We start from the raw sequence: 57671 nt of genomic DNA, 5'->3' as shown, positions 1-57671 counted from the left end.
GCAGGGTCAGGTGGCGACGGCTCTGGTCGTTGATGATTTGCGCGTACTCCTTGTAGCTGGAGAAATTGTTGCTGCGCGTGGAATGCTGCAGCTTCGCAATCGCGTCCGGCGTCCACATATGGTCTTCGCCGCGCACGCGGAACGCGTATTCGCCGCCCGCGTCGAGCTTGTCAAACAGCACGGGATCGTTGCCGAAGGCCAGCGCATGCAGGCGCAGCGCTTCTTCCGCCACTTCAAACACGCCGATGCCTTCCACGTTCGAGGCCGTGCCCTTGAAATACTTGTCGACCAGCGACTTGTTCAGGCCGATGGCTTCGAAAATCTGCGCGCCGCAGTACGACATATACGTGGAAATGCCCATCTTCGACATGACTTTCATCAAGCCTTTGCCCACTGCCTTGGTGTAGTTGTAGATGGCTTTGTCGCCCGACAGGTCGCCCGGCAAGCCGTGCGCCAGTTCGACCAGGGTTTCCATCGCCAGATACGGGTGGACGGCTTCCGCACCATAGCCTGCCAGCAGGGCGAAGTGGTGGGTTTCGCGGGCCGAGCCCGTTTCCACGACGAGGCCGGTGGAGGCGCGCAAGCCCTTGCTCACCAGGTGCTGGTGCACGGTCGAGGTGGCCAGCAGCGCGGGGATCGCCACCTGGTCGGCGCTAATCGCGCGGTCCGAGACGATCAGGATGTTGTGGCCCGACTTGACGGCGTCGACGGCTTCCGCGCACAGCGAGGCCAGGCACGCTTCCACGCCTTCCTTGCCCCAGGCCAGCGGGTAGCAGATGTCGAGCTCGTACGACTTGAACTTGCCGCCCGTGTGGGCGCTGATGTTGCGCAGGCGCGCCATGTCGTCAAAGCCCAGCACGGGCTGCGCCACTTCCAGGCGCATCGGCGGGTTGACGTTATTCGTATCGAGCAAGTTCGGTTTCGGGCCGATGAAGGACACCAGCGACATCACCATCGCTTCGCGGATCGGGTCGATCGGCGGGTTCGTCACTTGCGCGAACAGCTGCTTGAAGTAGTTATACAGCGGCTTGAGTTTGTTCGACATGACGGCCAGCGGCGAGTCATTGCCCATCGAGCCCGTCGCCTCTTCGCCGGCCAGCGCCATCGGCGCCATGAGGAATTTCAAGTCTTCCTGCGTGTAACCGAACGCCTGCTGGCGGTCCAGCAGCGATGGCTGGACTTTTTCGCCCTGGGCGCGGTCGTGCTTGACTTGGCCTTCGGCCATCTTGATCTCGTCGAGCTTGATGCGCACCGAGTTGATCCACGCCTTGTAGGGCTTGGCGTTGGCGTAGGTGTTCTTCAATTCCTGGTCGTCGATGATGCGGCCCGCTTCCAAGTCGATCAGGAACATCTTGCCAGGCTGCAAGCGCCATTTCTGGATGATCTTCGATTCAGGAATCGGCAGCACGCCCGATTCCGACGCCATCACCACCAGGTCGTCGTCCGTGACGATGTAGCGGGCCGGACGCAAGCCATTGCGGTCCAGCGTGCCGCCGATGTGGCGGCCATCCGTAAACGCCATGGCGGCGGGACCGTCCCACGGTTCCATCATGGCCGCGTGGTATTCATAGAAGGCGCGGCGGTTGTCGTCCATCGTCGTGTGGTTTTCCCACGCTTCCGGAATCATCATCATCATCGCCTGGGCGATCGGATAGCCGGCCATCAACAGCAGTTCCAGCGCATTGTCGAAGCACGCCGTGTCGGACTGGCCTTCATAAATCAGCGGGAAGAGTTTCTGCAAATCGTCGCCCAGCACGGCCGACTTCATCACGCCTTCGCGCGCGCGCATCCAGTTGAAGTTGCCTTTCACCGTGTTGATCTCGCCATTGTGCGCGATCAGGCGATACGGGTGGGCCAGCGGCCATTCGGGGAAGGTATTCGTCGAGAAACGCTGGTGCACCAGGGCCAGGGCCGAGATGCAGCGCGCGTCCTGCAAGTCCTTGTAGTACACGCCCACCTGGTCGGCCAGCAGCAGGCCTTTGTACACAATCGTGCGCGCCGACATCGACGGCACGAAGAATTCCTTGCCGTGCAGCAGCTTCAAGGCCTGGATGGCGTGGCCCGAGGATTTGCGGATCACATACAGTTTGCGCTCGAGCGCATCGGTGACCATGATGTCCGGGCCGCGGCCGATGAAGATCTGGCGGATCACCGGTTCCTTGGCGCGCACGGTGGGCGACATCGGCATGTCCGTATCGATGGGCACGTTGCGCCAGCCCAGCACGACCTGGCCTTCGATGCGCACGGCGCGTTCGATTTCCTGTTCGCAAGCGATGCGCGACGCGTGTTCCTTCGGCAGGAAGACCATGCCCACGCCGTATTCGCCAGGCGGCGGCAATTCCACGCCCTGCTTGGCCATCTCTTCGCGGTAGTACTGGTCGGGAATCTGGATCAGGATGCCGGCGCCATCGCCCATCAGCGCATCGGCGCCCACGGCGCCCCGGTGATCAAGGTTTTTCAGTATCAGCAAGCCCTGTTCGACGATCGAATGGGTCTTGTTGCCCTTGATGTGGGCGACGAAACCGACGCCGCAGGCATCGTGTTCATTGGCTGGGTCGTACAGGCCTTGCGCTTTCATGGGCTTCTCCGCTGCGTATGGATATCGAAAAACTAGAGTAGTGCAACGCAACAAAAAACTCAACCAGAACAATTAGGGTCAGAGTCAAATTAAATTCGTTTCCGTCGCCCATAAAATTTAATAGGGACATAGTCAATGGAATCTCAATAAAACATCAGGAAGCCTTCATTTTTTGTGTGAAATGCGAATGCGTGTCAGTTGACGTCCGGCTCAGCCGCGACTTTGCGCGGGCGGCCCCGCTTGGCGGGCAGCACCTGGCGCTTCATTTTCAGCTCCAGCGCCTGCTTGAAGGCGTCGCTGCCCAGCGGCCAGCCCTTCAGCACGGCCTGCTCCACCACCTTGACCTGGCTGCCGCCCAGTCCCTGCTCGAACAGGCGCAGGTAGGTCGCCTCGCGGTCGAACGGCGTGTTGCCCAGCGCCCAGTACAGCGCGTGATCGGTGATGACGGGATCGGGACGCACGCCCGCATGGTGGGCATGGCTGGACCAGGCATACTCGAGGGCCTGCCCCGCCAGCCCCGTCTGCACGGGCACGCATTCCAGGTAACGGCAGCAAGTCAGGAGGAAATTGTCGGGATCGATGACGGCAGTTTTGTAGCGTCCCTGCCACAAGCCCCCTTCGCGGCCGTATTTCTGGTTGAAATACGGCACGTAATAGCGCCCCAGCCACTGCATCAGCTGCCCCAGGCCCGTGGCATCGCCGGGCGTGGCCAGCAAATGTAGTTGATCAGGCAACAAAACATAGGCGTGGATGGCCACCTTGAACATTTTCGCGCCCGTTTTCAGCCAGGACAGGAATTGCGCGTAGTCGGCCGCATCCTGGAACACGGGCTGGCGGTTGCTGCCGCGCTGAATGATGTAATGGGGCAGTGCGGGAATGATAAGGCGGGGCAATCGGGCCATGGCAAAGTCGTAAAAGAAAGGCTAAGGCCTTGATTTTACACACTTCCAGTCGTCGGACGCGACTCTGACCCTATTTTATTTCAGGCATGGGAAAAAGCGATTGACTCTGTCCCTTTTATGATGCCAGCCGCTTGCGGCCGGCCGCAGGCAATGGATCAGGACAGGTTAAAGCTGGCCGACAGGCTGTAGCCTTCGCCGTAAGCGCTACGCAGCGGCAAGTCCTGGCCCAGGCCCGTCTTGGCTTTCTTGCGCAGGCGATATACGAGCATGTCGACGCGGCGGCCCGCATCGGGATCTTCGCCGCCCATGCCGGCCACGATGACGTCGCGCGGCACGGGTCGCGTGTTGATGGTGAGCAGGTGCAGGAAGTTGAATTCTTTTTCCGTCAGGGCGATGACCGAACCCATCAGCTCAAGTTGGCGAGCGCTTACTTTCAAGGTCCACTTGCCCGGCTCGGGCAGCGGATCTTGCGGACCGACGCGGCGGTCGAGCGCCTCGATGTGCGCGGCCAGTTCGGGGAACTTGATCGGCTTGGTCAGGTAATGGTCGGCGCCCAGGCGCAGGCCCAGGATGCGGCTGTCGAAGGCGACGCGGCCCGTCAGCACCAGCACGCCGATTTGCGGGTACAGCTGGCGCATACGGGGGATGACATTGAAGCCGTCTTCATCGGGCAAGCCCAGGTCCAGCACCACCACGCCGACATTTCCATGGCTCAACGCCGTCCACATGCCGCCAGCCGAGCTGGTGATATGGACTTCGTGTTCGAGCTCAACGAGGAATTCCGCCATGTCTTCGGCGTAGTCCAGATTGTCTTCGACGATCAGTATTTTCGTCATTGCTACGCCATTCTTTGTTAGTAAGCAAACCGTGGGCAAACCATGCCATTCACTTCTGCACCATGATGGACGGACGAATAGGTTTACGTCAAGGAATTATCACGGTTGCCTTCAGCGGAAGCAAGGCTTTTCCTTGTCTGGACAGGAACGGGCAGCCAAATCCGGAAAACCGCGCCGCCTGCGGGCAGATTATGCCCGTGCAAAGTCCCGCCATGCACTTCCACCACGGCGCGCGCCATGTACAGGCCCAGGCCCGCGCCCGGGTGGCCGGCGGCATGGATGCCGCGGAAACCTTTGTCGAAAAGATGCGCCAGTTCCGCCTCGGGCAAGCCCGGTCCCGCATCGCGCACGCACAGTTCCACGCCGCCTTCGGGAACCCGCCTGCCCGCCAGGGTGATGGCGCTGCCAGGCGGACTGAACTTGACGGCGTTTTCCAGCAGGATCTTCAGGCATAGGGCCATGCCGGGCACGTCGCAGCGCAAGGTGGCCGGCAAGTCCTCGTCCAGTTGCAGCTGCACCGTATGGCTGGCGGGCACGCCGGCGGCCGCCTGCTGCAGCAGGGCCAGCGGCGCGATGCCGGCCGCGGCCCGCTCGCGGCCGATGGCCGCCATGCGTTCGGGCGACAGATAGTCGTCGATCATGGCCAACAAGCGGTCGACGGCCGTCTGGATTTTCACGTAGCGCTTGCGCGTGGCCTCGTCGGCGTCCGTCGAGGTGGACACGAGGCGCTGGACGGCGCCGTCGATGGTGGCCAGCGGCGTGCGGAATTCATGCGACAGCATCGAAGCGAAACGCTTGTGTTCCTTTTCGCGTTCCGCTGCCTGTGCCTGCTCGGCCGTCACGTCGCGCACGCTGCCCACCACGCTCACGCCGCGCCCGGCGGCGGCCGGCACGATGGTGGAATGGATTTCCAGCGCCAGCGGATGGCCGTCCGCGTGCGGCAGTTCCACTTCGCGCAGCAAGGTCGCGCGGCTGGCGTCGCCGTCGCGCCAGCGCTGCAAACGGGCCGGCACGTCCGCCGCCAGGCGCGCCGCGTGGCTTTGCAGGGCAGGCAAGTCATAACCGCTCAGGCGCTGCGCGGCGGGGCTGATGTAGAGCAATTCCAGGGTCGTGGCGTCGAGCAGGAAGGCCGCATCGCGGCCGTGTTCGGCCAGCAGGCGGAACGTCGCTTCCCCCGCGCGTGCGCGCAGCAGGGCGCGGCGCAACTGGATGAAACGCAGCGCCATCAGGATGACGCCGGCCAGCAGCAATACAAGGAAGGGCAGGAAGGGCAGCATGCTTTATACCTGGCAAGGTCGAGATGCCAAGTATAGAGCCAGCAGGGAAGCAGCCGCCCCTTTAATCTTCCAGCGGGGCAAAAATCTGCTGCAAGTCTTCCTGCGTGAGGGCCATCTTCTGCGCTTCGCCTTCGGCCAGGATCGATTGCGCCAGCTCCGATTTCTTTTGCTGCAGCAGCTGGATTTTTTCTTCCAGCGTGCCCTTGGCGATCAGCTTGTAGACGAACACGGGCTTGTCCTGGCCGATGCGCCAGGCGCGGTCCGTGGCCTGGTTTTCCGCCGCCGGATTCCACCACGGATCGTAGTGGATGACCGTGTCGGCCGCCGTCAGGTTCAGGCCCACGCCGCCCGCCTTCAGGCTGATCAGGAAGATCGGCACGGCGCCCTGCTGGAAGGCCGCCACTTGCGCGCCGCGGTCCTTGGTTTCACCCGTCAGCAAGGCATAGGGAATGTCGCGCGATTCCAGTTCTTCCTCGATCAATTCCAGCATGCTGGTAAATTGCGAGAAGACGAGGATCTTGCGCCCTTCGTCGAGCAAGTCTTCCACCATCTGCATCAGGTCGAGCAGCTTGGCCGAGCCGGCCGACTGCTTCTTCGCCGGCAAGGATTTCACCAGGCGCGGGTCGCAACAGACCTGGCGCAGTTTCAGCAGCGCTTCGAGGATGACGATCTGGCTGCGCGCCACGCCCTTCTTGTCGATTTCTTCGCGTACTTTTTGATCCATCGCAAGACGCACGGTTTCATACAGGTCGCGCTGCGGCCCCGTCAATTCCACCTTGCGCACCATTTCCGTCTTCGGCGGCAGTTCCTTGGCCACATTGTCTTTCGTGCGGCGCAGCAGGAAGGGCTTGATGCGGCGGTTCAGCAGCATGCGCCGCAGCGGGTCGTCCTGGCGCTCGATCGGGTGACGGAACTGGGTGTTGAAGGTCTTTTCGTCGCCCAGCAAGCCCGGCAGCAGAAAATGGAATTGCGACCACAGCTCGCCCAGGTGGTTTTCCAGCGGCGTGCCGGACAGGCACAAACGGTGGCGCGCGCGCAGCAGGCCCGCGCTTTGCGCCGCCTTGCTGCGCGTATTCTTGATGTAGTGCGATTCGTCGAGGATCACCAGGTGGAAATCGTGCTCGCGCAAGGTTTCCTCGTCGCGCGGCAGCAGGGCGTAGGTGGTCAGCACCAGGTCGCATTGATCGATCTGGTCGAACTGCTGCGCGCGGTCCTTGCCCTGCAGCAGCAACACCTTCAGGCTGGGCGCGAATTTGGCCGCCTCGTCCTGCCAGTTGCCCATCAAACTCGTCGGTGCGATGACGAGGGCCGGATGCGTCAAACGGCCCGCCTCCTTTTCCACCAGGATATGCGCCAGGGTCTGCACGGTCTTGCCCAGGCCCATGTCATCGGCCAGGATGCCCGCCAGGTCATGGTCGCGCAGGAATTGCATCCACGCCAGGCCGTCGGCCTGGTAATCGCGCAGGGTCGCTTGCAAGCCGGCCGGCGCGGCCACCTTCTGCACGGAACCGAACTGGCTCAGCTTGCGGCCCATGGCGCGCAATTGCTCGCCACCCGTCCAGCGCAATTCCAGCCCGCGCGCCAGCTCTTCCAGGCGCGCCGCGTCCAGGGTCGACATGCGCACGGCACGCTTGATCTTGTCGTTGAAATACAGCTCGCCCAGGGTGTTGAGGATGGGGCGCACCCTGCCCCATGGCAGGGCCACGCGCGTGCCATCGGGCAAGGTCGCCAGCATCTGGTCATCCTCGGCATGCGCCTCGATGACTTTCGGATTGAAATCGTTGGGCGCGTTGCGGATCAGCTGCACCAGCACGGGCAGCAGCGGCACGCGCTCGTGATTGACGACGATGCCCAGTTCCAGCTCGAACCAGGCGTTGCCGCTGTCCGGGTCCTGGTCGTCGATTTCCGCATACCAGTCGTCCACTTCGCTCACGTCATAGCGGTACTTGGCCGTCTTTTCCACGATCCAGCCCTGCTCCAGCAAGGCGTCGATACCGGACTCGGCAAAGCGCAGCCATTCCGCCTGGGAAGGCAGCAGCAGGGCGCCCTTCAAGCCGCTCAAGGGGGCGGCACCGGGCTTCTTGAATTGCAGCTCGGCCAGGGTGGCCAGCGCGCGCGCCTCGTCGTCCGTATTTCTCTGGATAATTTCCGTCACCTCGCCCACCTGGCGCACCACGCGCTGCGAAGGGTCGAACGAGACGCGCTCGCCATCGTAATCGTAGGACAGCACGGCGAAGTCGTGCCAGCGCTGCACGCTGCCATCGGCCAGCATGGCGCTGTCGAGCAGCAAGACCGGTTGCGCCGGCACATCCTTGCGCAAGCGCTGCGGCAAGGGCTGCGGCAGCGGCATCAGGTGCTGCAAGCCCTGCGCCAGCAGCAGTTGCGACACGCGCACCTTGTCGTTCGCGTTCAGCGGCGGCGCCTGCGCCACCAGCGCCTGCAAGTCGGCCAGGGAAATGTCGGAGCCGCCCTGGTTCAGTTCCAGCACGCCGCACGACAGGTTGTCGATGTACCACGGCGGATCGGTGGGCAGCATGTAGTCGATCTGGTCGGCGCCATGGTGTTTCGCGCCTTCGGGCGGATCGACTTGCCAGCCCAGGCGCATGGTCTTGCCCTCGTCGCGCCAGAACAGCCGGGCCGGACGCACGGGCCCCTCCTGCAATGGATACACGAGACCATTGCCCACGTCGGCCCAGGAATTGGCCCACAGCAGCTTGTCCTGCTCGGCCAGCATGCCCAGCAGGGCCGCGCCCACCTTGCCCTTCGGCTCCGTGGCGCTGCCCGTCTGCGAATTCTGGCCGCTGCGCATGGCCACGAAGAAGCGCACGAGGTCTTCATCGGCCGGCGTCAGAAAGCTCGGCGGCGCCGACAGCAGCGAAAAGATTTCACTGATGGGCGAGGCTGCCGCCACGTCGCCGTTCGGCCGCAGGCGCGCCTTGTACAGGCACAGGGCCACGTGGCGGCCGCCGCTGGTGGGCGCCAGCACGTAGATCAGGCGATGCTGGTTGAGTTTGGGGTCGGGTTCGGCAATGCTCAGCACGGCCTTCGGATGGGCGGCTGCCTCCACCCGCTGCAGCCAGGTGGCGACGGCATACGGCAAAGGCGCTCCCGGGCTACTTGCCGGGGCAACTGGGGTTTCACTGGTTTCGTCGCGGGTAAAATCCATGGGGCGCATTAGAGTGTAAAGGTCGTATCCAAATCGGCAACAGGCGATATTATCCGCCATACAGGCGTTGCTGGCTTGATTCACACACGCTCTTTGAGCAGTTTTAATGCGCGATGCTTAAAAAATAAGTATTTAATGCGACACTCGGACCCCGCCAGCGGCAAAAATGGCCCGCCAGCGGCCATTTTTGGCGCCTGTGCAGGTTTTATCAGGCCGGCACTGTTTCCTCTTCCACCACGGCAGGCGCCGCCGCTGGCGCCGCTACCGCCGTGTCGGCTGGCGTAAAGTTGCGTAAAAACAAGAAAAACTGGCCCATCATCTGCGTCCACAATTGCAGATTGATATTCAGGTGCGTTGCGCTGACGCCGCCGGCAACCAGCACATCCATTTCCAGCACGACAAAATCGCCATGCTGGGCCACGCGCGCAAAACGCTTGCTGCGATGCCATTCGGCCAGCAAGCCGGCAGGCAAGTCGCCGCCCTGCACGCGCAGCGGGCAGCTCAGGGTCAGGTCGGCGTACTGGCCGGGCGAGGCTTCATTGCCCCACAGCACCTGGAAACCGATGCCGTGGCTGGCGCTGTGCAGGCGCACGACGCCATCGTGCTCGATGCTGGTGACGGCGCAGCCGGCCGCCTTGATGGCGTCGGCCATCTGCTCGGCGTTCAGGGTGGTCAGCAAGTTGGTATTCGTGTGTTCCATCGTTATTCCATTCATTTCAAAAAATAAAATTATTGAGGGGCAGGCGCGGGGGCGGCCGGCGTTTCAGTTTGACGCGCATCAAAGCGGCCCTGGTACAGCTGGTCGCCATATTGCTGGGCGATTTGCTCCAGCTTGACCCTGCTTTGCGCGGCAAACGGCTGGCGCGCCGCCATCACGCCCAGCACGTCGAGCCCTTCGTATGCGCGCAGGATTTCCTGCCCGGTGGCGTACAGCTGGGCATTCTTGCTTTCGCAACGCGCCAGCACGCCGCGCTGCGCCGCCACTTCGCCGTCGAGACGCAGGCGTTCCGCTTCAATCTGCTTGCCGGTGGCGGCCAGCTGTTCGCTGGCCTGGCGCAACTGCGCCAGGTTGGCGGCCGCCTCTTGCGTGGCGACCGCGCCGCGCTGCTGCTCGGCAAGCAGCTTTTCCCGCTGCGCGCGCTCCTGCGCCAGCAGCGCCTGGCTGCGCGCCAATTCCTTTTTCACGCCATCGCTGGCGGGAGCGGCCACCGGCGCGGCTTGGGCGGCAGGGACACCCTTGGCTTTCAGCAATTCCAGTTCGCCCCGCGTCTGCTGCAGCTGCGCCGTGACATTGCGCAACTCGGCCCGCAGGCGCTCTTCCATGCTTTGCCCCTTCTGGCCCTGCGCCTGGGCCGCGCCGCCGGCCAGCAAGGCAAGCAACAGCGCGGAGACACGCGTTGTGTTGGATATCAACATCATTACTCCTTAAAAACGCGCATTCAGTTCGATTTGCAGGGTGTCGATCGACAGCGCCGAGCCGAACACTTCGCGGCTCGACGTCCAGCGGCCGTTCAGCCACGTATTCTTGTCGAGCGCATACGCGCCACCCAGGTAGTAGCCGCGCGCATTCGTGCCGCCAAGGTGGAAGGTGGAATCGTTGTAGGCGTCCGGCAAGGCGTCCGGTTCGATGCGCTTGTAGCCCAGCAGGACGTTCCAGTCGCCGCGCGCCGCGGGGCTGGCCTTGCCCAGGGTAGCTTGCAGCATGTAGGCGTTGCCGCCGCTCCTGAAATCGGCTTGCGAAACGCCGCCCGTGCCGCCGAAGTTGTTCATGATGCCGCCCTTGGCGCGCGCCCACATCGCATTCTTGTCATAGGCCATGTTGCGCACATAATCGCCTTCGATGCGCAAGTCCTTGCCGCCGGCGACCTTGCTATCCCAACGCGCATTCAGGTTGGCCAGACGGAACTTCGACGCCAGGCCCACGAATTGCGGCTGCGGCGTATTGGCCGGATCGAGCGGGTTCAGCGCGATATTGCGCAGCAACATCAAGCTGTTGCCCTTTTGCATGCTCGACGGACGCGACCAGTCCGTGCTGCAGCCATCGGCGCCCGCGTACAGCGCGCACGGCTGCGAATACTCGCCGCTGATGTTGCGGAAGTTGTAGTAGGCCAGCGCGCCGCGCAACTGATGGTCGCTATTGATCTTCCACGAGGCGCCCACCTGCGCGCCCAGCAGCCACTTGTTCTCGCTGGCCATCTTGGCCTGGCTGCGGCTCGGCGCATTGTCGGACGAATATTCGAGCGGGATCAGGCCCAGCGTGCCGAAGACGGTGACGTCCTTGGCCGCGCCCACGGGTTGCTGCACCTTGGCGGCGATGCCGTCGAAATTGAGTTCGCTGGAAAACAGCTCGTCACCCGACACGAACGGGTTGTCGAAGCGGCCCGCCGTCAGGGTCAGCCAGGACGCGGGCTGGTACGACAGCCAGGCCTGGTCGAGCCAGATATTTTTCTTGCCCAGGCCGCCGCCAAGGGTTTGCGTGGTCGATACCGGGCTGTCGTCGTTGCCGCTGGCCAGGCGGATGCCCGCTTGCGTGCTCTCGGAAATATCGGCCAGGATGCCCAGGCGGGCGCGCGCGCGCAGCAGGTTCTTGCGGTCCTGGCGCGTGTTCAGCAGCGAGGGCAGGGCCAGGTTGGTATTCGAATTGACGTCGTAGCCGCTGCCGCCGTTGAGCGAGCGCCAGTCGATCTCGATATTGCTGTTGGCCATGTCGTAATAGCGCGATTCGTAGCGCGCGCGCACATCGCCTTCTATGCGGATGCGCTTGGTCCATGCCGGCGTTTCGTTCGGCGCGGCCCAGCCGCCCGCCTTCGCCTCGGCCAGTACTTGTCCCTTGATCTCGTCGCGGATCTGCTCGCGCACGGTTTGCGAAATGTACGGCACGCGCACGTCGCCCGGCTGCACTTGCGCCAGGGCTGCCGGCGCCGCGGCCGGACGGGCTTGCGCAGCGGCCAGCGCCTCGCTCTGCGCCTGCGCCAGCAGCGCTTCGCCCGCGTCCTTGTTCAGGGCGCCGCTCTGGATCAGGCCACGGATCAACTTGACCATGGTGCTGTCGGCCGGCGCTTGCGCTTGCACTGCGCTGGCCGCCACGCTCAGGGCGAAGGCGGCCAGCGCCAGCGGCAGGCGGCGCATGCGCTGTGGGGAAGAAAATAAGGAATTCATCGCTTCTTTCGGTAAAAATTAAAATGAATGTCGTAAAGAACGCCTGATAAAACCGTCGCGAGCGGCAGTGCGTTGTGGCTGAGAAAGCGCAGCTGTGCGTATGCACGGGGACGCCGAGTCAGCGAGCATCGCAGGCCGCAAATCACAACGCGCAGCAGGTTTGGCCGGGTGTTCACGGCCGGCGGCCTTTGATGGAAACGCGGGCCGGGAACCGCAGCGACGCCGGCGGCCGCTCATCGGCGCGGAAATCGCGCACCATGGCCAGCACCAGTTCATCCGTCTGCGCATTGCCCGTGCCCTGCACCAGCAGCACCTTCGTCGTCCTGCCTTCCGTATCGAGCCACAGGTCGACGCGGATGTCGGCAAACGCCAGCTGGCGCGTGCGCGGATCGCGGGCGAAGGCCATCTGCAGCGCATTGGCCACGTAGCGCCCGTACGAGCCCGCACCGAGGCCGCCGCCACCGCCGCCGCCCGTCATGCCGCCGCCACGCCCGGCCTGGATGCCGAAGGCATCGCTGCCGGCCTGCGCCGCGCCGTCGATGGTGACGGGATCGCCCTTCTCCGGCGACGGGCTTTCCGGCGCGTCGTCCATGGGCTTGTCGGCCGGCGTCGGTTCCGGTTCCGACACTTCCGGCACGACCTTGTCGGGCGTCGGCTCCGGCAACTTTTCCGGTTCCGGCGGCGGCGGCGGGGGCGGCGGCAGCATCAGCATCGGCGTGGCCGCCACTTCGCGCTTGGTGGCCGCCGTGTCGGACAGCAGATACCAGACCAGCGCGGCCAGCGCGCCGGCCAGCAGCGCGGCGCCGGCCACGCCGCCCCAGCGGCGCCACCACAGCACCGCGCCCGACGGTTCCGAGGCCGCCATCTTCGTCATGTCGTCACGCTTCACCTTGCGCTCCTCATGCCGGCTTGCCGGTCACCAGGCCCACCTGGTTCAGGTCGATGCGGCGCAGCAGGTCGAGCACTTCGACCACTTTCGCGTATTGCACGGCCGCATCGCCGCGCACGATCACGGGAAAATCGGGCGTGAGCGCCTTTTCCGTGCGCAGGCGCTCTTCCAGCTCGGGCAGGGTGACGGGATAGGCGTCGAGGAAGACCTGGCCCGCGTTGTCGATGGTGATGGCCTTGGTCTTCGGTTTTTCCAGCGCCATGGCCGAACTGGCCTTGGGCAGGTCGACCTTGATGCCGGGAATGCTGGCGTTGCTGGTCAAAATGAAGATCACCAGCACCACCAGCAGCACATCGACGAAGGGCGTGATGTTGATGCCGCCGCTACGCTTGCGGGGGGTAAACTTGGCGGAGGTGGCCATGGTTATGCGCCCCTCACGCCTGTTGCAGCACGGGACGCATCTGGCGTCCGTCGCCCTGCTCTTCCGCCAGGCGCGTGGCGAATTCGTCGACGAAGACGGCCATGTCGGCAACGATGGCGTCCGAACGCGAGGACAGCCAGTTGTAGCCAAACAGGGCGGGAATCGCCACGCCCAGGCCGGCAGCCGTACACAGCAGCGCAGCGGCCATGCCCGGCGCCACCGAGTTGATGTCCACGGCGCCAGCCATGGCGGCCACGACGAACACCAGCATGATGCCGATCACGGTGCCGAACAGGCCCACGTATGGCGCGCCTTCGATGGTGGTGGACAGCCAGATCATGCGCTTGGACATGCGCTCGCTTTCGCGCACCATCACGCCATCCATGGCGGCGCGGATGGCGCCGATGGTGGCGTTCGAGACGGCGTTCAAGTCGTAGCCACGGTCATGGCGGCGGCGCATCTCGTCGATGGCCACATCGTACAGGCGCCACAGCGAGGAATCGGCCTTCACGGAGGCGCCCAGCTTGCCGCTGCGCGCCAGGTGGTCGAGCGGCGCGCCGGCCGCTTCGTGGAACGACTGCATGAATTGCGCATTGGCGCGCGAGATGGCGCCATAGCTGCGGCCCTTGCCGATCATGATGATCCACGACAAGACCATCATCAGGCCCAGCACGCCGACGACGATCCACGCGTCGAGCGGCATGGCGGCGATGATGAAGCCGAAATGGCTCTTGCCTGCCTGCTGTTCATCGGCGCCAAACACGGCCAGGCGCGATTCCGAACCTTGCGAGACGGCGTCGGCCAGCAGCAGCGCATCGGCACGGGCCGTGCGCGACAGGCGCAGTTCATCGATGGCGCCCGTGAAATTGCTCAGGAGGGCGGCGCCGGAAGCGGCCGGCGCCGCGTCGGCGCCCACCGAGGCGGCCGTGCCGAACGCCGGCAGGGCCGTGGCCAGCGAAACGGCCGGACGGCCGCCCACATACAGGGCCACGTTGTTCTTGTCGGCCTTGACGGCCAGGTGCGACCATTGCCCCGCCTGGATAGGCTGGCCTGGCTTGCTGCGCTGGCCATTCACTTGCACGAAGGGCACGCCCTGGTCCACGCCGATCAGCAACTCATTGGCGCCATCGCGGCGTGCATACAGCACTTGCTGCGGCCCCAGGTTGTCAGGGCGTACCCAGGCGGAAAAGGTGAACGCCGCGCCGGCGGCCAGCGCCAGCGATGGCGTGGCGGGCAGCATCAGCGGCGTGCTGCCCAAGCGGGCGCCCGTGCCGATGACGGAACCCTCCAGCGCCGGCACGGCCGTCTGGGCATGGTTGCCGTAGGCGGTGCTGTCGCGCGAAGGCACGCCCGGTTCGGCGAAGTGGTACACCAGGCTGTAGTCGGGATCGAAGGTGCGCTGGCCATTGCCGGAGGCGGGCGCCTTCGGATTGCCGTAGTACATCCACAGCTGCTGCGGCGTGCCTGCCGTCAGGGCCGGCACGTCGACCCAGATCAGGGCGATGCCCAGCAGCGGGTTGAATTGCTCGATCTGGTGGTTCAGCACGGTTTTATCGTCGCCGGCCACGAAGCGCAGGTCGGCGCCGCTGTCGCTGACGCCCTCGAAGTTGAAATTGCCCGAATGCAAGCGCAGCAGCACCGGGATACGGCCAGGATCGCCGCCCACGGCACCCGCCTTGGGACCGGCATCGATGGTGACGGGTTTGCGGTAAGCCCAGTCAGGTTGCCACCAGGCATGCGCCAGGCCGGGAGCGAGCGTGCCCAGGATCGTGAGCAGGAATAACAGACGTCGAAAACGTTGCATGACAGTGATTCTCCGAAGAAAAGTCTAGAAAAGTGCGGTACGGGTGCGCCGGACCGTCAATAACTGGCCGACAGGTTGAAGTTGATGCGCCGCACATGTTTGTGCGTGCGCGGGCCATCGCGCAGCGGATAGGCGAAATCGATGCGGCCATTCAGGTAGCGCAGGAACTGGAAACTGCTGCCCACGCCCACGGAAGCCAGGCCGAACAGGTCTTTCTGCTCGATCATCGGGTCGCGCAGGCGCAGGCGCGCGCCATCGGCAAAGGCAAAGAGGCGCCAGTTTTCCAGGCGGCTGAAATACGTCAGCTGCGGCGTGCGCCATTCGAGCGTGCCCGAGACGCCGTAGTCGCCCGTCGCTTCGGCCGACAGATAGCCGCGCACGGAATTGGCGCCGCCGGCGGCCATCTGCTCGCCCGACACGAGCGCCGCGTCGGCCAGCTGGCCCGACATGCGTCCGTGCAGCTGCGCGCCGCTGCCCAGGGTGACGGTGGCGTTGGCATCGCCCTTCAGCACGAGGAAGCTGGGCGAGGCCTTGTAGCGCTTGTTGTCGTAGGCGGCGCTGTCGCTGCCGTAGCCGAACGAGGCGCGCGTGCCGGCCACCAGCGACAGGCCCAGGCCGTACGTCGCCGTGTCCGTCTGCGCAAAACCGTTGTAGGCCACGCTGAGCGGCACGTATTTCAATGGAATGCTCGAGCCGGTGCCATTCAGTTTCAGCGCTTCCTGGTTATCCTTGAAGTCGATGCCGGCGGAAAAGCTGTGCCACCAGATGCCGCTGTTGGGCACCGTGTAGTTGACTTTCATGCCCAGCGCGTGGCCCTTGCCCAGCACGCTGGTGCCGCCGGTGCTGGCCACGTTGCTGTTCGACTGGTAGCCGGTCGCTTCCACGCTCCAGCCCTGCGTGCCGATGGGCGCCACGTACGAGGCGGACCACACCTTGGTCTGGTTCAGGTCGCCCGGCGTGCCGAAAAAGCTGATGGTGGCGCTGTGCCCGAGCTGCCACAGGTTGTCGTGGCCGACCGACATGCTGGTGCGCAACTTCTTCGTATCGGCGCTGTAATCGTTGTTCAAGCCGACGCTGGCGCGCCACGGGCTGCTGTCGTCGACCTTCAAGTCCACGTCCATGGTGCCGGGCAACGTGCCCTGGCGCACCAGCGGCATCACCTGGCGCTTGGGCCCGCGGTTCAGCGCCGTCAGCTCCACCTGCGCCTGGGTAAAGTCGGGCACCGTGCCTTCCGTCAGGGCCGGCACCTGCTGACGCACGTCGAGCGGCGAATTGTATTGCGCGCCCACCACGCGCAGGCGGCCCACTTTCGTTTCGCTCACCTGCAGCACCACGATGCCCTGCTCCACCTGCTGTTCCGGCAAGTCCACGTAGACGGACTGGTAGCCGCGCGCCTGGTACGCCGCCACGAGGGCGTCGCGCGCCCCTTCCACGTCCTTCAGGGTGCGGCCCGGCCCCAGGAACGGCGTCACGGCCTCTTCGATGGCACGGGCGTCGAGCACGGTATTGCCGCGCACCAGGTATTCCTCGATCGTCACCTGGCGTTCCGGCACGGCGGCCACGGCTTCCTGCGCGCGCGCCAGGCCGGGCAACGCCAGCATGGCCAGGCACAGCATCGTCAAGGCGGTCGCGGGCGCCGCGGGCCTGCCCTTCTTTTTCATTTCACGCATCTTCCATTCACCTTAAAATCAAACGGTTGCCCTGTGTTGCGGCGCTGGGCCGGCGGTTTTCCTTGCTGCCGATACTGATCTACTGATGCCTAGACAGCCGCCGCGCGCGGCGACTGTCAAATGTCATCAAATGTTCATAAAACTCACGGCTGCAGGCCGCGCCGCTCGTTTGGCGTCAGCGCCTGCAGCTGCGGCGGCGTCAGCGGACCCGCGCCCAGCACCTGCACCACGCCGGCCGGCTGGTAGGCGGATGCCTGCGGTTCGCCGCCCTGCAGCTTGCCGGCGCCGCCCTCGTCCGCCTGCTCGTTGCCAAAGCCCAGCACCTTCACCGTGAACAGCGACGGCAGCGCCTGGCGCGTGGCGGCCCGTTCACGCTGCAGCACCTCCTGCGCCGCGCCCACGGCCTGCGTGGCGGCCGCGCTGGCATTGCTGAGCGCGCCCACGTTCACGGAAGCGATCACCGGCATGCCCGTGGACTTGCCCTGCACCTGGATGTTTTCCGCATTCACCACCTGCAGGGCCGCCAGGTTGACGTTGCCCGAGACGCGGATGCCCGCCTCGCCCGCGTCGATGCTGCCCAGCGGGGCGATCAGGTCGATGTCGCCGGGCGGCACCTCCGGGATCGGGTTCAGGGTGGCGATGCCGGCACCCGTGCTTGGCGTGCTCGGCGACAGGCTGACGAGGCCGATGCTGTCGTAGGTACGGCGCTGCGGCGTGTAGACGACGGTGGACTTGGTGCCGCGGCCCGCATTGATGTCGCCCGTGGCCGACCAGGCCAGGATGTTGCCGCCGAAGGTGGTGAAGATGCGGCTCTGGCCCAGCAGGATGCTGTCTCTCGCATACATCTGGATCTCGCCCGCCCCCTGCGTCAGCACGCCCGAGCCTTCACCCGGCGCATAGCCGCCATCGACGCCGATCAGCGCGCGGCCGCCCGGCACCGCGATGCCGATATCGCCGCCGAAATCCGTGTGGATGCCGGCATCGTTGACGATCACGTGCGGCACGTTGACGACCGGACGCCCCGCCTCGGCCCACTCCTGCGGACTCAGGTAGCGCACGCCCGCGACCGGCCGCTTGGTATAAATGCCGTCGTAGTCGTTGACCGTGTACAGCGCGCTGCTGAACATCGTCAGGTCGCCCTTGTACTCGATCTTCTTGCCCGCCTTGTCCTGGGAGGGGAACAGGGTGGCGATGGCTTCGCGGCCGCGCAGGTAGCTGCCGCGGCGCATGCCGTCCGGATCGTTGTATTCGCGCCCGGCCGCCTTCAGTTCGGCAAAGTAGACATTGCTCAGGTACACCTGCTGCTGTTCCTTCGGCAAGGCGGCAAAGAAGCTGCGCGCATCGGTGGCCGGGTCGTAGCGGATGCCCAGGCCGCTGTCGCCGCCAAAGCGCGTCGTCAGCCAGTTCACCAGGTGCAACTGGCTGACCAGCGCGTATTCGCGCGCCAGGTCGCGCCGCACGCCGCCCGTTTGCGAGCCGGCCTTTTCCAGTTCCGCCTGTTTCGTGCCGAGGAAGGCGGAAGCGCCCGCCTCGTCGCCGCCATAGCCGAACTGGCCGCGCAGCCAGTCGGCCAGGGTCAGCTTGCCGCCGTAGACGTACACGGCGCTGCCGGCCTGGTCGGCCAGCGGGCGGCCCGGGTCGGCCAGCTTGGCCGGGTCCAGGTAACGCGCCGCGAAGGCCGCATAGTCGGGGCCATTGCGGCCCACGCCGGCGGCCACGCTGATGCCGGCGCCATTGCCGCGCTGGCCGGGACCGGTGCCGACGATGGAACCGAGGCTGCGCAATTCGGCCTTGTCGGCCATGTACAGGTCGCGCCCGGCGCTCACGTTGAGCTGGCCCGGTCCCGCCACATAGAAGGTGCTGTAGCGGATGTCGCGCCCGGCGCTGACGACGGAGATGTCATCGGCATGGCGGTGCACGAACAGATTGCCGCGCGCCGACGAGCTACCGGGGACGACCGGCTTGTCCGGATAGTCCGGCCGGCCGACAAAGCCCTGGCTGGTCCATCCGGCCGCGCCGTCCGGCACGTCTTCGACGCTGCCGAGCGGCGTGCCCGAATTGACGATGTCGCGCCCGGCGCGCACGGCCACGGCGCCACCGCCCTCGTACCACACGCCCAGCGGACCCACTTCTCCCTTCAGCGTAGCCCGGTACACGATGCCGCCCGTGCGCAGGCCGACGATGTCGCCGCTGTTGGCATAGAAATGCGCGGGCAGCTGGCCCACGGGCACATAGTCCGACACCGTCGGTGCCGTCATGCTGAACAGCGGATAGGTCTGTGCATCGCCGCCGGCGCCATTGGCATTCCCGGCAAACGACTTCAGCGGCGAAGGCGCCAGCGCATTCGTGCTGACGTTATGCAAGGGCAACAGGCCGAACCAGACCTTGTCCAGCGCCCCGACGAAGCCCGGATTGAACGGGTTCGGCAAGAGGCGCGGGTCGGCGCCCGATGGCGTGATCGGATAGCCGGCCGCATGGATGGAATCGGCGGCCAGCATTTCCAGCTGGCCCGTGCCCGTCTTGACGAATTGCGGCGCCACCGGCGACGGCGCCAGGATCACGCCGTTTTGCGGCATGTCGACCTTGCCGCCCTCGCCCAACCTGCCCAGGCTGGCATTGCCGTAGTACAAGCTGCCGCTGGCAGCCACGGCGCGCAGCACGGACGGCATGACGAAACGTCCGTCCGAGGGCGCATGGTTGTTGCCCGTCAGCGTATTGATCCAGGCGGACGTCGGCGTCAGGTTGCCGCCGGCGCTGAACAGGTCGATGGCCGTGGCCGGCGTCCACAGCGAGAACCAGCTCCAGCCCTCGCCGGCGCGCTCGACGCCCTGGTAGTTGAACGGCGAACCGTTGCCCAGCTGCTTGACGCGGCCCGCATCGGCCGTGCCGCCCAGCACCAGGTCGCCGCGCGCATCGATGCGCACGCCGCTGTCGCCCGGCACCAGGATCGGCCCGCCGCTGGCAATCGCCGTGCCCGCCGTATAGGTTTCATACGGCCGCGATTCCTTCGGATCGGCACGGTCGAAACGCAGCTCGACACCGCCCACGGCGCCCGCCTCAATGCGCAGCGCGCCGCGCAGGTTCGTGAAGGTGCTGTTGAGCGTGGGATACTGGCGCTCGAAGCGCGTATCGGCATTCGAGGCATCGCTGTTGCGGTCGAAACTGCGCACCTCGGCAACAGGATTGAGCCCGCCGCCGATGCGGATGTCGAGGTCGCCGCCGCCCGTCAGCAGCAGCTTGCCGTCCGGCGTCACCCTGCCCGTGCTGCCCACGGCCACGTTCAGGCCCTGGCTGCGCGGCTCGTACTCGCCGCCCGGATCCGCGCGCGAGGTCAGCATGCCGGCATCGCCGCCCGCCTGCAGCAGCACATTGCCGCCACCCAGGGTGCCGATGCCCGTAAAGCCCGACACGGCCGGCTGGCCGGCATACAGCTCGCTGCCGTCGGGACGCGCGACATAGGTGCCGAAGTTGATCCACCATGCCGTCGGCACGCCCGCGCCCGTGCTGCCGCTGCCCTGGCGCCACAGCCAGGTGCCGATGTCGCTGGTATCCTGCTGCCGGCTCAGGACGCCGATGGCATCCTCGCGGCGCTGCGTGGCGGTGCCCACGGTATCGCCCTTGACGTCGCCCTGGGCGCGCAGCAGCAGGTTGCCGCCGTGCTCCGGATACCAGGCGCGGTACAGGCTCTCGCTGCCGCCATCGACGAAGCGCGTCAGCTTGTTGTCCAGGGTGCCGAGCAACTGGCCCTTGGCATTGACGCCGCGCGGCAGGTTGAACAGATCCTTGCCATCGACCAGCGGCGAGGCCGACTGCGTGCCCGCCGTGTAGACGCCGTACAGCGAACGCATGTCGAAATCGCCGGCGGCCAGCAGGTCGAGATCGCCCGTGCCCGTGCGCAGCACGCTGAACAGGGGCTGGCGCGCCGGCTCCACGGTGGTCACCGTCTCGGGTGGCGTGCCGTCGGCAATCTTGACCACCAGATTGGCATAGTATTCCAGCATGAATTGCTCGCCGCCCCAGTCATCGACGTTGACCTCGCCTTCCGGAAATCCCATCTCGATGGCTTCTGCGCTGTAGATATATTTGCCCGGCAAGCCCGTGCCCGGCTTGATCGACGTCCTTTCCCCCATGCCGTAATGCGTATCGGCCAGCATCAGATGCGCGTCCTTCGCATGCGGCCGCAGCGCGCGCGTGTCGGCCGCGGCCGTATCGGCGCCACCCACCAGGCGCAGCGACCACGCTTGCGCCCCCTGGGCCAGCATGGGCGCCAGCGCCAGGTTGCGGCCCTGGCCACCGGTGCCGCCCACTGGGCGCAGCGCCACCATGGCCGCATCGTCAGGCAGCTTGACCATGGTGCCGGCGGGCAGCACGCTGCCCTTGTCCAGCGCCAGCGCGGAAGCCAGCACCACGCCGTTGACGGGATTCCATTCATCGCCCAGGTCCCACGGCTTGCCTTCCGGGAAGGGCAAGGCCACATTCGCGGGCCACACCATGGCCGCCACCTTGGCCGCGCCAGGCAGGCGCAGGCCGGGATCGAGCTGCATGCCGCTCGATAAGGTCAGCGCCTTCTGCAAGACCGTGCCGGCCGCGTACAGCACGCTGCCATCGGCGTTGCGCACAGCACCGCCCAGCACACTACCGGCCGGCAAGTTCAACTCCGCCGTCAAGGTGGCGCGCGCCGCCAGCAAGGTGCCGCCGCGCAACTGCATCGGCTTCATCGGCACGGCGAAATTGAGGCTCGTGCCCGATTTGAAATACGTCTCCTCGGCCAGGGTCACCAGGCCACCTTGCGGCACGACGACATCGCCGCCCCACGGCAAGCGGCCCTTCACCAGTTGCCAGCCCTGGTCGTCCGACGTGACGGGCAAGCTGCGGGTATCGAAGCCATCCGTGATGCTGCCAAAGACGCTGAGCTTGCCGCCGGCGCGCACGACCAGCGCGCCCGCCTCGCCCGAGCCGTACACGCCACTCAGGCGCGCCAGCGGATTGACGCCGTCGTAGCGGTGGCCGGACAGGTCGATGTCGCCATCGATATGCAGGTCGCCGTCCGCCGTGGCGCTGACGATCTCGACGCCGGGACGCAAATGGAAGGCGTTGGCGTCGCCGCGCAAGCCGCGCAGCTTGCTGTTCATCAAGTTGCCGTTCGCCAGCGCGTGTCGCATGAAATCCTGGCTGTCCGCGTGCTTCTCGTCCAGGTAAGCCTGGTCGATGCTCTGGTAGTTGCGGCCGTCCGCATCCTTGCCGGCGCCGGCCGGTGCATCCTTGTATTGCCAGAAGGCGTTCACATGGATGTTGCGCGCGCCGGCGATGTTCAGCGCGCCGGCCGCATCGATGTCGATATCGTCGCCCGTGGCGCCGCCCAGGCGGCGCGCGTTCAAGTCGATGCTGCCGTAGTTGCCGCCTTGCGCTGACTCGCCGCTGCGCAGGTCGAACCGCGCGCCGCCTTCCAGGGTCAGGCGTCCGCCAGCCGACGCGAGTTCGATCACGGCGCGGTTCGGCGCCTCGATCGCCTGTCCGTAGCTGTCCGTGCGCAGCACCGTGCCATGCGCGTCGAGCACGGCGCCGGACTGGATGGTGACGCCGTCGCGGCCGGCCAGGCGGATGCTGCCCACCTGTTCGCCGCTGGCGTCGATGCGGCCGTTCACCGTCAGCGCGCCGCCATCGACGGATACGCTCACTTCGCGCGCCTTGACCTCGTCGCCGATAACCAGGTCGCCCTGCTTGAGCTGGAAGCTGCGGCTGCCGTACACCTTGCCCGTGTTCAGGCGCTGGTTCAGGCCGGCGAAGTCGCCGATCCGCTGGGCGCGGATCTCCGCGCCGCCGGCCGCGTACGGCACCAGGGTGCCGCCCGCGTCATAACGGCCGCTGGCGCCGCCCAGCAAGCTGCCGCGCAAGTCGGCCGTGCCCGCCGCGTCGCCCGTGGCGATCACGCTCAGCTTGCCGGCGCGGTTGTTCACGGCCGACAGGTCGATCACGGAGGCGGCCGCCTGGCGCACGTCGCCTGCGCGGCTGTCGAGGATCACGTCGCCGCCCCAGCTGTATTTGCTGGTGTCGTAGAAATCGATCTTGCGGCCCGCCAGGTCCAGCTTGGCCTTGTCGCCCAGCAGCACATCGCGCTCGGCCGACAGCGTCAATTTTCCGCTTGGCAAGACCACCGACGTATCCACGCTGACATTGTTGCCACTGAGCGCCACTTCGGCGCCCAGGGCGCCGGCCAGCGCCGCATTCGTCGGCGTGGCGGCGGCAGCGCCTGCCGGCGCGCTCACCTTCAGGTCGCCGCCCGCCGTGATGCGGTTGATGGAACCGGCCGCGCCCGTCAGCAGCGGCGTGTTGATCACGACGTCGCCGCCGCTGTAGCGGTAGCCATTGATGGCCGTGTCCCACGCGCCCTGCGACTGGTAGACGGACAGGCCGCCCTTGTTGTTCGCCGTGACCTGCTCGCTGGCGTTCAGCGCCACCTGGCCGAAGCCCAGTATCAAACGGTCGAGGTTATGGATGGTGTCGGGACGGCTGTCCGGCGTGAAGCCGAACTCGATGCGCTTGGCATCGACCTGCAGCCGGCCGCTGCCCGTGCCGGGGCCCGCCGTGACGACGGCGCCGGGCGCATTCGTCGCCCCCTGCCACACGAGGGTGTCCGTGTGGATGCGCGCCAGCGCATCCGCGCCGCCATAGCCGTAGATGGCGGGCGTATTGAGCACCAGACGCGACAGCGACGACTTGCCCGTGGCCGCATCGATGGTCGACAGCTGCGTCGAATCATAGAAGTTGAAGGAATTGCGCGCCGTCAAGCCCAGGCTTTCCAGTGCCGGTGCGCCCGTGCTGGTATCGCCGCGCAGCAGGCGGTCGAGCACGCCCTGGTTCAGCGCCAGGCCATCGGGCAGGGCGCCACGGGCGCTGGCGTCCGCCAGCGAGGCTTCGCTGCCGATATTGATCGAGCCCATCGCCAGCACCAGGTTGCGCGTGCCGTAGCGCACGTTGTCGCGCAGGGTAAACGCGCGCTCCGTCACGGCGGCGATGGTGCCTTCCGAATACAGCGCGGTGCTGCCGCCGCAAACGCCATTGACCTTGGCGCAGGCGCCGATGTCGATGATGCCGGGGCCATACGATTCGGACGGCGCGCGCGCGGCCGGCAGCATGTCCAGCCAGCCGTTCGAGACGGCCAGCACGCTGCCCATCGGCTGGTAGACATAGCCGTCGCGCGAGTCCCAGGCCGCCTTGCCACGGCCCAACGTATTGATGCCGGAACCCTGCTCGAGAATGATGCCGTCGTTTTTTTTCGTCGTCACCAGGAACACTTCGGCCGCCTTCAGCACGGCGCCGTCGCGCAACACGATGCCGCCCGCCGATTCGTTGACGGCGGCGATATTCGCACGCTGGTTGCTGCCCGTGGCGAAATCGCTGTAAGTCACGCGCGGCAAGCCGCCGATGCCCACGCGCTGGGCGCCAAAGGCGTTGATCTGCGAAGCGTGCACGGAGACGCCATCGAAGTCGGCCAGCGCCGACGTGCCGTCGGCCAGCACCTGATAGCGGGTCGACGCATGGCCGCCCGTCCCCAGCAGCAGGGAGCCGCCAAAGCCGCCCTCGGCCGGCGCGTACAGGGCGCTGCCATCCATCATCAATGGCGTATGGTTATCCTCGACGCCGTGCAGGGACGGGGCGATCAGCTGCAGCCGCACGGCCTTGGCGTCGCGTTCGAGCATGGCGCGCGGCACGCCGTCGCGCGTGGCTTGCGCCATGGCAAAGGCGGCATAGCCCGTTTCATTGTATTGCGAATAGCTGCGCAGCACGTCGGCCGGCGTCAGGATGACCTGGCCCGGCACGGCGTCGCGGATGGCCGTGCCGGCGATGCCCGTCTGCGCCGCCGTGGCATACGAACCGTTGCGCATGGTCACCGTGCCGCCCGCCTCGACGGCGCCGGCCAGGCCATTCAATTCCACACGGAAAGCGCCCGGCAGCAAGGCGAAATTCGATGGCAGCAGCGTGTAGGTGCCGGCCGCCAGGCCGGGCACGCCCGCGCCTATGGTGATCTGGCGTCCCACGGCCGGCTTGCCCGCGCCCTGCTCGGCCATCAGCGGCGCCACGTCCGGCTGCACGCCGGGAATGATGGCGTACACGGGGTTGGTATTCAGGCCGGGCAAGGTAAAGCCGCCGTTCGGCTTCATCTGCACCAGCGGATTGAGGCGCGCATCGGTGGAGCCGCCCCGTCCTGCCAGGAAGGCCGCGCCCGTCAAGGTGCCGCCGCCCGACAGGTCGAGCACGGCGCCGGCTTGCACATCGACGGCGGCGCCCGTCAAGGCGATCTCGGGGCCGTTGCCCACGCCCTTGAACACGACGTCGTTGCCGTCATACAGGTAGCTGAGGCCATCGAGCGTGCCGCCGTACGGCATGGTCAAGCCTTTCGCACTGACGGAGGTGATACTGCCCGGCAGCAGGTTGACATGGCCCGTATACGCTTCATAGCCTTCGGCGCCCAAGTTGATCTGCCCCAGCGGTGCGCGCAGCACGCCGCGCTGGTTGATCGTGGGCGCAACCAGGCTCAGGCTGCCAAAGACGGAAAAAGGTTGATTCGGCGTCGCGCTGCCGGCGCTGCGCTCGATATTCAGGGTGCGCAGCGGATCGAGCGTGACGCGCACGATGCCGTATTCGTCGACGCGGCTGCTCTGGCCCACGGTGACCATGCCGCTGTCGCCCGCGGCCGGGTAGATTTGCGCCGCGGCCAGGGTGGCATTGCCCGGCTGGTACAGGGCGGCGTTGTTCGACAGGCGCATATCGCCTCGGCTGTTGAGGGTCAGCTGTTCGAAGGCATCGCGTTCGACCGCCAGCGGCTTGCCGCTGCTCTGCACGATCTCGCCGCGCGTGCCCATGTTGACCTCGCCCGCGAGATCGAACATGCCCGCGTCGATCTGCAGCAGGGACGCGTCGGCCACCAGCGGCACGCCCAGCATGCCGCGCCCTTTGCCCAGGTTTTTCGACCCCTTGACGGCATTGGGCACGATGAAGTTATCCTTTTGCGCGCGCGTGGCCGTTCCCAGCCGCACATACGGCGCCGCCAGGTGCACCTGGCTGGCAAGGCTGTGCTGCTTTTCCTGGCCATCCGCCTCCGGCTGCTGCGGCTGCTGCGCCAGGCCCAGCGACGTGGCGCTCAGGCGCAGGCTCTGGCCCAGCGCCAGGTTGACGTCGCCATCCATGCTGAGCATGCCGTTGACATGCAGCGCCAGGTTGTCGAAACCGCCGGCCTGCACGCGGTCGGCTCCCAGGCGCGCACTGCCGTAACGCAAGGCCTCGTCCTGCTGGCCGGCGCGCAAGTCGGCCGGCAAGGCGCTGTCGCCCTGTACCTGGGCCAGCACGAATTCGCGCGGCACCCGCACCACATTGTCGACGGCGCCGCCTTGCAGCGTCTGGCGGTCCACCTGGCCATAATTGGGCGCATCCAGCGCCAGCGCCAGGGTGCCGCCGGCCGCGCCGGCGCCACCGGCCGCCGCGCGCAACGTGCCGTCGGCAAAGATGCCGTTATACGAACTGAGCGAAATCAAACCGCCGCTGCCGGCCACGTTGACGGCACCCTGATTCGGCAAGTCGAGGGTGGCGGCCGCGCCGCTGGCGTCGAGCAGGGCGCCCGGACGCACGACGACAAAGGCGTCGGCCGCGTCGACGCTGGCGGCGTCGGCCTTGTAGCGGGCGCCGATTTCAATGCTGCCGCCCTTGTCGGCGCGGCCATAGCGGCCGCCGCGCATGTCGGTGGCGACGGTGGCGCGGCCGGCCACGTCGAGCACGGCATGCTCGCCGATCCAGATCGAGGTGGCTTGTCCCTTGCCGTTCGGCACATCCGCATCGCTGCCCGTGCCAAACGTCCCCGGCAGCACGGCGATCTTGCCGCCCCAGGCGTCGAGCCGGCCGTCGATGCTGACCTGGCCATTGCCCGTCAGGCCGATCTGGCGGCCCGGATCGACCTTGATGACGGCGCCTTCCTGCACCGCCAGGCTACCCTTCACGTACGGGCTGCCGGCCGTCAGCGCCAGGTCGGCGCCGGCACGCTGCGTCAAACGGCCCTTGCGCGCATCTTCCTGGTACAGCTCCGGCGTCCACACTTCCAGCGCGGCACCCGGATCGGTGCCGCCCGCCACCGTATGGCCTGTGGCGGGATTGAAGCGCAGCACGGGCATCGTGACGTCGATATGCGCATCCTTCACCACCACGACGCCGTCGCGGCCCGTGACGGCGTAGTCGGCAAAGCCGCTCTGGAACAGGCTGGCATCGAGCGCCAGCAAGGGCTGGACGGCAACGTCGCGCCCCAGCGCGATACCGGACGGCAGCAGCTGGCCACGCGGCGCGACCAGCGCTTCGGCAGCGATGCTGCCGGCCGCATACTGCGTCGTCATCGGCAGGATGGGCAAGCCGTTCGGGAAGGCCGCCGCCGAGACGACGAAGCCGGCATTCAAGCCGTTGATCGACGTCAACACGCTACCGGCGGGAACGATGCTGCCGCTGCCGAGATACGTCGTGCCGTTGACGACGACCTGCGCGCCCTGCGGCACCACCATGGCGGCCCCCAGGACCAGCGGTTTCTGCGCCGACACGTCCACCGTCACGGCTTGGCTCAAGGTCTGGCCCGGCTTGATGTGGCTGGTGCTGAGCGCGAAATCGAAGGGGATCTTCTCGCCCTTGGCAATCGGGAATGCATCGACGAGGCGCAGGCCGACGGGGGCGCTGGCGCCCGCCTGCAGCACGTCGCCGCCGTCGAACAGCTTGCCGCCGAGGCTGACGGCGACGCCGCTGTCGATCACCAGGCGACCGCCGCCCTTCACGCCATGGCCGCGCAGCTCGCCATCGAGCTTGAGCAAGGCGCCCGTCGGCGTTTTTTCGCGCGGCAAATCGACGGCCAGGGTGATGTCGCCGCCACGGCCGCCCTGCAGGCTGCCATTGCTCATCAGGGCGGCGCCGGACGAAACGTCGATGACGCTGCCGCCGGCGAGTTCGATGCCGCCGGAGCTCTTCAGGCTGACCTTGCCGCCATTCACATACGGCAAACCGCTGCTGGCGACCGGGTCCAGTTCCAGGTTGCTCCACACGCCGCGCGCGTCGAGGCGCACGCCGGGCGCCACGCGCACGCCCGCCGGGCCCGCTGGGCGGCTGTCCGGCGACACGGGCACATCCATCCACACGGCGCCCGCGTTGGCCAGGTAGCGCGACACCATATTGCCGGCAGAGATGCTGCCGCTGCGCGCACTGACATTGGCCTTGATGGCCACGTCGGTGGCGTGCAGGGCGATGTCGCCGCCATCGGCCACGCGCACGTCGGCGTTGACGTCGAGCTTGTCGTAGGCATGGATAGTCAGCGCGCCCAGTTCCAGCCCGTTGAGCCAGTCCGCGTCGAGCTGCAGGCTGGCGCGGCGCGCGGCCGGCAGGGCCTCGCCCAGCAGCTGGCCATCGGCGATGGCGGCCACCTTGCCGATCTCGACCTTTTCCAGCACGGCTTGCGGGCTGTCTCGCAACTGGCCCGCCTTCGTATCGAAGACGGGCGTCATTTTGCCGACGATCAATTGACCGGCGCGTGCCGCCGATGTCTGCACCTGCCGGTAGCCATCCATGCCTTCATCGCGCTTGCGCTGCTGGCGCTCACCCTGGAACACGGCCGTGTCGATATCGCCTTCCAGCACGGCCGCGCCCGTGGAAACGATCAGACGGCCCGCATCGCGGCCCACCGTATAGCCGTTTTCCAGGCGTTCGCGCGGGCCGATCAAGGCATTCGCATGGTTTTCCGTCGTGCTCGCGCCCCAGCGCGCATGCGTGCTTTCATGGCCGCGGTACAGGCCCGTGTACAGATTGTCGCCGGGGGCCGTCGCCAGCTTGTACAGCTGGCCGTCGGCGCCCTTCAGCCACGTCTGCTTGACCATGCCCGTCTGCACGTCCAGCGAACCGCCGGCGATGTTGATGCGCGAGCCGGCCTGCGTCACGACTTCGCCGCCGCCGAAGGCCACGGTGCCGCCCTGGGCCGCCCATTCGCCGATGCCGTGGCCGCTGGTATTGAGGTAGCCGCTCACTTCCAGCAAGCCGCCGGCCGTGTACCAGCGGTCCGTGGCGTAGCCGTTGGTGCCGGCCGGCACCAGCACCAGGTCGCGGCGATCGACCCACACATCGCTGTTGTTCAGGTACTTGGCGTCGCGGCTGCCGGGCGCGTCGCGCTGCTCGTTGCCCTGCACGTTGATCAGCACATTGTTGCTGCTCATGGCGACCTTCACGCCGACGGCGCCGGAGACGTCGATGGCAGCGTCGCGCGCCACATGGCTGCGGCGGGCCGCATCGACCAGCACCTGGCCGCCCGTGGCCAGGGTCAGCGAATCGCCTTCGAACTCGACGTTGCCAGCCGAAGCGATGCGCACCAGCGACTGGTCGCGCCGGTCCGCGATGCCTTCCGTGCTCTTGCCCGCATCTTTCAGCAGGGCATCGCGCTGCACGTCGAGCGCCGTGGCGCCGTTGTCGTCGATGACGATGGCGCTGACGCTGCCGCGCGCCAGGGTGACGTCGGCGTTCTCGCCCGCCGCCGCCAGGTGGATGGTGCCGCGTCCGTTGACATTCGTGCTCGACAGCAATACGCCATCCTGGCGCACGCGATTGCCGCTGAGCGTGATGTCGCCGCTGGCCGACTCGATCACGCCGTTGTTGACGACGGCGCCGGCGCTGCTGCCGGCCGTGCGCAGCATCTCGACTTCATTGCCGCGCGTACTCGAATACTGGTTCTTGTCCGTGCCCATGCCCTGGCGCACGACGATGGCGTCGCCGGCCGCCAGGGTCGTCTGGCCATTCGGCGTGGTGATGGCGCCCGCATTCTCGACGGCACGTCCGGCCAGCAGCACATAGCCGCCGCCTTCCGTCACCGTTTGCGGCTTGCGCGTGTCGATGCGCGCGCCGGCGGCGACGACAACGTCAGCCTCGGCCTTGCCATGCGTAAAGGCATTCTGGCCCAGCACCAAGTCATTCGCGAAGGTCGGCACGGCGCCCGCGCCCTGCGCCTTGCCGTACAGGCCGCTCTTGAACTGGCTGTCGCTCATGCCCATGGCGGCGGCAGCCAGGTTGCGCGTATCGACCTGGCTGCTGCCCGTAAACACGATGCCATTGCGGTTGACGATCATCACCGTGCCGTCGGCCTTGATCTGGCCCTGGATCTGGCTCGGGCGCGCCAGCGGATCATTGACGCGGTTCAATACGGACCAGTTCGATTTCTGGTCGAATTGCAAGGTGGTGTTCTTGCCGACGTTAAAGCTTTCCCAGTTCAGTATCGCCTTGTCGTCCGTCTGCACGACCTTCACGACGCTCTTGCCGTCGGCCTGTGTCTGCACGGGCGCCTGGGCATTGAGCCAGCCCGCCGTCAGGCTGTTGCTGTCGACCTGCAAGCCGCCCTTGACCAGGCCGTCCGGTGCGCCGCCGGCCGCCAGCGCGGCCTGGCGCGCGGCGGCCTGCACCGCCTGCTCGGCGGCGATGCCGCGCGCAGCCAGCAAGAGGTTGTTCAACGATTGCTGCAGCTTGCCTTCCGCCTTCTGCTGCTGGGCCTGGGGATTGTTCAGCAAGGCGGCCGGCTGGCCATTCGGCAAGCGTCCCGTGGCGGTGGCCGCGCCCTGCTGCGCACCCTTGCCGGCGAACCAGGCACCGCTGAACGGCTGCTGCGCCTGCGCGCCACCGGCCTGCAGCAGCATGGCGATCGCCAGTGCCAGCGGTTTCAATCGCACCGGGTGCTGCTTCTGGCGGTCCGCCGTGGCGGAGGAGGATGCGTGTTTCGTGACCGACTTGCTTCGCTGCATGGCGACATTCCCTTTTCATGTTCCGTTGCTGACCGATATCGCGAGTCGGCGCGCGGCACGCACGGGGGCGGGCGGCAGGCACTGTTTCGCGGCTTCCAGCAGCATTGACAGGGGACAAGGTCCGGGACTGCAAAAGGTCATGAAAATGTCATAAATGGCGCAGCGCCTTGGCGCGCCGCCCTGACACGACGCCAGCACGGCCAGGCACTAGCCAAACAGCACGATGCCGCCAGGCAAGCGCGTCACGCGCGCGCCATACGCATCCTGGATCAGGGCGATCACATCGTCGAGGCGGTCGAGCGAGAAACTGGCTTGCACGCGGGTCTTGCCCAGCGCATCGCCGTTCAAGATGAGCTTGCCGGGACGGTAGCGGTTGACTTCGGCCACCACCTCGGCCAGCGTGCTTTGTTTGAACACCAGCAGGCGCTGGCGCCAGGCGCTGACGTCGCCGCCATTCACGGCGCGCGCGATGCCGAAATGCTCGGGCCGGTAGCGCAACTGCTCGCCAGCGGCCAGTTCCGCGTCATTGCCGCCCTGCACCACACGCAGCCGCCCCGCCAGGCATGTCACGCACACTTCCTGGCCGAACAGCCGGATATTGAAGCGCGCGCTGCCGGCCGACACCGTGCCGTCGCCGGCCTGCACGCGCACGCGCGCCGCGCCGCTTGAACCTGCCTGGAATTCGGCCTCGCCGGCCAGCAATACCAGCGCCGCCGCCCCATCGTGCAGGGGCGCCGCGTCGAGGCGCGTCTGCGTATTCATTTGCACCAGCACGCCGCCGTCCAGCGCCAGCGCGCGCTGCTCGCCCGTGCCGGTGGCGTAATCGGCGCCCAGGCCCGCCACGGCTGGCCACAGGTCTGTGGGCGGGCGCAGCACCAGCAAGCCCAGCGAGGCGGCCACGGCGCCGCCGAGCCAGGCGCGCCGCGCCGTATTCACCGGCTGCTGCGCCCACTTGACGGCGCGCGCCGCCGGCGCCATGGCGCCCCACACGGCGCGCGCCTCGGCAAACGCCGTCGCATGCGCGCGGCTGCGCGCGCACCAGTGGCGAAACACTTGCGCGTCGCGCTCGCTGACCTGGCCCGATGCCAGACGCACCACCCAAGCCTGCGCTTCCTTCTGGATGACACCCATGTCGTCTTCCGCTTGTTCAATCATGATGTTTAGACGTTTTTCCCGCACCGGGACCGAAGCGTTGAATGAAATCGCGTCCCATGCGCTCGCAGCAATGTTCGAGTCCGGCGCGCAATTCCTTCTCCACCGTGCGGGCGGAAATGCCGAAACGCTCGGCGATGTCGCGGTGCGGCAACTGGTCGACGCGGGCGGCGATGACGATGGCGCGCCGGCGTTTCGGCAACTCCTGCAGGGCCCGCTCCAGTTCTTCGAGCTCGGCGCGCGCGCTGAAGGTGCGGGCCGGGTCGGCCAACTCATCGGCCATCTCGTACAGCTCGTCGATATCGGGCAGGCTGAGCAGGCGCGCATTGTCGCGGCGTTGATCTTCCGCAATGTTGATGGCGATGCGCATCAGATACGCGGATGGATAGCTGATCGCTTCGGGCGCGTTCATCCGCTCCACCCGCAAATACGTCTCGTGCAGCGCGTCATTGGCCAGGTCTTCCGAGCCCAGGCGGCGCTGCAGGTGGCGGCGAAACTGGCCGTAGCGCTCGAGGAACAGCTTACGCAAGGTAGCTTTCAGCAAATCCGACATGCTCAGGACGCCCCGGCCAGCGACAGATACGGCGCGCAATCGGCATCGGGATCGGGCCGCGGCGTCAGCAATATCGTCAGCGGCTGCGGCAGGTTCGCCGGCGGCGCGCCATCCATCAGCAGGCTGCGCAGGCGCTGCAGCACGGCGCGGTCGCGCTGCGCCACGCCGCTCGCTTCGAGCACATGCACGGCGCGCACCTTGCCCCGCTCATCAAGCCACAGCTGGAAGGCCAGGCGGTAGCGGCCGAAGGCATCCGGATGCAAGCGGCACAGGGCGCGCGTGAGCGAGCGCTGCAGCACGGCCGCATACGCCTGCAAGGCCAGGCCGGCGGGGGCGGCCTCAGGCAATGGGGGCGCCGCCGGCGCTGCGGCGGGCAGCGCCAGCAAGGTAAACGCATTGCTGCCGCTGAAACGCACGCCCAGCTGCGTGCCCACCAGCAAGCGCTGCAGCGCTTCGACCGGCGTGTAGTCGCCGCGCACGGGCGCCGCCATGCGCCCCGCCGCCAGGTCGCTGCTGACCAGCACGGAATAGCCGGTGATTTCGCCAAATGCCACCAGGGCCGCGTCCAGTGGCTGCGCGGGCAAGTCGAAGCGCACGCTGGCCTGCGCGCCGGCGTCGCTGCCGTCAGCGCCGGCGGCCGGCCGCACGAATGTCATCAATGTCATCAGCAAACAGGCCGACAGGGCCAGGGCGTTGCCCGTTGCGGTGCGACGGTGGGTGCGTGTCATTTTCCAGGAACATCAACGAAAAGCCTGCTTGTGGAGTGTCTTAACTGCAATGTTGCCTGCAGAATGGCAAGATAGTAGCTTCGCAACATGACAACTGCATGACATGGCGCACGCCCGCATGGCGGCCTGTGTCATCATTGCGACACATGGACTTGCTATGCTGGCGGCGTTTTGAATCGTTCATTAATCGCCCATTCACCGTTCCGGGAGCCAGCATGGCGCGCCTGTTCTTGACCGTACTACTGGCTTGCGCCACCGTGCCCGCGCAGGCGGACGAGCACACCGTCGTCGTGCAGGCGGCCGCGCCCGAGAAGGGCTGCGTGGAGGTGGAAGTGAACGGCAAGCGCGAACAATCCATGTCTTGCCTGAGCGAAAAATTGCTGCCACCACACAGTGCCAAGTCGCAACGTCCGCCCACGCTATCGGGGGCGGAAAGCAATCTGCAGCGGCCGTCTAACCAGCTGGGCCTGTACAACCGCGCCGCGCTGGAGCACCGCATGGGCAATGCCTTCGGCAAATCCGTCACGCCGCAGCGACCGCCAGCGCCAACGCCCGCCAGCCCGCTGCTGCCGCCGCGCTAGGCGTGTTGTCAACGCACAGTCCATTTGCGCTGTCAAGATTGCGCAATCGCGCCGATTGCGTATCATTCCAGGCTTGATCGCTCTGGAAACAACCATGCTGCCCACTATCGAACAACGCCTTGCCCTTGAACTTGCCGCCAAACCGGTGCAGGTTGCCGCCGCCATCGAACTGCTCGACGAAGGCGCCACCGTGCCCTTCATCGCCCGTTACCGCAAGGAAGCGACCGGCGGCCTCGACGATATCCAGCTGCGCCTGCTCGAAGAGCGCTTGCGCTACCTGCGCGAGCTGGAAGAGCGGCGCGCCGCCATCGTCGCCTCGATCACGGAACAGAACAAGATGACGCCCGCGCTGCTCGACGCCGTCATGCACGCGGAAGACAAGACGCGCCTGGAAGACCTGTATCTGCCGTACAAGCAGAAGCGCCGCACGAAGGCGCAGATCGCCATCGAAGCGGGCCTGATGCCGCTGGCCGACGGCTTGCTGGACAATCCGGAACTGACGCCGGAAATGGAAGCGGGCAAGTTCCTGCGCGATGCATTTACTAGTGCCGACGGCAACAACCCGGGCGTGGCCGACACCAAGGCGGCCCTCGACGGCGCGCGCCAGATCCTGATGGAGCGTTTCGCCGAAGACGCGACCCTGCTGCAAACCTTGCGCGAATACGTGCAGGAACATGGCATCGTCGAATCGAAAGTGGTGGAAGGCAAGCAGGATGAAGGCGAAAAATTCGCCGATTACTTCGATTACTCGGAAACCATCTCGACCGTGCCATCGCACCGCGCGCTGGCCCTGCTGCGCGGCCGCCGCGAAGGCATCCTCGACGTCACCCTGCGCCTGGACACGGAAGCCGAAAAACCGAAATGGGATGCGCCGCATAATCCATGCGAAGGCCGCATCGCCGCCCGCTTCGGCATCAAGCAATTGGGCCGTCCGGCCGACAAATGGCTGGCCGACACGGCGCGCTGGACCTGGCGCGTGAAAAGCTTCATGCACCTGGAAACGGAATTGATGGGCGCGCTGCGCGAACGCTCGGAACTGGACGCCATCAACGTCTTTGCCACCAATCTGAAAGCGCTGCTGCTGGCCGCGCCGGCCGGCCAGCGCGCCACCATGGGCCTGGACCCGGGCCTGCGCACGGGCGTCAAGGTCGCCGTGGTCGACGCCACCGGCAAGGTCGTCGATACGGCCGTGATCTACCCGCACCAGCCGAAGAACGACTGGGATGGCTCGCTGCACACCCTGGGCCGCCTGGCCGCCAAGCACAATGTGTCCCTGATTTCCATCGGCAACGGCACCGCCTCGCGCGAGACGGACAAGCTGGCGCAGGACTTGATCAAGCAGCATCCGGAAGCGAAGATGACGAAGATCGTCGTCTCGGAAGCGGGCGCGTCGGTGTACTCGGCGTCCGAGTTCGCCTCGAAGGAATTGCCGGACATGGATGTGTCCCTGCGCGGCGCCGTGTCGATCGCGCGCCGCCTGCAAGACCCGCTGGCCGAGCTGGTCAAGATCGACCCGAAATCGATCGGCGTCGGCCAATACCAGCATGACGTGAGTCAAAGCCAGCTGGCCCGTTCGCTCGATGCCGTGGTGGAAGATTGCGTGAACGCCGTGGGCGTGGACGTGAACACGGCCTCGGCGCCGCTGCTGGCGCGCGTCTCCGGCCTGTCGGCCAGCGTGGCGCAAAGCATCGTCACCTACCGCGACATGAAGGGCGCGTTCACTTCGCGCGCGGCCTTGAAGGCCGTGCCGCGCCTGGGCGACAAGACGTACGAACAGGCGGCCGGCTTCCTGCGCGTGATGGGCGGCGAAAACCCGCTCGACGCGTCCGCCGTCCACCCGGAATCGTACCCGCTGGTGGAAAAAATCCTGGCCGACATCAAGAAGGATATCAAGGCCGTCATCGGCGAAACGGCGCTGCTGAAAACCTTGAGCCCGGCAAAATACGCGGATGACACCTTCGGCGTGCCGACCATCTCCGATATCCTGAAAGAGCTGGAAAAGCCGGGCCGCGACCCGCGTCCGGAATTCACGACGGCCACCTTCAAGGAAGGCGTGGAAGAGATCCGCGACTTGCGTCCGGACATGATCCTCGAGGGCGTGGTCACCAACGTGGCCGCCTTTGGCGCCTTCGTCGATATCGGCGTGCACCAGGATGGCCTCGTGCACATCTCGGCCCTGTCGAACACCTTCGTGAAAGACCCGCACACGGTGGTGAAGGCGGGCCAGGTCGTGCGCGTGAAGGTGCTGGAAGTCGATGAAAAGCGCAAGCGCATCGCCCTGACCATGCGCCTGACGGACAGCGCGCCGCAGGCCGGCAGCAAGCCCGAGCAGCGTGGCGACCGCAACGACCGCCGCAGCATGGCGCAGCACCAGTCGCAGTCGCGCAACGCACCCGAGCCGGCCGGCAGCATGGCCGCCGCGTTCGCCAAGCTGCGCGGTTAAGTCCATGGCCGCCGGGCATGACCTTGTCATCCTGGCGGTGGATGCCGCCAGCCTGGATGCCCGGCTGCTGCTCGATGAATTATCGGCAGCATTGCTGCGCATCAATGGCGACAGCGGCCGTTCCTCGTTCGATATCGAAGCGGCAACGCCGCGCGGCGGCTTTTATCTGGCCCGCGATGCGGCCGGAGAATTGCTGGGCTGCGCCGCCCTGCGGCCGCTGGGCGAGCCAGACAGCGCCATAGGCGAACTCAAGCGCATGTATGCGCGCCCGGGCGCCGCTGGCGTGGGCGCGGCCCTGCTGGCCCATGTGGAAGCGCAGGCGCGCCGGCACGGCTATGCGCGGCTGCACCTGTCTACCCGCGTGGCCAATGCCCGCGCCGTGGCGTTTTATGCGAAACACGGTTATGTGCCTGTGCCTGTGCCTGCCTGGGGCAAATACGTGGGCGCGGCGCAATCGACGTGCCTGGGCAAGCCCGTATAGGCATCAGCGTGGCTGACTTGCCCGATTTATGACCTGAGCGCATACCCGTGGCGGCGTTTTCTTATAAAATGACGCCATCTATTTATTTACCCATCAGAGGCAGCTATGAGCGACGTACAAACCTGGATCAAAGAAACCGTGACGAACACGCCGGTCGTGCTGTTCATGAAGGGCACGGCCCAGTTCCCGCAGTGCGGCTTTTCCGGCCGCGCCATCCAGATCCTGAAAGCGTGCGGCGTGGAAAACATCGCCACCGTCAACGTGCTGGACGACCCGGAAGTACGCCAGGGCATCAAGGATTACTCGAACTGGCCGACCATTCCGCAGCTGTATGTCAAAGGCGAATTCATCGGTGGTTCCGATATCATGAATGAAATGTTTGAATCGGGCGAACTGAAGTCCCTGCTCGATGCCTGATAGCCAGCAGCGGCCGCGGCGTATCGTCATTGCCATCACGGGCGCCACGGGCGCCGTGTATGGCTTGCGGCTGTTGCAATTGCTCGGCGCCATCCCCGGCGTCGAGACGCATCTGGTGTTGTCGGATGCGGCCGTATTGACCCTGCACCAGGAAACGGGCGTGGGGCGCAAGGACATCGAAGCGCAGGCGCACGTGGTGCACAAGCTGCGCGACATCGGCGCCTCGATCGCCAGCGGTTCGTTCCAGTCCGATGGCATGGTCATCGCACCGTGCTCGATGAAGACCCTGGCGGCCGTGGCCCATGGCTTGTCGGATAATCTGATCACGCGGGCAGCCGATGTGGTGCTCAAGGAGCGCCGGCGCCTGATCCTGATGGTGCGCGAAACGCCGTTCAACCTGGCGCATCTGCGCAATATGACGGCCGTGACGGAAATGGGCGGCATCATCTTCCCCCCATTGCCCAGCTTTTATCACCACCCGCACAGCATTGCGCAAATGGTCGACCATACGGTGGCGCGCGTCATCGACCTGCTCGGCATCGAGCACGGCCTGGCGCCGCGGTGGAACGGTCTGAAAACCCCGGACCAGTCAGCGACAGACTGAAAAACTACATGACGGACGACGCACGTCACGCTGCCTGACAAAAGCGTAGCGGCGGCAGCGGGGCGCGGCGCCTCCCTTGTCGCCCAGAAGCGCAACCGTGCTCTAGCACGGTGAGCATCGCCGGCCGCAAAGCGCGACGCATAGCAGCCTTGCTCAGGCATCCACCACTAGCGTTTTTCAAACTGCATGGCACTGGCCTGCTTCAAATCCCTGGCTTCTTCAACCATCCTGCGGTGGGCGATCCGTTTGCGCATGACTTCCGCATGTTGCGCGGCAGTCATGGGGGGCACGGTCATCAAGTCCTTCAGCTGCGCGGTATTGCTGTAGTTACTTTTCATAAGACGGCTCAAGTGCTCGGCTCCGTAGTGGATGAACTGGCTGTTTCTGATGTGATTATGCGCTGGTATTGTCCGCTGCGCCGCCGCAGGCGGGATTATTGTCAAATAATTCCGCTGCAGCGCAACATGCGAGGTCTTATTGTGCGGCAAAATCATGTCTCCAGTATGACTCTGCGCAAATAAAAGAACAGGAGATGCGCCATCGGCGAAAAGCGGATGGCGCCGGCCAGGAAAGGCCTGAAGGCTTACTTTTGGTAGTTGACTCTTACCAGCATGCGAATAAATTCACGCGCGATTTGACGATGATGTTCATCTAATCTTTGCAAATCGGCAATTAATTTCACATCGGCAGACTCAAAACGCGACAAGGCGCTGCCCGCTTCACCATTCGGCGTGGCACTTTCTGGCCCGCCAAAGCGCAACCATTCCGCCGGCACGCCCAGCCATTGGGCAATCATGCGCAATTTCTCTTGCGTGGGAATTGCTTCACCTACTAACCATTTCCTAGCTGCATGCACGGTAATCGGGCGCCCGTCGAAACGGATATTGAATTCCCGGGCCAGTCTGGTCGGGCTGTCTGGAGAATAATGGGCGTTTTTGAGAGCCAACTGAAGTCGCTGGCTGAAGCTTTCGCGTTCGTTAGAAGAATTCATAGGTGTACTATTTCATGTTGTAACATGAAAGTCAGTTTCTTGAATGACCATACAGATTGTTACATTTGAAAATTGCATTAATTAACAATTAACACTCCAGCCTGGCTTTTCCGATGAAAAACTGGGCCGAATTTTCTCTTGTGATCCTGCGTGGCTTCGGGTCAAATTCGCGGCTGGCCTTGATTTTCGCACTGCAGCACGATTCAAAGCCTCGGTTTGGCACTACAACGTACGGTATCGGATAATGCCCGCCTCTACCGATTCGCGCAATGCTCATGTAATACAATTTCTTGTAGACAAAGTTTTCAGAAGCGCCATGTTGTTTCCAATAAAGAAACAATAAGGTCAGCGTTTTCATAGTGAAACGTTGTTTTTTGGTCGTGCATATTGGCATAGCGCAATGTGCAAAAATTTTACTGCCATCGTAGCGAAAAAAATGTCGCCATACCGCCAAGAAAGCTCTTTTTGGTGTCATGTTGGCCACCAACTCTCGATCTTAAGCCCGTTTGTGCGGGAAGAATCAATTTATTTTCAGTAACTGTTGCCTTATTCGCCAAATCACGGCGCCAGCGCCCCCTTTTTCTTTGTTGCAGCACGGGCAAGGCACGCTACAATAGTATTGACGTTGACGTAAACGGCACTTTGCCGCCCAGCCTGCCTTGCAGCGCACCGACTTTTCTACCGACCACCCATGCAACCATCACCGCCCGCACCAACGACGACCTACACCATTACCGAACTGGCGCGGGAGTTCGACATCACGGCGCGCGCCATCCGTTTCTATGAGGACCAGGGCTTGCTCAGCCCGAAGCGCGAAGGCGCAGGCGGGCGCAGCCGCGTCTACACGCCGCGCGACCGCACGCGACTGAAACTGACCCTGCGCGGCAAGCGCCTGGGCCTGGCGCTGTCGGAAATCAAGAGCCTGGTCGACATGTATGAGTCGCCGAAGGACACGCGCGCGCAGATGGACCGCTTCCTCGGCGTACTGGCGCAGCACCGCCAGACCCTGGAGCAGCAGCGCATCGACATCGAAATGGCGCTGGCGGAAATCAGTTCGCACGAGGAGGCCTGTGCGCGCATGCTGGCGGACTTGAACGATGGCAAGGTGGCCACGCTGTAAGACATGGGCGCAAGCTGGCCCGTGCCGCTTGACGCGCTTCACTTTACGTTTACGTAAACGTCACAACTGAGTATCATAGCTTCCACGACCCGGCATCCATGACCGCCACACCATAACGAAGATTACGAGGACGACATGCTCCATCTCCCAGGCTTGACCTTTGACCACGGCGACGACATCGCCGCGCTAAGAGTAGCGATCCAACAATTTGCCGCCGCCGAAATCGCGCCGCGCGCGGCTGAAATCGACCGCACGGACCAGTTCCCGATGGACCTGTGGCGCAAGATGGGCGACATGGGCTTGCTCGGCATTACCGTCAGCGAAGAATACGGCGGCGCCGGCATGGGCTACCTGGCGCACATCATCGCCATGGAAGAAATCTCGCGCGCCTCGGCCTCCGTCGGCCTGTCGTACGGCGCCCACTCGAACCTGTGCGTAAACCAGATCAAGCGCAACGGCACGGCCGAGCAAAAAGCCAAGTACTTGCCGAAACTCATCACCGGCGAGCACATCGGTGCGCTGGCCATGTCGGAACCGAACGCCGGTTCGGACGTCGTCAGCATGAAGCTGCGCGCCGACTTCAAGGGCGACCGCTGGGTCTTGAACGGCACCAAGATGTGGATCACCAACGGCCCCGACGCGGACGTGCTGGTGGTGTACGCGAAGAACGACCTGGAAGCGGGTCCGCGCGGCATGACGGCGTTCCTGATTGAAAAGAATTTCAAGGGTTTCTCCATCGCGCAAAAGCTCGACAAGCTGGGCATGCGCGGTTCGCACACGGGCGAACTGGTGTTCCAGGATTGCGAAGTGCCGTCCGAAAACGTGCTGGGCGGCCTGGGCAAGGGCGTCAACGTGCTGATGTCGGGCCTCGATTTCGAACGCACCGTGCTGTCCGGCGGCCCGCTGGGCATCATGCAGGCGTGCATGGACCTGGTCGTGCCCTACGTGCATGACCGCAAGCAATTCGGCCAGCCCATCGGCGAATTCCAATTGATGCAGGGCAAACTGGCCGACATGTATTCGACCATGATGGCGTGCAAGGCCTATGTCTACGCCGTGGGCCAGGCCTGCGACCGCGCCACCACGCCGGAAGCCGTGCGCCAGCTGCGCAAGGATGCGGCCGGCGCGATTCTGTATAGTGCGGAGAAGGCGACCTGGATGGCCGGCGAGGCGATCCAGGCCCTGGGCGGCAACGGCTACATCAATGAGTATCCGGCCGGCCGCCTGTGGCGCGACGCCAAGCTGTACGAAATCGGCGCCGGCACCAGCGAAATCCGCCGCATGCTGATCGGCCGCGAACTGTTTGCGGAAACCAAGTAAAGCACGGGTGCGCGGATGTCGACTGGGTAATGGTGTATTCATGCGAGCAAACCAATGACGCAAATAGCCTTCCCCAAACTGCTGTCGTCGCAGATTGCATTCGATATCGCGCGCACCATCCGCGACGGCTTCGACAAGCATTACCGCCTGTTCCGTGAAACGAGCCAGCACGCCAAGCAATATTTCGAGCAAGGCGCCTGGGCCGCGGCACAGCAGGCGGCCCGCGAACGCATCGGCTTTTACGACAAGCGCGTGCAGGAATGCGTGCAGATGCTCGAAGATGAGTACGAAGAGTCGGAGTTGAGCGACGAAGTATGGCGCGAGCTCAAGCTGCACTACATCGGCATGCTGAGCGACCACAAGCAGCCGGAACTGGCGGAAACCTTCTTCAATTCCGTCTGCTGCAACATCCTGCACCGCACATATTTCCACAATGACTACATTTTCGTGCGTCCCGTCGTTTCCACGGAATACATCGAAACGGAAGAGCTGGTTCCCACTTATCGCGTGTATTACCCAAGCAAGGATGGCTTGCGCTACACCCTGAAGCGCATGGTGACGAATTTCCAGCTGAACTGCGAGTTTGCCAACCTCGACCGCGACGTGGCCCAGGTGGAAGCGCGATTGCACCAGCTGTTCGGCGGCGACAAGCTCGAACCGAACCACCAGATCCAGGTCCTGACCAGTCTGTTCTACCGCAACAAGGGTGCCTATCTGGTCGGCAAAGGCATCAACGGCAACCGCGAATACCCATTCGTCGTGCCCATCCTGCACAACCGGCACGGCAAGCTGGTCCTCGATACGGTGCTGTTCGAGCACCAGCAGATCGCCGTGCTGTTCTCGTTTACGCGCGCCTATTTCCTGGCCGATATGGAAGTGCCGTCAGCCTATGTGCAATTCCTGCGTAGTTTGCTGCCGCGCAAGCCGCGCAGCGAAATTTATACGATACTGGGCTTGCAAAAGCAGGGCAAGACGCTGTTTTACCGCGACTACCTGCAGCATTTGAAGCACAGCTCGGACCACTTCGAGATCGCCCCCGGCATCCGCGGCATGGTGATGCTGGTGTTCGCGCTGCCGTCGTTTCCTTACGTGTTCAAGGTGATCAAGGATTTCTTCCCGCCACCGAAGGAAACCACGCGCGCGCAGGTCAAGGAAAAGTACCTACTGGTCAAGCACCACGACCGGGTGGGCCGCATGGCAGACACGCTCGAGTATTCGAACGTGGCGTTTCCGCGCGCGCGCTTTGCCGAGGAACTGCTGGCCGAACTCAAGCATTTTGCACCGTCGCTGGTCGAGGAAGACCGCGAGCAGATCATCATTCGCCACCTGTACATCGAGCGGCGCATGGTGCCGCTGAACATGTGGCTCAGCAATGCCGAAAAGGACGGCCGCGCCGACCTCGTCGAGCACGGCATCGTCGAGTACGGCAACGCCATCAAGGAATTGGTGGCGGCGAATATTTTCCCTGGCGACATGCTGTACAAGAACTTTGGCGTGACAGGTCATCAGCGTGTCGTTTTTTACGATTACGATGAGATCGAGTACATCACCGATTGCCAGTTCCGCGTCATTCCCGAGGCGCGCACGGAGGAAGAAGAAATGTCGGCCGAACCGTGGTATCCCATCGGCAAGAACGATGTGTTTCCCGAGCAATTCGGGCGCTTCCTGCTGGGCAATCCGCGCATCCGCAGCTACTTCATGCAGCACCATGCCGAGCTGCTGACGGCCGCCTACTGGCAGGCGCGCAAGCAGCGCATCCTCGATGGCCATATCGAGGACGTCTTTCCTTATCCGCAGCACATCCGTTTTTGTTACCAATCGCAGCACCCAGGCCCGGCGCCAGCAGCGCCAGCACCGCCTTTCAATCACTTAACAATGGAGATCCACCATGAATGACCCAGTCGTAATCGTCGGTGCCGCGCGCACCCCCATGGGCGCCTTCCAGGGCGACTTTGCCAACGTTACCGCCAGCGACCTGGGCGCCGTCGCCATCCGCGCCGCCGTCGAGCGCGCCGGCATCGCGCCGGACGCCGTCGAACACGTGTATTTCGGCAATTGCCTGATGGCCGGCCAGGGCCAGGCGCCCGCGCGCCAGGCCTTGCGCAAGGCCGGCTTGCCGGACTCCACCGGCGCCGTGACCCTGTCCAAGATGTGCGGCTCGGCCATGCAGACGACCATGTTCGCGCACGACACCTTGCTCGCCGGCAGCGCCGACGTGGTGGTGGCGGGCGGCATGGAATCGATGACCAACGCCCCTTATCTGGTGCCGAAGGCGCGCGGCGGCTACCGCATTGGCCACGGCATGATCTACGACCACATGATGATGGATGGCCTGGAAGACGCCTACAGCCGCGATGAAAAGGGCAATGCCCGCTCGATGGGCACGTTTGCCGAAGAGTGCGCCAGCCAATACAGCTTCACGCGCGAAGCGCAGGACGCGTTTGCCATCGAATCCGTGAAACGCGCGCAGGCGGCCACCAAGGATGGCAGCTTCGCATGGGAAATCGTGCCCGTCACCGTCTCCGGCCGCGGCGGCGACACCGTCGTCAGCATCGATGAAGGCCCGCAAAAGGCGCGCCTGGAAAAAATCCCGACCTTGAAGGCCGCCTTCAAGAAAGACGGCACCATCACGGCCGCCTCGTCCTCGTCGATCAACGACGGCGCCGCGGCCCTGGTGCTGATGCGCGAATCGACGGCGAAAAAACTCGGCTGCACCATCATCGCCAAGATCCACGGCCACGCCACGCACGCGCAGGCGCCCAACGAGTTCACCACCGCCCCCATCGGCGCCGTGAAAAAACTGTATGCAAAAACGGGCTGGAGCAGCAGCAATGTCGATCTGTTCGAGATCAATGAAGCATTCGCCGCCGTGCCGATGGCCGCCATGCACGACCTCGACATTCCACACAGCAAGATCAACATCCACGGCGGCGCCTGCGCCCTCGGCCACCCGATCGGTGCCTCGGGCGCGCGCATCATCGTCACCCTGCTGGGTGCCTTGAAAAAAACCGGCGGCAAGCGCGGCGTGGCCGCCCTGTGCATCGGCGGCGGCGAAGCGACGGCGATGGCGATCGAACTGGTATAAGCTATTCCTGAGCACGGGCGCGCACTGCGGTTCACGGTGCGCGCCTTTCATTTTATTTTCAGGGAGAAAAATATGCCTACCGCATTGATCATCGGCGCCTCGCGCGGCATCGGCCACGAAATGGTCCGTCAATACCGTCACGATGGCTGGCGTGTCATCGCCACCGCCCGCACACCCGACGCTTGCGAGGCTCTCCGGCAACTGGGCGCCGAAGCGCACCAGCTCGACGTGACGGATGTGGAAGGCTGTGCCGGCCTGGGCTGGAAACTCGACGATGAAAAGCTCGACGTGGCCATCCTCAATGCGGGCGTGTATGGCCCGCGCCACGACGGTTTTCCCGCGCAGGAAGATTTCGATACGGTCATGCACACGAACGTGCTGGCCGCCATGCGGCTGCTGCCCATCCTGGCGCCGCTGGTGGCCAATGCCCAAGGCAAGCTGGCCGTGCTGTCCTCGCACATGGGTTCCCTGAGCGAACGCGGCAATCCCAGCGGTTCGCTGTACCGCGCCAGCAAGGCGGCCCTCAATTCCGTGCTGATCGACACGGCCCTCGTGCATGGCCCGCAAGGCGTCAGCTGCGTGGCCTTCCATCCGGGCTGGGTGCGCACGGACATGGGCGGCGCCGGCGCCGACCTTTCGCCGGAAGAAAGCGCTGCCGGCATCCGCGCCACCCTGGCCAGCCTGCCGGCCACGGACAAGGCCGTGTTCCGCAATTACGATGGCAAGCCCATAGCCTGGTAATTCCACCACACCTATAAAAACAAACGAGACGACGTCCCATGATACTCAATGAAGAACAATCGATGATCCAGGAAGCGCTGCGCAGTTTTTCGCGCGAGCGCCTGGCGCCCAACGCGGCCCGCTGGGACAAGGAACATCATTTCCCGAAGGAAGAATTGCAGGAACTGGCCGCGCTGGGCGCCTTTGGCGTAGCCGTGCCGGAAGCGCTCGGTGGCGCCGGCCTCGACTACGTGTCGCTGGCCCTGGTGCTGGAAGAAATCGCCGCCGGCGATGGCGGTACGTCGACGATCATCTCCGTCAACAATTGCCCCGTCTGCAGCATCGCCATGATGTACGCCAACGATGCGCAACAGGAACAATGGCTGCGCCCGCTGGCGCAAGGCACCATGCTCGGGGCGTTTTGCCTGACGGAACCGCACACGGGCAGCGACGCCTCGGCCCTGCGCACGACGGCCACGCGCGACGGCAATGAATACGTACTCAACGGCACGAAACAGTTCATTACCAGCGGAAAATATGCGGACGTGGCCATCGTCATGGCCGTCACCGACAAGGCGGCCGGCAAGCGCGGCATCAGCGCCTTCTGGGTGCCGACGAACACGCCGGGCTACATCGTGGCGGGGCTGGAACAGAAGATGGGCCAGCATTCGTCGGACACGGCGCAAATCCTGTTCGACAACTGCCGCATCCCGGCGGAAAACCTGATCGGCGAAGAAGGACAAGGCTACAAGATCGCCCTGTCCGGCCTCGAAGGCGGACGCATCGGCATCGCTTCGCAAGCCGTGGGCATGGCGCGCGCCGCGTACGAAGCGGCACTAAGCTATGCGCGCGAACGGGAAAGTTTCGGCAAACCCATCTATGAACACCAGGCCGTGCAATTCCGCCTGGCCGACATGGCCACGCAGATCGAAGCGGCGCGGCAACTCATACGCCACGCGGCGGCCATGAAGGATGCGGGCTTGCCGTGCCTGAAGGAAGCGGCCATGGCCAAGCTGTTTGCCTCGGAAATGGCGGAAAAAGTGTGTTCGGACGCCATCCAGGTGCACGGCGGCTACGGTTATGTGTCCGACTTCCCCGTCGAGCGCATCTACCGCGACGTGCGCGTGTGCCAGATTTACGAGGGCACCAGCGATATCCAGAAGATACTCATCGCCAGAGCTTTATAAGCAAGGAAAGAAGGCGCGTGAAGCGGTAAAAGTCTCGGCGCCTTGAGCAACCGTAGCGAGCAAGCTCGATATCGGCTTGAGTAACGCAGCCGTACTGAAGTACGGCGAGTAACGCCGAGTCGAGAGCGGGCTGCGCAGTGGGTTGCTCAACGCGCCAGCCACAGACGAAAAAAAGCCCGCTAAAACGCGGGCTTGTTCCAATGTATTACCAATGCTTTAATCGTGTCATGGACGCCAGTGCTATCTGCAAAGTGCCTCCTGATTTTCGGACTCCCATGCTATCTGCATGGTGACTCCAAGGTGTAGCGACCATCGTATCCGGAATTACAAAATCCATTTCTTCACACTGTCACGCCATCGACATTACACCTGTCGGTCGCCGCGCTGAAACTGGATGGTGAGATAATTTGTTGCCAAACCTCAATCACTGAACGTAGTATAACACAGCTTTTTGTGCACTGCAATAATCTTTTTAAATCAAGTCCTTAGCGCCAGCGGCTTATCCTCTTGCCCGCCACGGGCCACCCTTTCGTATTCGGAGATGACCTGTGCTCCCAGCAGCAACAGGGTGGCGCCGATTTCCAGGCTGAACATGACGACGATGGCCGTCGTCATCGAGCCATACACGACGTTGACCTGCGACAGGGTGGAAAAATACCAGACCAGCACGTGGCGGGCGATTTCCCACAGCAGGGCCGCCGTCACGCCGCCGATCAGCGCGTGCGTGATCGACAGCCGGCCGACGGGCATGACGAGGTAAATCGAGCTGAGCACGAGAATTTCGCCCGCCAGCCCCAGCAGATACAGCAGCACGCCGGAGACCCCTTCCAGCCCCCAGTCGTGGCGCAAAAAGCGCACGCTTTCCTCGCCCATCACCTGCAGGCTGCCGGCCACCAGGGTGATCAGCAGGATGCCCACGCCCAGGCACAGGATGTAGCAGTAGGGGAGCACCGCGGAAATGAGGAAATGGCGGCGGCGGATGGCCACGCGGTGAATGAAGATCACGCTCATGGCGTTTTCCAGCACGGTAAACGCCAGCGAGCTGAAAAACAGCATGGTCAGCAGCAGCAGCCAGCCGATCACGCCCCGGTTGTTGAGGAAATGCGCGACCTCGGCCACGATGGCCTTCGATTGCCCTGGCACCAGCCATTCCAGGTAGTGGCCGATGGTGCGCAACAGCTCGTCTTGCGCGATCACGTGCGACAGGGCCACCACCACCAGCATCAGCAGGGGCACGATGGACAGCAGCGAGTAATACGCGACGGCGCCCGCCAGCAGCAAGCCCTGGTTGGCGCGGAAAGCCTTCAGCACCTGCAGCACGAAGGCCAGCGGATGGCTGAAGATATAGGCGCTGGCGCGGCGGTTGATCATGGGCAAACCGTTCAAGGATGCCGGCATGGCTGAATGCCTTGCCGCACATGCCTCTAGCATACTGACAATCCTCGCACTGCGCCGTGCGCGAACGAACAGACTAGCTTACGGCCGCTTCCAGCAAGGTCAAGGTTTGCCTGTCCGCATCGAGCGTGGCCAATATGCCCATCGGTATCGTGAACTGGTGGCGGATATGCCCGAACGAGTAGCCGCTGACGGCCGGCACGGCCAGGGGCTGCAGATGCTGATCCAGCGTGGCGTCGAGCGTCAGCGACGTGTCGCCCTCGGCCGCCTCGCAATGCTCGAAGATGCCCAGCATCAAGGCCGCCGCCTTGGCAAAACCGACGGACAGGTCGAGCTGGCACAGCATGCGGTCGATGCGGTAAGGCACCTCGTTGATTTCTTCGAGGAACAAGATGTGCTCGCGGAAATCGGCCGCATACGGCGTGCCGGCCAGCGCGCTGACCATGCACAGGTTGCCGCCCGTCAGGCGTCCCGTGGCCTGGCCACCATGCACGGTGCGGATGGCGAAGTTCGGCTCCGTCTGCGCGCGGCGGTGGTTCTCCAGCGCCATCGGGATCGTGTAGCTGTCGTGCGGCGTCATCAGCACGTTTTGCAGCTGCGTCACCGTGTAGTCGGAAAACGTCGACGAGGCCACGGGGCCGTGGAAAGTCACCAAGCCCGTCTGGCGGCCGATGGCCAGGTGCAGGGCCGTGATGTCGGAGTAGCCGATCAGCACTTTCGGGTTGCGGCGGATCAAGGCGTAGTCGAGCAGCGCCAGCAGCGAAATGCAGCCGGAACCGCCGCGGATGGCCCAGATGGCCTTGACTTCGGGGTCGGCGAAGGCCGCATGCAGGTCGTCGAGGCGCTGTTGCACCGTGCCCGCATAGTTGCCGTGCACGGCGAGAATGTTGGCGCCCAGGGTGGCACGCAAGCCCAGCGCTTCGATATTGCGCACGGCCTTGGCGATGGCCTCGTCATCGGTAAAGCCGCCCGGCGCGAGGATGGCGACCAGGTCGCCCTGGCGCAGGCGCGCCGGCTTGATCAATGGATGTTGCTGTTGCATGCGGGTTTCCTTCCCTTGTGCGGCCGCCGCCAACGCCGGTGCGCCTGCCGCCCCCAGGGTGGCGGCCAGCAAGCCGCCGAAGCGGCGCCGGCTGAAATTGGTCTGACTGGACATGCGGCCCTTTCCTGGAATAAAAACGGCGGCGCCAGGCGCCGCCGCACGAGAGTAGCACGCCAGCGGGGTCGCCGCCGGCATGGCCGCCTTACATGAACTTGTATTTCAGCTGGAAGGTGAAGGCGCGGCCGCGCGGGTCGGCCACGCGTGGATCCCAGCCGGCGCCCACCACTTCATCCACGTTGTGCGCGGTGAACGGCGGATCGCGGTCGAACAGGTTCTGGATGCCCAGGGTCAAGGTGGTGTTCTTGAAGCCCGTGTAGGTGCCCGACAGGTTATACGTGGTGTGGCTGGACACGTCGGACTTGAAGCCTGGCGGCGGCGTACCCTTGCCGCCATTCGGCAACTGGTCCTTGTAGCCGGAAGCAAAACTCTGGATCAGCAAGCCGCTCCAGTCGCCGCGCGAGACGCCAAAGCTGGCATTGTGTTTCCAGCGCAGGTACAGGTCGCGCGTGTAGAACTTGCCGACCAGCTCCTGGTATTCCTGGCCTTGATATTCCGCAAACTTGAAGCTGTCCATATACGTGCCATCCAGGGTGGCCGTCCATTTCGCATCCTTGATCTTGCCTTCGCCGCGCAAGGCCACGTCGAAACCACGCACGCGGCTGCCTGCGGCATTGATCCAGCCCGCCTGCACGTACTCGATGGTGCCGTCCGGATTGCGGATGATGTACTGGTTCAGCGCCTGGTAGTTGGCCAGCACGATTTGCGGCGTGCGGTTCAGGATGCGGTCCTTGGTATTGATGGCCCAGTAATCGACGGAGGCGGAATAGCCCTTGAACGGTTCGATGACAAAGCCGATGCTGCCCTGCTTCGACGTTTCCGGCTTCAAGTTCGTGTTGCCGCCCGTTTTGTAATCGAGGCGGTCGATGGCGCAATATTCAGGCACGCCAGGGTGCTTGGCGCAGCCTTCCTGATCCACCACGCCATTCGGCAATTCCTGGCTCAGCGACCCCGAGTACAGCTGCTGGAAGCTTGGCGCGAGGAAACCCTTGCTGGCCGAACCGCGGAACAGCACGAAATCGGCTGGCTGGTAGCGGAAGGCCACCTTCGGATTGGTCGTCGCGCCCACCAGGCTGTAATCGTCGCGGCGCACGGCCAGCTGCATTTCCAGATCCTTCATGATCGGCACCAGCAACTCGGCATACACGGCCTTGACGGTACGGCTGGCATCTTTCAGTGCAGCATTGCCTGGCGCCAGCAGAATCTGCGTGGCGTCGACGTCTTGCGCAAAGTTATAGCCCTCGCGGCGGAAATCAAAACCGGCCGCCATCGCCAGCGCGCCGGCCGGCAGCTGGAACAGCTCACCCGAGACGGAACCGTCGATCTGCGTCAGGGTCGTCTTGCCGTGCTGGAAGGCGCCACGGAACTTGGTCGATTCGATCAATTGCTTGGCCGCCTCCGTCTGGCTCTGACCGGCACCGACCCACGGATTGATGATGCCCGTCGCCAGCGCGGCGTACAGCTTGTCCGTGTAGGAATAGCCATCCGTCAGCTTGGTCTTGGTGGTGCTTTCGGCCCGCGAAATACCGGCCTTGTAATCCCACTTGCCGAAGTTGCCTTCGAAGCCCACCAGCACGCGGGCATTGTCGGTGGTGTTTTCCTGGGTGCGGTTGCCCACGTCATTCGCGCGCCATTTGTAGGAAATCGGCTTAGTCTTGTCGAACGAGGGGATATACGCCGACAAGTCCTGGTAATACGCGCCGCCGACCGGATACACGGCCTTGTTGGCGATGGTCGCCTGCACCTGCATCGGCGTCAAAATAGCCGTGGCCTTGGTGCGCGAACCGAGCACTTCGACAAACATGCGGTGGTCGGGCGCCAGCTGGAAGGTGCCGCGCGACAGCAGATTGGCCCGCTCGACGGGGAATTGCAGCACATAGTCGGCGCCATAATCGTACGCACACGAATACTTGGTGCGCAGCGGCGACGTCACGTCTTTCCACAGCTCCGTCTGGTATTCCGACATGCCGGCGATGCTGTCGCACTTGCCCTGGAAACTCAGCGGATTGGCTTGCAAATATTTGTTCGGATCGCCCGGCAGCTGGAACGACGTGCCCAGCGCCGTGCCGGCGCCCGTCAGCTGGTTGGCAAACGGCGTGCCCGTGGTATCGGGCGACAGGCCACGGCCAGGCTGGTAGCCGTTGACGAAGGAACGGTCACGGCCATTGAGCTGCTGCGCCTTGTCGACCGTCAAACTGGCCATGATGTTGTAGCGGTCTTCTTCCAGCGAGCCCATGCCGGCCAGGAGGGAGGCGCGGCGCGTGGCGCCGCCGCCTGCCTGCGTGTCGTTGGTGGAAACGGACGCTTCCACGCCGTTGTAATTGGTTTTCAGAATGAAATTGATCACGCCGCCGATGGCGTCCGTGCCGTAGATGGCCGAGGCGCCATCCTTGAGGATTTCCACGCGTGAAATCGCGCCCAGCGGGATCGAGTTCAAGTCGACCGACTTGCCGCTGGCGCCGTGCGTGGCGATGCGGCGGCCATTCAACAGCACCAGGGTGCTCGATGGGCCCAGGCCGCGCAGCGAGGCGAACGAGGCGCCGCCACTGACCCGGTCGGCATCGGCACCAAACACGTTATTGCCGGACGTCATGTTATCGGCGCCCGTGCCATTCGCCGACAGGGTGCGCACCAGTTGCTCGGCCGTCGTGATACCCTGCTTTTCGATCTGGTCAAACGTGATGACTTGCACCGGCAGCGCGCCTTCCTTGGCCACCCGCTTGATGCTGCTGCCCGTGACTTCGACCCGTTGCATCGCTGGCGGCGCCGCTTCCTGTGCCACTACCGGCCCCACCACCCCCATCAATGCCACCAATTGCGCTAGCTTCTTCAATTTCACGGGTCTCTCCTTTATTTGGGCAATCGAAACTTGAATTCTCAAGTCAGGCTGTTTTGTAAGGTCGCGGCGTCTGTCTCGCAGTACATTTTTTTATGGCGCCAGCGCATTACTTTATTTGTTTTCATTTTCAGAGTAGCGCGATGCATCCGCGGCCAGCCAATGAAAAATGCTTTCCTAACCATAACTTTTTGGAATGAATGCCCTTTTCAGCGACATGGTCACTTGCCTGCGGGGCTGCCCTTGGCTGTATCGACGTCCAGGTAGCGCCAGGACGTGAATTCCACAGGGTGGCGCCTGTAGTTTTTTAGCCACGGTTGCCGCAGGTCGGCAGAGATGGGATGTGTCAGCAACACCCATGGCGTATAGGCATGGATCAGCTGAAACAGGTCGAAGTACAGACTGCGTCGGCGCGGCGTATCGGATAGCAGGCGCGCCTCCTCATAGCGTTTATTGTAATCGGGCAAGTTGAAGCGGGCATAGTTGGCGCGACCACTGTTGGGACCGTACAACAATTGCATAAAGTTATCACCATCGGGAAAGTCGGCGATCCAGTTGGTCTCGAACATCTGCACCTTGCCCAGGCGCGACGCCTTGATGATTTCCGTCTTCTTGTCGCTTTTAAATTCCACGCGCACGCCGATGGCGTTCAGGTTGCGGCGCCACAATTCATCGCGCAAGCGCCCCACCGTGCTCGGCTCCGTATGCATGGTCAGGATCAGGGGCGTGCCGTCCGGCTGGGTGCGGAAGCCATCGGCCCCCACCTTGTAGCCGAAGCGGTCCAGCAAGGCGCGCGCCAGCACGGGGTCGTAGCCGACGGGGCTGCGGTAGCTCTTGTCGTAACCGAGCACGTTGGGCGGCAGCGGCGATTGCGCCGGCAAGGCCAGGCCCTTTTTCAGCAAGGCAATATCTTCGCGGCCGTTATAGCTGAGGGCGATGGCGCGGCGCAGGGCCAGCTTGTCCTTGGTCGTACCGCCCAGCACGGGGTCGTCCATATTCATCCACATGTAATACGTCTGCAGCACGGGGAAGCGCTCGAGCGCGATGCCTTTGGCGGCCAGTTCCGGCTTCAGCGCGCCATTGGCCAGCACCATGTCCGTCATCGACTCCGGTACTTGTTCCAGGTAATCGAATTCGCCTTTCAGGAAACCCAGCATGCGCGATTGATATTCCTCGACGATGCGCACCTCGATGCGCTCGACCAGCGGCAACTGCTTGCCTTCCAGCGACGTGGCGACGGCCCGTTCGGCGGCCGGCATGGCGGCCAGCGCGGCGGCGTCCGTATGGAACACGGTAGGACGGAAAGTAGGGTTGGCCTGCAGCACGATCTTGTCGCTGCGCTTCCACTGCTTGACCAGGAACGGTCCCGTGCCCACGGGATGGTTGCCGATCTGCCCCGGCGCCGGATACGCCTCGGCCACTTCGCGCGCCACCACGCCGGTAGCCGGCATGGCCAGGTAAAACAGGAAGTTCGGATCGACGGCGTTGAGGCGGATGCGCAGGGTGTATTTGTCGAGCGCCTGCAAGCCGGCGATCGGCGTGTCATAGCTGAACTTGGTTTTCAGGGCCGCATCGCCGACCAGCTTGTCTTCCAGCAAAAACAGCCACGGCGACTTCAGGCTGGGGTCATACAGCCGCGTCAGGCTGTACACATAATCCTGCGCCGTCACCTCGCGCGGCTGGCCCTTGAAGGCGGGGTCGGGCGTGAAATACACGCCGGGCTGGATCTGGAAAATGTACGTGCGGCCGCCATCCTCGACCTGCGGCAAGCCGCGCGCCGTATTGCCCTGCAGTTTCACAGGGCGCGCCAGGTAGTCGTAGCGCAACAGCGGATCGAAGATGTTTTCCAGCAAATTCAGGCTGGCCAGGTCCGAGGCCACGGCCGGATCCAGGCCCGTCTCGCTGGTGCTGAGGAACAGGTGCAAGGTCTTGCCCGCGCGGGCAGCCGTGGCGCCGGCATCGATGGCGGCATGGGCAGGCGCGGCAAATAGCGTCAACAGGGCCAGGCCGGCGGCGCAGGCGGTTTTGCGTAACAACATCATCAGTGATCCAGTGCAGACAAGGGTAAAGAACAGCGACAAGCGACAGGCATCCCCCACACTACGCGGGCAAGCTACGGGGCGCCAATGAAAACAGACTGCCAGCTTATAACTTTTTGGCATGCGATTGCTGCATTCTTTCATCAACTCGTATCGGGCTACCTCTATACTTTGCTTGCAGATATTTTTCACCTCCCCGACACACAGAACTGATCGCATATGGCACTTAATTACATCTGGTCCGGCTTTTTCCTCGTTGGCTTCCTGGCCGCAGTGCTGCAGTGGCTGTTTCTCGGCGATACCGATATCTTCAAGCGCATCATCGACGGCACGTTCGAGACGGCGCGCATGGGCGTGATGGATATCGCCCTGCCGCTGGCGGGCGTGATGACCTTATGGCTGGGCATCATGAACATCGGCGAGAAGGCCGGCATCGTCGGCTGGCTGGCGAAAGTGATCGCGCCCTTCTTTTCTCGGATCTTCCCGGAAATTCCCAAGGACCATCCGGCCACGGGCCACATGGTGATGAATTTCTCGGCCAACCTGCTGGGCCTGGACAATGCGGCCACGCCATTCGGCTTGAAGGCCATGGAAAGCCTGCAAACCTTGAATCCCAACAAGGAAGAGGCGACGAATGCGCAAATCATGTTTTTGGTGCTGCACACCTCGGGCCTGACCCTGATTCCGCTGGCCATCATGGCGCAGCGCTCTATCCTCGGCGCGGCCGACCCGTCCGACATCTTTATTCCCTGCATGATCGCCACCTATGTAGCCACCATGGTCGGCATCATCACCGTCTCCATCAAGCAGCGCATCAACTTGCTCAACCGGGTCGTGCTGGGCTGGATGGGCGGCATGACGAGCGCCATCGTCGCCATGATCTGGTACTTCACCCAGTACCTGACGAAACAGGAAATCGAACTGGTCTCCAAAGTGGTCAGCAACCTGGTGTTGATCAGCGTCATCGCCATTTTCATCATCGGCGCCCTGCGCAAGAAGGTGAACGTGTATGACGCCTTCATAGAAGGGGCGAAAGGCGGCATCCAGACGTCGATCACCGTGATTCCCTACCTGGTCGGCATGCTGGTGGCCATCAGCGTGATCCGCAACGCCGGCGTATTCAATTTCCTGATGAGCGGCATGAACTGGTTCTTCGCCAACCTGGGCATCAATACGGACTTCGTGCCCGCCCTGCCCACGGCCATGATGAAGCCGCTTAGCGGCTCCGGCTCGAAAGCCATGATGATCGACGCCATGAACACTTACGGCGTCGACTCCTTCGTCGGCCGCCTGGCTTGCGTCTTCCAGGGCTCGGCCGACACCACGTTCTATATCGTGGCCCTGTACTTCGGTTCGGTGGGCATCCGCAAGACGCGCTATGCCATCACGGCCGGCCTGATCGCCGACCTGGCCGGCGTGATCACCGCCGTCTTCGTCGCCTACGTCTTTTTCCACTAAGGAGAGCCATGTTCCGTCCCGTCATCATCGCCGCCCTGCTGGCCGGCCTCGGCCTGTCCAATGCGCAAGCGCAATTGCCCGAATCCGTCAGCCTGCTGCTGCGCAGCGCGAATATCCCGGAAGACGCCATGGGCGCCATCGTCTTGCGCGGCAACACCACCGTGCTGTCGCATGGGGCCGAGCGCAGCATGCAGCCGGCATCCACCATGAAGCTGGTGACGACGGCCGTGGGCCTGGAACAGCTGGGCCCCATCTTCCGCGGCCGTACGGAGCTGCGCACCAGCGCCGACGTCATCAATGGCGTGCTGAAGGGTGATCTCATCCTGCGCGGCGGCGCCGACACGGATTTCAATGCCGACGTGCTCGCGCACATGCTGCAAACCCTGCGCAACCAGGGCATCGTGAAAATCAAGGGCGATCTGATCCTCGACCGCCAGCTGTTCCAGCCGGCCCGGCCCGATATCGGCGCCGCGCCCTTCGACGAGTCGGCCGAGTTCCGCTACAACGTCATTCCCGATGCCTTATTGCTGAACACCAATCTGCTCGATATCGACATGAGTTCGACGGAGCGGCAATTGACCATCCTGATGCAGCCGCCCTTGGAAAACGTCAGCATCACGAGCGACATGAAACTGGTCAAGGGCAGTTGCGCCAGATGGGAAGACAGCTGGCGCCCGCCCGAATACCGGCGCGATGCCGGCGGCAAGCTGCAGGTGATACTGCACGGCACGTTCCCGCAAAATTGCAACAAGGGCACCAGCATCAATGTGCTCGACCGCAACGATTACGCGGACCGCTTGTTCCGTGCCACCTGGAAACGCCTGGGCGGCACCATCACGGGCGTTGTGCGCGAAGCGCCGTTTACGGGGCTGCCGCCGACGGCCGAACCGGTCGGCACGCGCATGCTGGCCGACCATGTGGCACGCGCCTTGCCGGAAGTACTGCGCGATATCAACAAAACCTCCGATAACACCCTGGCCCGCACCTTGTTCCTGAGCCTGGGCAGCCTGCAAAGCGATGGCTGGCTGGGCAGCCGCCCCGTCGCCATGACGGCGCCGGAAGACACGGCTGCCCGCGCGCGGCTAGTGATCCAGGAATGGTTCCAGCGGCACAATATCGAGACGCAAGGCATGCTGGTCGATAACGGTTCAGGCTTGTCGCGCACGGGCCGCATTGCGCCAGCGCAAATGGCCGGCGTGCTGCAAGCGATGCTGCAAAGCCCGTGGGCGCCCGAGTTCCAGTCCAGCCTGCCTATCGTCGCGCTCGATGGCACCATGCGCAAGCGCCTGCTGGGCAGTCCGGCCGCCGCGCGGGCCCGCATCAAGACGGGAACGTTGAAGAACGTAGTGGCCGTCGCCGGCTATGTGCCCGACGCCAACAACCAGCAGTGCGTGGTGGTCGCCATGATCAATAGCGACCTGGTGGGTAACGGCAACGGCCGCGCCGCTGTCGATGCCTTGATCGAGTGGGTGGCCAGGAGTGGCGCGACGCCGGTGGTTGCTGGCCAATAAGATCCGCGCACTTATTCCGGTGCCGCCGCCGGCCGTACCGCCTGCCCGCCGGCAAAGACCTGGCGCAGGCAGTACGCGGCGGCGGTGCTGATCAGCAAGACGGTCACCAGCGAACCTTCCACGCCGAAGGCGCCGCCAGTCAGCATGGCATTGCCTGCCAATTCGCCGCGCAGCAGGCCGCCGGTCTCCGCATGGCCGGACACGGTCGATGAAAACACCTGGCCAACGCAGTAATTCCAGCCGATATGCGTGCCGATGCAGATCCACAAGCGGCGCGTCCGCATATACAGCGCCGCCTGCAGCACCCCGTATGCGACCAGCCCGGCGATCGCCAGCACCGAAAAGCCGTCATTGGGCAAATGGGCCAGGCTGAACACCAGGGATGAAATCGCGATGGCAAGCTTGCTGCCCAGCGCACGTTCCGTCACGCCAAAGAGTACGCCGCGAAACATCATCTCCTCAGCCATCCCCACCAGCAGCAGTTCGGCCAGCGGGAACAACAGCAGCATGTTCAGAGGGTTGACGCCGCTGAAGCGATACACACCCAGCAGGGCCAGCACGGCAAAGGTCAGGGTGACCAGTGCGGCGCCCAGCAACAGACCGCAGCCCAGCTCACGCGCCATGCCAGGCAGCGCCAGTTCAGTGGGCTGGCGTTTCTCGATGCGGCAGACATGGAAACGGTAGCCGCACCATACCAGTACCGCCGCCAGCAGCTGCGGCCACACGATGCGATAGGACTTGTCCACCAGTTTGGAGGCCATGATCATGGTCAGCGGCACGGCGGCAAAAGTCAGCACCATGCCCAGCACGATCTGCACCAGGGGATAGGCCGTCAGGCGAGCCAGCGGGGATTTCTTGGTTGCCATGTTCAGTGTCGTTTCCATTGTCACTTTCCTCAGAGAGTATTCAGGGAGTTGCTTTTACCTGCTTGCTTGTGTCGCGCATGCGCCCGCCAAAGGAGCGCTGTTCAAAAACCGTGCTGAACGGCGGCAGCGAGCAATTCGGTCAGCTGCCGTCGTTGGGTGCCGCATCCTTGTTGCATGTAGCGATAGTAGCAGTATTTATATAAGTGCTTATGTAAATAATGGAAGCTGTTGCATTTCATGCACAACGTGCCAGGCAAGTGTCTGGATACGGCAGGGGAAGCGGTGAGAAAAGGATGGCCAATCAAGGCGACATCGGTGAATGGCAGCGCGCAGCGGTGCCTTTGAGGTTTGTGGTTCTACGATATGAAAGCGCCAGACGAAAAAAAACCCCACCGGAATCCGGTGGGGTTTTTCTCTACTGCGTATAACAAGCCTGACGATAACCTACTTTCACACTGGTTGCAGCACTATCATCGGCGCAAAGTTGTTTCACGGTCCTGTTCGGGATGGGAAGGGGTGGGACCAAC

Annotated in this window: 37 protein-coding genes (1 of these 37 running past the window's edge); 13 read left to right on the top strand and 24 right to left on the bottom strand. The window is 64.3% G+C overall.

Annotated features, from left to right (window positions below; all coding sequences use genetic code 11):
* The 16 genes from O0880_RS27130 to O0880_RS27055 all read right to left on the bottom strand — a co-directional run.
* Positions 1 to 2578, bottom strand: partial view of a glutamate synthase-related protein gene (locus O0880_RS27130; RefSeq protein WP_289889558.1) — the 5' portion only. 2123 nt of this gene lie to the left of the window's left edge; only the first 2578 of its 4701 coding nucleotides appear in the window; it begins with the start codon at positions 2576 to 2578; the stop codon falls past the left edge of the window.
* A gap of 194 nt (positions 2579 to 2772) precedes the next feature.
* Positions 2773 to 3480: a transposase gene (locus O0880_RS27125; RefSeq protein WP_289889556.1), complete on the bottom strand. Its 708-nt coding sequence runs from the start codon at positions 3478 to 3480 to the stop codon at positions 2773 to 2775.
* Between the two features lie 155 nt (positions 3481 to 3635).
* Complete coding sequence (locus tag O0880_RS27120) at positions 3636 to 4316, bottom strand: response regulator transcription factor (RefSeq protein ID WP_071326049.1); 681 nt, start codon at positions 4314 to 4316, stop codon at positions 3636 to 3638.
* Between the two features lie 83 nt (positions 4317 to 4399).
* Positions 4400 to 5593 (bottom strand): PAS domain-containing sensor histidine kinase, encoded by a 1194-nt coding sequence (locus O0880_RS27115; protein WP_289889555.1) that lies wholly within the window; start codon positions 5591 to 5593, stop codon positions 4400 to 4402.
* A 61-nt stretch (positions 5594 to 5654) separates the two neighbouring features.
* Complete coding sequence (locus O0880_RS27110; RefSeq protein WP_289889553.1) at positions 5655 to 8759, bottom strand: DEAD/DEAH box helicase; 3105 nt, start codon at positions 8757 to 8759, stop codon at positions 5655 to 5657.
* Positions 8760 to 8967: 208 nt separating this feature from the next.
* A complete protein-coding gene (locus tag O0880_RS27105; RefSeq protein WP_289889552.1) occupies positions 8968 to 9459 on the bottom strand; it encodes a YbjN domain-containing protein in 492 nt (163 codons plus the stop codon).
* A gap of 29 nt (positions 9460 to 9488) precedes the next feature.
* A complete protein-coding gene (locus O0880_RS27100) occupies positions 9489 to 10178 on the bottom strand; it encodes a hypothetical protein (RefSeq protein WP_289889550.1) in 690 nt (229 codons plus the stop codon).
* A gap of 6 nt (positions 10179 to 10184) precedes the next feature.
* The gene (locus tag O0880_RS27095; protein WP_289889549.1) at positions 10185 to 11918 is read right to left on the bottom strand and encodes a putative porin; all 1734 of its coding nucleotides are present in this window, start codon (positions 11916 to 11918) and stop codon (positions 10185 to 10187) included.
* Positions 11919 to 12090: 172 nt separating this feature from the next.
* Positions 12091 to 12807 (bottom strand): hypothetical protein, encoded by a 717-nt coding sequence (locus tag O0880_RS27090; RefSeq protein ID WP_232251005.1) that lies wholly within the window; start codon positions 12805 to 12807, stop codon positions 12091 to 12093.
* A gap of 10 nt (positions 12808 to 12817) precedes the next feature.
* A complete protein-coding gene (locus O0880_RS27085; RefSeq protein ID WP_034753784.1) occupies positions 12818 to 13228 on the bottom strand; it encodes a biopolymer transporter ExbD in 411 nt (136 codons plus the stop codon).
* Positions 13229 to 13241: 13 nt separating this feature from the next.
* On the bottom strand, positions 13242 to 15032 hold the full coding sequence (locus tag O0880_RS27080; RefSeq protein ID WP_289889547.1) for a MotA/TolQ/ExbB proton channel family protein: 1791 nt from the start codon (positions 15030 to 15032) through the stop codon (positions 13242 to 13244).
* A 56-nt stretch (positions 15033 to 15088) separates the two neighbouring features.
* Positions 15089 to 16702 (bottom strand): ShlB/FhaC/HecB family hemolysin secretion/activation protein, encoded by a 1614-nt coding sequence (locus O0880_RS27075; protein WP_289889545.1) that lies wholly within the window; start codon positions 16700 to 16702, stop codon positions 15089 to 15091.
* A gap of 143 nt (positions 16703 to 16845) precedes the next feature.
* Positions 16846 to 30498, bottom strand: coding sequence for a filamentous haemagglutinin family protein (locus tag O0880_RS27070; RefSeq protein ID WP_289889544.1), 13653 nt, complete (start codon positions 30496 to 30498; stop codon positions 16846 to 16848).
* Between the two features lie 207 nt (positions 30499 to 30705).
* Complete coding sequence (locus O0880_RS27065) at positions 30706 to 31653, bottom strand: FecR domain-containing protein (RefSeq protein ID WP_289889543.1); 948 nt, start codon at positions 31651 to 31653, stop codon at positions 30706 to 30708.
* Positions 31646 to 32179 (bottom strand): RNA polymerase sigma factor, encoded by a 534-nt coding sequence (locus O0880_RS27060; RefSeq protein ID WP_289889542.1) that lies wholly within the window; start codon positions 32177 to 32179, stop codon positions 31646 to 31648. Before O0880_RS27060 ends, O0880_RS27065 begins: the two co-directional genes overlap by 8 nt.
* Before the next feature lie 26 nt (positions 32180 to 32205).
* On the bottom strand, positions 32206 to 32931 hold the full coding sequence (locus tag O0880_RS27055; RefSeq protein WP_289889541.1) for a secretin and TonB N-terminal domain-containing protein: 726 nt from the start codon (positions 32929 to 32931) through the stop codon (positions 32206 to 32208).
* A 215-nt stretch (positions 32932 to 33146) separates the two neighbouring features.
* On the opposite strand from O0880_RS27055, the gene O0880_RS27050 reads away from it, so the two are divergent.
* The 5 genes from O0880_RS27050 to O0880_RS27030 all read left to right on the top strand — a co-directional run bounded on the left by O0880_RS27050 (position 33147) and on the right by O0880_RS27030 (position 37457).
* Entirely contained in the window at positions 33147 to 33512 is a 366-nt protein-coding gene (locus O0880_RS27050) for a hypothetical protein (RefSeq protein ID WP_289889539.1), read from the top strand.
* 94 nt (positions 33513 to 33606) lie between these two features.
* A complete protein-coding gene (locus tag O0880_RS27045; protein ID WP_289889538.1) occupies positions 33607 to 35955 on the top strand; it encodes a Tex family protein in 2349 nt (782 codons plus the stop codon).
* 4 nt (positions 35956 to 35959) lie between these two features.
* A complete protein-coding gene (locus tag O0880_RS27040; protein ID WP_289889536.1) occupies positions 35960 to 36436 on the top strand; it encodes a GNAT family N-acetyltransferase in 477 nt (158 codons plus the stop codon).
* 105 nt (positions 36437 to 36541) lie between these two features.
* Positions 36542 to 36853 carry a Grx4 family monothiol glutaredoxin gene (gene grxD / locus O0880_RS27035; protein WP_034753766.1) on the top strand — a complete coding sequence of 104 codons (312 nt, stop codon included), beginning with the start codon at positions 36542 to 36544 and terminating at the stop codon, positions 36851 to 36853.
* The gene (locus O0880_RS27030) at positions 36846 to 37457 is read left to right on the top strand and encodes a UbiX family flavin prenyltransferase (protein ID WP_289889535.1); all 612 of its coding nucleotides are present in this window, start codon (positions 36846 to 36848) and stop codon (positions 37455 to 37457) included. Before grxD ends, O0880_RS27030 begins: the two co-directional genes overlap by 8 nt.
* Before the next feature lie 167 nt (positions 37458 to 37624).
* On the opposite strand, the gene O0880_RS27025 is transcribed toward O0880_RS27030, so the two are convergent.
* From O0880_RS27025 to O0880_RS27015, 3 genes are all read right to left on the bottom strand, one after another.
* Entirely contained in the window at positions 37625 to 37951 is a 327-nt protein-coding gene (locus O0880_RS27025; RefSeq protein WP_071326036.1) for a hypothetical protein, read from the bottom strand.
* Positions 37952 to 38040: 89 nt separating this feature from the next.
* Positions 38041 to 38448, bottom strand: a complete 408-nt coding sequence (locus O0880_RS27020; protein WP_034753756.1) for a hypothetical protein — start codon at positions 38446 to 38448, stop codon at positions 38041 to 38043.
* A gap of 88 nt (positions 38449 to 38536) precedes the next feature.
* On the bottom strand, positions 38537 to 38932 hold the full coding sequence (locus O0880_RS27015; RefSeq protein ID WP_289889531.1) for a hypothetical protein: 396 nt from the start codon (positions 38930 to 38932) through the stop codon (positions 38537 to 38539).
* A gap of 207 nt (positions 38933 to 39139) precedes the next feature.
* Here O0880_RS27015 and O0880_RS27010 point away from each other — a divergent pair, with 207 nt between their 5' ends.
* From O0880_RS27010 to O0880_RS26985, 6 genes are all read left to right on the top strand, one after another.
* Positions 39140 to 39568, top strand: coding sequence for a MerR family DNA-binding transcriptional regulator (locus O0880_RS27010; RefSeq protein WP_071326035.1), 429 nt, complete (start codon positions 39140 to 39142; stop codon positions 39566 to 39568).
* A gap of 135 nt (positions 39569 to 39703) precedes the next feature.
* Entirely contained in the window at positions 39704 to 40888 is a 1185-nt protein-coding gene (locus O0880_RS27005) for an isovaleryl-CoA dehydrogenase (protein WP_289889530.1), read from the top strand.
* Between the two features lie 54 nt (positions 40889 to 40942).
* On the top strand, positions 40943 to 42784 hold the full coding sequence (aceK, locus tag O0880_RS27000) for a bifunctional isocitrate dehydrogenase kinase/phosphatase (RefSeq protein ID WP_289889528.1): 1842 nt from the start codon (positions 40943 to 40945) through the stop codon (positions 42782 to 42784).
* The gene (locus O0880_RS26995) at positions 42777 to 43973 is read left to right on the top strand and encodes an acetyl-CoA C-acyltransferase (protein WP_071326032.1); all 1197 of its coding nucleotides are present in this window, start codon (positions 42777 to 42779) and stop codon (positions 43971 to 43973) included. Before aceK ends, O0880_RS26995 begins: the two co-directional genes overlap by 8 nt.
* A gap of 72 nt (positions 43974 to 44045) precedes the next feature.
* Positions 44046 to 44714 carry an SDR family oxidoreductase gene (locus tag O0880_RS26990; protein ID WP_289889527.1) on the top strand — a complete coding sequence of 223 codons (669 nt, stop codon included), beginning with the start codon at positions 44046 to 44048 and terminating at the stop codon, positions 44712 to 44714.
* Between the two features lie 38 nt (positions 44715 to 44752).
* Positions 44753 to 45880 (top strand): acyl-CoA dehydrogenase family protein, encoded by a 1128-nt coding sequence (locus tag O0880_RS26985; RefSeq protein ID WP_289889526.1) that lies wholly within the window; start codon positions 44753 to 44755, stop codon positions 45878 to 45880.
* Positions 45881 to 46357: 477 nt separating this feature from the next.
* Here the strand turns inward: O0880_RS26985 and O0880_RS26980 are convergent, their stop codons facing one another.
* The 4 genes from O0880_RS26980 to O0880_RS26965 form a co-directional block, all read right to left on the bottom strand.
* Positions 46358 to 47278 carry a YihY/virulence factor BrkB family protein gene (locus tag O0880_RS26980; RefSeq protein ID WP_289889525.1) on the bottom strand — a complete coding sequence of 307 codons (921 nt, stop codon included), beginning with the start codon at positions 47276 to 47278 and terminating at the stop codon, positions 46358 to 46360.
* 73 nt (positions 47279 to 47351) lie between these two features.
* Positions 47352 to 48431, bottom strand: a complete 1080-nt coding sequence (locus tag O0880_RS26975; RefSeq protein WP_289889524.1) for an LD-carboxypeptidase — start codon at positions 48429 to 48431, stop codon at positions 47352 to 47354.
* An 88-nt stretch (positions 48432 to 48519) separates the two neighbouring features.
* Positions 48520 to 51273, bottom strand: a complete 2754-nt coding sequence (locus O0880_RS26970; protein WP_289889523.1) for a TonB-dependent receptor — start codon at positions 51271 to 51273, stop codon at positions 48520 to 48522.
* A gap of 218 nt (positions 51274 to 51491) precedes the next feature.
* Positions 51492 to 53312: an ABC transporter substrate-binding protein gene (locus tag O0880_RS26965; protein ID WP_289889522.1), complete on the bottom strand. Its 1821-nt coding sequence runs from the start codon at positions 53310 to 53312 to the stop codon at positions 51492 to 51494.
* 216 nt (positions 53313 to 53528) lie between these two features.
* Between O0880_RS26965 and O0880_RS26960 the strand changes: the two genes are divergently transcribed.
* Complete coding sequence (locus O0880_RS26960) at positions 53529 to 54767, top strand: nucleoside recognition domain-containing protein (protein ID WP_034753725.1); 1239 nt, start codon at positions 53529 to 53531, stop codon at positions 54765 to 54767.
* An 8-nt stretch (positions 54768 to 54775) separates the two neighbouring features.
* Positions 54776 to 56278, top strand: a complete 1503-nt coding sequence (dacB, locus tag O0880_RS26955) for a D-alanyl-D-alanine carboxypeptidase/D-alanyl-D-alanine-endopeptidase (RefSeq protein WP_289889521.1) — start codon at positions 54776 to 54778, stop codon at positions 56276 to 56278.
* Positions 56279 to 56289: 11 nt separating this feature from the next.
* Here the strand turns inward: dacB and O0880_RS26950 are convergent, their stop codons facing one another.
* On the bottom strand, positions 56290 to 57162 hold the full coding sequence (locus tag O0880_RS26950; RefSeq protein ID WP_289889520.1) for a type II CAAX endopeptidase family protein: 873 nt from the start codon (positions 57160 to 57162) through the stop codon (positions 56290 to 56292).
* Between the last annotated feature and the right edge of the window lie 509 nt (positions 57163 to 57671).

The sequence above is a fragment of the Janthinobacterium sp. SUN118 genome (assembly GCF_030397695.1).
Lineage (GTDB): Bacteria > Pseudomonadota > Gammaproteobacteria > Burkholderiales > Burkholderiaceae_D > Janthinobacterium.
This window is presented reverse-complemented; position numbering and strand designations above follow the sequence as displayed.

Coding starts and splice junctions, on each gene's coding strand:
- grxD (WP_034753766.1), top strand. CDS start 36,542: ATGAGCGACGTACAAACCTGGATCAAAGAAACCGTGACGAACACGCCG.
- O0880_RS27125 (WP_289889556.1), bottom strand. CDS start 3,480: ATGGCCCGATTGCCCCGCCTTATCATTCCCGCACTGCCCCATTACATC.
- O0880_RS27110 (WP_289889553.1), bottom strand. CDS start 8,759: ATGGATTTTACCCGCGACGAAACCAGTGAAACCCCAGTTGCCCCGGCA.
- O0880_RS26950 (WP_289889520.1), bottom strand. CDS start 57,162: ATGGAAACGACACTGAACATGGCAACCAAGAAATCCCCGCTGGCTCGC.
- O0880_RS26960 (WP_034753725.1), top strand. CDS start 53,529: ATGGCACTTAATTACATCTGGTCCGGCTTTTTCCTCGTTGGCTTCCTG.
- O0880_RS26990 (WP_289889527.1), top strand. CDS start 44,046: ATGCCTACCGCATTGATCATCGGCGCCTCGCGCGGCATCGGCCACGAA.
- O0880_RS27020 (WP_034753756.1), bottom strand. CDS start 38,448: ATGAATTCTTCTAACGAACGCGAAAGCTTCAGCCAGCGACTTCAGTTG.
- O0880_RS27055 (WP_289889541.1), bottom strand. CDS start 32,931: ATGACACGCACCCACCGTCGCACCGCAACGGGCAACGCCCTGGCCCTG.
- O0880_RS27070 (WP_289889544.1), bottom strand. CDS start 30,498: ATGCAGCGAAGCAAGTCGGTCACGAAACACGCATCCTCCTCCGCCACG.
- O0880_RS27065 (WP_289889543.1), bottom strand. CDS start 31,653: ATGATTGAACAAGCGGAAGACGACATGGGTGTCATCCAGAAGGAAGCG.
- O0880_RS27010 (WP_071326035.1), top strand. CDS start 39,140: ATGCAACCATCACCGCCCGCACCAACGACGACCTACACCATTACCGAA.
- O0880_RS27100 (WP_289889550.1), bottom strand. CDS start 10,178: ATGATGTTGATATCCAACACAACGCGTGTCTCCGCGCTGTTGCTTGCC.
- O0880_RS27005 (WP_289889530.1), top strand. CDS start 39,704: ATGCTCCATCTCCCAGGCTTGACCTTTGACCACGGCGACGACATCGCC.
- O0880_RS27030 (WP_289889535.1), top strand. CDS start 36,846: ATGCCTGATAGCCAGCAGCGGCCGCGGCGTATCGTCATTGCCATCACG.
- O0880_RS27115 (WP_289889555.1), bottom strand. CDS start 5,593: ATGCTGCCCTTCCTGCCCTTCCTTGTATTGCTGCTGGCCGGCGTCATC.
- aceK (WP_289889528.1), top strand. CDS start 40,943: ATGACGCAAATAGCCTTCCCCAAACTGCTGTCGTCGCAGATTGCATTC.
- O0880_RS26980 (WP_289889525.1), bottom strand. CDS start 47,278: ATGCCGGCATCCTTGAACGGTTTGCCCATGATCAACCGCCGCGCCAGC.
- O0880_RS26965 (WP_289889522.1), bottom strand. CDS start 53,312: ATGATGTTGTTACGCAAAACCGCCTGCGCCGCCGGCCTGGCCCTGTTG.
- O0880_RS26995 (WP_071326032.1), top strand. CDS start 42,777: ATGAATGACCCAGTCGTAATCGTCGGTGCCGCGCGCACCCCCATGGGC.
- O0880_RS27085 (WP_034753784.1), bottom strand. CDS start 13,228: ATGGCCACCTCCGCCAAGTTTACCCCCCGCAAGCGTAGCGGCGGCATC.
- O0880_RS27040 (WP_289889536.1), top strand. CDS start 35,960: ATGGCCGCCGGGCATGACCTTGTCATCCTGGCGGTGGATGCCGCCAGC.
- O0880_RS27120 (WP_071326049.1), bottom strand. CDS start 4,316: ATGACGAAAATACTGATCGTCGAAGACAATCTGGACTACGCCGAAGAC.
- O0880_RS27045 (WP_289889538.1), top strand. CDS start 33,607: ATGCTGCCCACTATCGAACAACGCCTTGCCCTTGAACTTGCCGCCAAA.
- dacB (WP_289889521.1), top strand. CDS start 54,776: ATGTTCCGTCCCGTCATCATCGCCGCCCTGCTGGCCGGCCTCGGCCTG.
- O0880_RS27080 (WP_289889547.1), bottom strand. CDS start 15,032: ATGCAACGTTTTCGACGTCTGTTATTCCTGCTCACGATCCTGGGCACG.
- O0880_RS27075 (WP_289889545.1), bottom strand. CDS start 16,702: ATGCGTGAAATGAAAAAGAAGGGCAGGCCCGCGGCGCCCGCGACCGCC.
- O0880_RS27105 (WP_289889552.1), bottom strand. CDS start 9,459: ATGGAACACACGAATACCAACTTGCTGACCACCCTGAACGCCGAGCAG.
- O0880_RS26975 (WP_289889524.1), bottom strand. CDS start 48,431: ATGTCCAGTCAGACCAATTTCAGCCGGCGCCGCTTCGGCGGCTTGCTG.
- O0880_RS27025 (WP_071326036.1), bottom strand. CDS start 37,951: ATGATTTTGCCGCACAATAAGACCTCGCATGTTGCGCTGCAGCGGAAT.
- O0880_RS27050 (WP_289889539.1), top strand. CDS start 33,147: ATGGCGCGCCTGTTCTTGACCGTACTACTGGCTTGCGCCACCGTGCCC.
- O0880_RS27095 (WP_289889549.1), bottom strand. CDS start 11,918: ATGAATTCCTTATTTTCTTCCCCACAGCGCATGCGCCGCCTGCCGCTG.
- O0880_RS26985 (WP_289889526.1), top strand. CDS start 44,753: ATGATACTCAATGAAGAACAATCGATGATCCAGGAAGCGCTGCGCAGT.